Below are 57,671 nucleotides of genomic sequence, written 5' to 3' on the forward strand. Positions count from 1 at the left end.
TCAATATTCCGATGCCAAGGGCGATAGCAATAAGACGGTTGTTGCCTTCCTGAGCCATCTGTACATCTTGCATGGATATACCAACAACAATCGCCCCTACCTGCTTCCCCGTTGAACTGAACACGGGGGAAAAGGCTCTCATGGACAAGCCCAATGTACCCTTCGCAACGGACACGCTCTCATGGCCATGAAGTGCAGTATACTCGTCTCCACCGACAAAGGCTTTGCCGATCATCCTAGCATCCGGGTGCGTTTTACGAATTCCCTTCATATCCATAGCCACGATGAACTGGATGTGATTTGCTACTGAGACCCTCTTTACATACTCCTGCATGGAAAGAGACGAACCTGTCCCTTGCAATTGCTTGACAATAAGCGGCGTATGGGCGAGTGTACGCGCGATGGACATTGCCTTTTCTTCCAGTCCCTTCTCAGTTTCCTGCTCCACTCTCTCCGCAAATAACAGGGTTACAGGCAGAAGCACAAGTGCCATAACTAGACATACTAGCAGTGTAATTAGGCCTCTGAGCTTTAATAGTGGTTTACCCCGACGCAGCTTGAGCTGTACATTTCCGATGGAACTCACCCCTTTCTACTTGATATTAAGTCTCGATAGTTCAACATGCCTATACAAAAATGGTTATGTATGTGTTTACCTGAATATAAAAAAAGGAACTACCCCGCAATTGCGGAATAGTTTCCTTTGATTCATGGTTGAAGCTCCGCGATTTCTAATTGGGCTTAGTCGCCTCGGAAGGCGCGCTTCACACGGTCAAAAAAAGACTGCTCATTCTCATGCGTCTGTTCTCCGCTAAGCGAAGAGAACTGACGCAGTAAATCCTTTTGTTCCTCACTCAGCTTGCTAGGCGTTATCACAACTACCTTAATATGCTGGTCACCCTGACCAACGCCACGCAGTTTTGGCACACCTTTTCCTTTAAGACGGAAGTAAGTACCTGTTTGCGTACCTGCTGGAACTTTCAACTTCACTTTCTCGGTCAACGTCGGGATCTCGACTTCATCTCCCAATGCTGCCTGTGAGAACGTCAGCGGAATTTCGCAGTAGATATCGTCTCCCTCACGCTCAAAGAAGTCGTGCGATTTCACACGGAACACGACGTACAAGTCACCTGCCGGTCCTCCGTTGACACCACCTTCGCCTTCACCGTTAATACGCATCTGTGCGCCGTCATCCACACCCGCTGGAATGCGAATATGAATTTTACGTTGCTTGCGTACCCGACCGGAACCGCTACAAGTCGTACATTTTTCTTTAATGATTTTACCGGAACCGCCGCAATTAGAGCAGGCGCGTCGATTAACCATACGACCAAACGGTGTATTCTGCACCACTTCTTCCTGTCCGCTGCCGTGGCAGACGGAGCAGGTTTGTGGTTGAGTACCCGCTTTGGCTCCCGTACCGTGACACGTATCACATGTTTCCGTACGTTCAATATGAATGTCGGTTTCTTTACCGAACACTGCTTCCTTGAATTCAATCGTCATCGTATATTGAAGATCGTTCCCACGCTGCGGTGCATTCGGATCGCGTCGGCCGTTACCGCCGCCACCAAAGAACATATCAAAAATATCGCCAAACCCGCCACCGAAGTCGGCACCACCACCAAAGCCGCCTCCCATGCCTTGGTTCGGGTCTACATGACCATACTGGTCATATCTTGCCCGCTTCTGACCATCGCTGAGAACATCGTAAGCTTCTTTCACTTCTTTAAATTTAGTTTCCGCGTCCGCAGCCTTGTTCACGTCCGGATGATACTGACGCGCAAGCTTACGGTAAGCCTTTTTGACTTCATCATCCGAAGCGCCCTTCGCGACGCCCAGCACCTCATAATAATCACGCTTATCAGCCAATGTTCCACCCCCATGCCTACAACGTGTCTGCACTACATATAAAAGGAAAGCCAAAGGCACGGGATGACCCGGCTTTGACCTTCCCATCATTTCAAGGCAGTACAACCCGTAATATGCTTATTTATCTTGGAAATAACTCTTACCCTTCGGCTAATTGTTATTTATCAAGGCAGCTACGCTGCAATTACTATTCAGTATATCATAACGCATCGGTGTACCGTAAAGCTACCACTACCCGATCCGTAACTTAGTCTTTCTTCTGGTCTTCGTCAACAACTTCATAGTCCGCGTCAACCACATTGTCACGGCCTTTGCTGTCTGCTGCGCCGTCTTGGCCTTGTTGAGCCTGTGCTTCTTGAGCAGCTTGCTCATACAGCTTTACAGACAATTGCTGAACGATTTCAGTCAGTTCTTCAGTAGCCTTTTTGATATCTTCCAGGTTGTCGGTTTCCAGCGTTTTTTGCAGATTTTCTTTTGCTGCATTTGCTTTTTCGACTTCGCCTGCATCCGCTTTTTCGCCCAGATCTTTAATCGTTTTGTCTACAGAGTAGATCAGTTGATCCGCAGCGTTTTTCGCTTCTACCAAATCTTTGCGTTTTTTATCTTCTTCCGCATGCAACTCGGCATCCTTCATCATACGTTCTACTTCCTCGTCGCTCAAGCCGCTGGAAGATGTGATCGTAATCTTTTGGCTTTTGCCTGTGCCTTTATCTGTAGCGGATACGTTCACGATACCGTTCGCATCCAGATCAAAGGTAACTTCGATTTGCGGTACACCACGTGGTGCTGGAGGGATATCTCCCAATTGGAAGCGACCCAGTGTTTTGTTGCCTGCTGCCATTTCACGTTCACCTTGCAGCACGTGAATTTCTACGCTAGGCTGATTGTCGGCATATGTCGAGAATACCTGCGATTTGCTCGTAGGGATCGTCGTGTTACGATCAATCATTTTAGTAAATACGCCACCTGCGGTTTCAATACCGAGGGACAGTGGAGTTACGTCAAGAAGAACGACGTCTTTCACATCACCAGTCAGTACACCCGCTTGAACTGCCGCGCCCAAAGCTACCACTTCATCAGGGTTTACGCCTTTGTGAGGCTCTTTACCTGTCAGCTTTTTGATTGCTTCTTGTACAGCCGGAATACGTGTGGAACCGCCGACCAGAACGATTTTGTCGATGTCGCTGGCACTCATGCCTGCATCTTTCATCGCTTGACGAGTAGGTCCCAAAGTACGTTCTACCAGACCTTCAGACAATTCTTCAAATTTCGCACGAGTCAGGTTCAACTCCAAATGCTGTGGAACGCCATCAGCTACTGTGATAAACGGCAAAGAAATCGTCGTTGTCAGTACGCCAGACAGTTCTTTTTTCGCTTTTTCCGCTGCGTCTTTCAGACGTTGTACAGCAGCTTTATCTTTGCTCAGGTCAATGCCTTGATCTTTTTTGAACTCATTTACGAGGTAATCAATAATCACTTGGTCAAAGTCATCGCCACCCAGCTTGTTATCGCCGCTTGTTGCTTTAACTTCGAAGAAACCGTCGCCCAGTTCCAGAATGGATACGTCGAATGTACCGCCACCCAGGTCATATACCAGGATCGTTTGGTCTTCGGATTTTTCCATACCATATGCCAATGCAGCTGCTGTCGGCTCATTGACAATCCGCAGAACTTCCAGACCGGCAATTTTACCTGCATCCTTGGTTGCTTGACGTTGACCGTCATTGAAGTAAGCTGGAACAGTGATAACAGCTTGAGAAACGGTTTGTCCCAGGTAAGCTTCAGCATCGGATTTCAGCTTTTGCAAAATCATAGCGGAAATTTCCTGTGCGGAATATTCTTTGCCGTCGATGCTTTCTTTATGATTTGTACCCATGTGACGCTTGATGGACATGATTGTACGATCCGGGTTTGTAATTGCTTGGCGTTTTGCTGTTTCCCCTACAGTACGTTCTCCATCTTTTTTGAAACCAACAACGGAAGGGGTTGTGCGTGCGCCTTCCGGATTTGGAATAACGACTGCTTCGCCGCCCTCCATAACAGCCACACAAGAGTTGGTTGTACCTAAGTCAATACCGATTACTTTGCTCATCGGACAATTCCTCCTTCTGTATATACGAGGCCCGCAGGCCAGAATGGTTGAATCAAAATGATGTATTTCTAATGTCATAATTTTGCAAAATTCGATTCCAGTCGCTCCAAAGTGCAATATTGTTCATTGAAAGTCGCTTATGGGATTTTTGCAAAATCCTCATGTATATTGAAAAAGCTACATGCTCACTTTTACCATCGCTGGACGAAGCACCTTGTCCTTCAGCATGTACCCTTTTTGTACCTCTTCAACAACAATGCCTTCCTCATGCTCTTCGCTCTCCACCTGCATAATAGCCTGATGGAAGTCAGGATTAAACGGTTGTCCCACCGAATTCATGGCCGTTACTCCTTCTGCCTGGAGCACACTCTCAAACTGGCGGAAAATCATTTCCACGCCTTTGCTGAATGACTCAGACTCCGCTCCTTGCGGTGCCGTTGCCAGCGCACGCTCGAAGTTATCCAAAACAGGCACCAACTCGGTAACCAGCTTCATAGATGCATATTTGGCAAGGTCTTCTTTTTCTTTCAGCGTACGACGGCGAAAATTATCAAAATCCGCCTGAGCGCGTAAAAACCGTTGCTGATGCTCTTCCGCCTGAGCGCGAAGCTTATTCAGCTCTGTTTCGCTTTCTTGGTCTTCCAGTGCCGCCGCTTCATTAACCGGCTCTTCCTGCTGGCTCGCTTCGGCGGCTTCCTCTGTGCTTACATTTTGTTTTTTTTTCTTCTTGGAACGCTTGTTCTTCCTTCAAAATGTTTCACCTCCTTCAAGTCATAACTACCTTTACAAAAACACGCAACAATGCACCCGCGCAGGATACGAACCGTATCCAGACGCGGAACATGTAGTACCGCAACCTATGCGGCTTTGTTCTATTTAAACCGCTGCGTTAGCATTGCGGTCAAATCCTTAGACAGGATACCCAAAATATTAATAACTCTCGCATATTCCATCCGTGTCGGACCCAGTATGCCTATAGTGCCCAACGCTTCTCCGTCTACTGCATACGTAGCAGTAATCAGGCTGCAATTGGCAAACGCCTCATGATCATTTTCAGTGCCGATGCGGACTTGAATTTCAGGTGCCCCGACAACAGGTGTCATTAGTTTAAGCAGCGTTGGTGTTTCCTCCAGCAGATCGAGAATATGTTTAACCTTTTCTACATCTTTAAATTCAGGTTGATTAAGCATGTTTGTCGCACCGCTCAAATACAAGCGCTGATCCGATTCATTATCCAGTGCTTTATCCAGCACCTTCATAGCGTCCTCAAAATGAGACACATGCTTCTCCATCTCCTGACCAAGTGCGGTGTAAAGGCGTGATTTAAGCTGATAAATCGGCACACCGACCAGCTTGCTGTTCAGTAAATTCACAACCTTCTCCATCTCGGAAATCGAAATTCCCGGTGGAATATCTACCGTTTTGTTCTCCACCTGACCGGTATTGGTCACGATTATCGCCACAGCCGTCGTTTCGTTGAGCGGCAGCAGCTGAAAATGACGCAATGAAGTATGAAAAACCTCCGGCCCAAGCAGGATGGAAGTATAATTGGTCATATGGGACAAAATGCCTGACGCATGCTGGATCACTTGCTCCATTACATTCAGCTTTTCGGCATAAAAGGCTTTCAGTTCCCGCATTTCCATAGGCTTCAGTGTATTCAGTGGTACCAGATGGTCCACATAATAACGATAGCCTTTATGAGACGGGATGCGTCCCGCAGAAGTATGGGGTTGCTCCAGATAGCCCTGTTCCTCCAAATCCGACATTTCATTACGGATCGTGGCCGGGCTGAATCCGACATCCTGCCTTTTGGATATGCTGCGGGAACCCACTGGCTCAGCCGAACGAATGTAGTCATCAATAATCGCATTCAGAATGAGTCTCTGACGTTCGGTTAACAAGCGAATCCCCCCTTGTTGTTTATCCATAATAGCATGATTGTTAAATGGAATCATTAGCACTCGTTCGCGTTGAGTGCTAACCGATAATACAAAAATACCAAACCGACCTGATCATTGTCAAGTCAGATCAGTATTTTCAATAAACAAGATTTATCACAACAGTTTAGTTTACTGAAATGAATCCAGAACGTTTACACTTTTTCACGAAAAACCTCAATATCCAGCGTATAAAAACCGTATTTATGTATAGTGACACAGAAAATAGAAAAATTCGAGACTATGTCTCCATACCATTATAACTTCTTTGTCCTTGAGGAGGAATTAAATTTGAGAACTAATCGCCGCAACCTTTTATACGCATCGATCGCACTTTTACCTACAATTTGTATGTTTCAGATTTTAATCGAGTTGTTTCCGTATACAGGACTAGGAAGAATAGTTGCTTTGCCATTGGTTTTCATCCTGAATGCAGCCCTTATTATTTCAGTCATCCATTTAATTCGTAAATTAAGCCCCCTATGTTGTGCCTTACTCTTGGTTCCTACAATACTTTTAAGCATATGGAATACCATTTTGTTTTACCCTCAAGAATTCAGTCCAAGTATTCCCAAGCAAATAAAATACAGTATATCGGCAATACAACATTACGATGATTTAACACTAGCCGATTGGGAAGGATATACACATAGTCCAAGCAGAAGCGGAGAGTCTGAAAGATATGTTGTCGCCTTGTATAAATATAAACACCGAGTTCCATTAGACGGCACTGCATATTTTTATAATGATACTGATTATCATAAGGACCATCCCATAAGAAGCCTGAATGGAATACCTTCCGAGCTGGAGCCTCATCATCAATTCATTTGGTGGTTGCTCAAAACATATGAGAAATAAACCCGCATTAAACAATGTAGGCTGTATAATATACGCATGATTAGGTCCTGATGAAAAAAGAACTGACCTCATTATTGACAGGTCAGTTCAGTACTTTCAACACTGCGATTTCATCACAATTGTTTTGTTTACTACAGTGAATGCAGTCGGTCCATACCTTTTCAGGGAAAATCTCTTTGCTTACTACATCAAAACCGTTTTTTATAAAAAAGGAGACCTCGTAGGTCAATGCCATAATTTTAGGAATACGTTGCCGCCGTGCTTCTATCATAAGGCCCTCCACGAGCTTAGAGCCAATACCCATACCTTTGTGTCCCTCAGAGATGCCAAGGGAGCGAATCTCTACCAGGTCAGCGCCCAATTTGCATAAAGAACCACAACCAACAACTTCGCCGTCCACCTCTGCAACAATAAACAGCTCCAGTTGGCGCGTTAGCACTTCCCTCGAACGTGGCAGCATAATCCCCCGCTCTGCATAGCCGCTAATCATTTGATATAAAGGCTCCACATCCTCAGGAACCGCACTTCTGCACAATACATCTTTACACACTGAAGCCATCTTGCTCTCCTCCTACCGCTTGCCGCATATAATGAATAAATATACAACATCACGCATAGAATCGCAATACTCCATTTACCCTGCTGTGACAGAATGGTGTAATAAAATGATGGTCCCAGCTTACGAAGTTGAAACGCGCTGTATTGAAGCTACGACTTATGAATTTACCGTGATTGAACCAATAAACTCTGCAAATACATCATTTCCGAATAAAATGCCACGTTCACTCAAACGATAACCGTCCTCAATCGATTCGATTAACCCCGCATTGAGCATTTTTCCAAGAGGAGCAGTAAACGTATCCTCCAACGCCTGACCGAATTGAGCTTCAAAGCGAGACTTGGAAACGCCCTCTAGCATTCTCAAACCGACCATAAGAAAATCCTCCATGGCTTCCGCCGCTGGCACCTCAAAGCTATCTAGACGCGGCAAACCATTACGACTAGCCTCCACATAAGGGTTAATGCCCTTAATGTTCATATGGCGCTCTCTGCCAACATATCCATGTGCCCCAGCTCCGAGACCGTAATAGTCCTCATTTCGCCAATAGGTCATGTTGTGCTTGCTCCCCAAGCCTGGTTTTGCGAAATTACTAATCTCATACTGTTCATAGCCCGCTTCTTTCATGCGACGCATGAGGAGTAAGTACATTTCCAGTTCGTCATCCTCATGTGGAAGCGGTAGCTGATTTTTCTGGTACAGCGTGTGGAAGAGCGTGTTTTCTTCAACCTTCAAACTGTAGATAGAGTAATGAGGAAGCTCCAACTCTAGCGCTCTACTGACGCTTTCATGCAGCATCTCCACTGTTTGATTCGGCAAACCGAACATCAGGTCAATCGACAGGTTGTCCAAGCCAACCTTACGTGCGTTTTCCAAACTACGATATACGTCATCTGTACTGTGAATACGACCTATGCCTGTGAGTAGCTCATTCTGAAAAGCCTGTACGCCAAAGCTGAGTCGATTGACGCCGCCTTCTTTCATCACAGAGAGTTTTTCAAAATCAGTGGTACCTGGATTAGCTTCCATGGAGAACTCAATATCTTCCGCCCAATGCGGGAAGTAGGTTCGGACGCTCTTCAGGAAATATTCCATTTCTTTCGGATTTAGGGTAGTTGGTGTTCCACCCCCGACAAAAATAGTTTTAATCTCTCCTGGTGGGTGAAGCTTAACTGTATGTTCCATCTCCCGTTCCAGTGCATACAGATATTCCATAACAGGTTGATCCTTGAGCACATAAGAGTTGAAATCACAGTAAAAGCATTTATTCGTGCAAAAAGGTATATGCAGGTAAACCGCTTGAGGCGCGGATGAATGTTCATGTTTTTGTATGGATGCGGTCATACCGATCCTCCTTGTCAATTCAGGGAATAGTGAAAAAATGCGCCGAGGTCTCGACAACCGCTTCGTGTTCCATTTGATCTTCTGATCGCTGTTACTCCAGATTCAAATGGACCACTCCGCTGCTGCCTACCACCATCGATCATTTTTTTGTAATGTAGGTGTTGCAGTAAGAGTAAAGCATCTATAGAAATACGCTAAAGATACTGTTGTTATACTATTTTTGCAACTGAGATAACAAACACTCCATCTCTGGATAGCTTGCTCAAATAAATAACGTCCATTCTCCATGCACGGCAAATGCCCCATGAAAGAATGGACGAATACTTCAAACAACTTTACTCATCTATTTTCAGTACTGCCATAAATGCTTCCTGAGGTACTTCTACGTTACCGACCTGCTTCATACGCTTTTTGCCCTCTTTTTGCTTTTCAAGCAGCTTCCGTTTACGAGAAATATCGCCGCCATAACATTTGGCCAAGACGTTTTTACGCATCGCCTTAACGGTTTCACGCGCCACAACCTTTGTTCCTACAGATGCCTGGATCGGCACCTCAAACATTTGACGCGGAATTAGCTCGCGCAGCTTCTCACAGATAATACGTCCGCGATGATAAGCCCGATCTCTATGCACGATGAACGACAGTGCATCGACCTGCTCGCCATTCAACAAAATATCCATTTTCACCAGGTTGGACTGGCGATAGCCTGAAATCTCATAATCAAAGGAAGCATAGCCTTTGGTACTTGATTTAAGCTGATCGAAGAAATCATATACGATTTCAGACAGTGGAATTTGATACGTAATGGTTACCCGTGTCGTATCCAGGTATTCCATATTTACATACTCACCACGTTTGGTTTGACAAAGCTCCATCACCGTACCCACGTAATCATTAGGGACGATAATGCCTGCTTTTACATAGGGCTCTTCCACATGTTCAATCCGTCCGATTTCCGGATAATTCGATGGATTGTCGATCTGGATCGTTTCCCCATTCGTCAACTTTATGCGGTAAATAACACTTGGTGCCGTTGTAATCAGCGGAATGTTAAATTCACGTTCAATCCGTTCCTGGATAACGTCCATATGAAGCAGACCAAGGAAGCCGCAACGGAAGCCAAAACCCAACGCGCTTGATGTTTCCGGCTCAAAACTGAGCGAAGCATCGTTCAGTTGTAGCTTTTCAAGCGCCTCACGTAGATCGTTATACTCCGATGTTTCGATTGGATACAAGCCACAATATACCATCGGATTAATTTTCCGATAACCTGGCATCGGTTCTAATGTTGGATTTTTTGCATCTGTCACTGTATCCCCGACACGCGTATCACCCACATGCTTGATACCGGCAACGATAAAGCCAACATCACCGATGTTCAGCTCGTCCACGATGTTCATACGCGGCATAAAAGCACCAACTTCAATAACCTCAAACGTTTTGTCAGTCGCCATCATTTTAATTTTCGAACCGGCTCGGATACTACCATCCACAACGCGAACATATACGATAACGCCTTTATAAGGATCATAGTGCGAATCGAAAATGAGTGCCTTGAGCGGATTATCCGGATTACCTTGCGGAGCAGGCACACTTCTGACCACCTGTTCCAAAATTTCTTTGATGCCGATTCCAGCTTTGGCTGAGGCATGTACGGTCTCGCTCGTATCCAAGCCGATAACATCCTCGATTTCCTGCTTTACCCGCTCAGGATCAGCACTTGGCAAATCAATCTTGTTAAGCACAGGCAAAATCTCCAGATTGTTGTCCAACGCCAAATATACGTTAGCCAACGTCTGTGCCTCGATTCCCTGCGCGGCGTCTACTACCAGCAAAGCACCTTCACAGGCTGCCAAACTACGGGATACCTCATACGTAAAATCGACGTGTCCCGGTGTATCAATCAAATTCAAAATGTACTCTTCGCCGTCATCGGCCTTATAAGTGAGTCGCACTGCCTGGAGCTTGATCGTAATTCCGCGCTCCCGTTCCAGCTCCATCTGGTCAAGCACTTGCTCCTGCATTTCACGGGAAGTGAGTGCACCGGTATATTCTAGAATCCGGTCAGCCAGCGTGGATTTACCATGGTCTATATGTGCAATGATACTAAAGTTCCGAATTTTACGTTGTCTTGCCAAAATGTCAGTCATGCCTTACCCCCACACAATGCCTAGTGTCAATCAGCTTATTATAGCAGTTGTAAGGGGGGTCAGCAATATTTCTATTCTGTTACTCCATCAAATACAGATACGACCCATCGAATGCCCTGTCTCGACAGGTTTTGAAGCAACCCAGCTGTTTTGTCCGCCATAGTATCCACCGAGGCTTGCTGTCCCTTGACGGCTAGCAGTTCACGCGGTGTCTCCAGACCCTGAGTATTGACATGTTGCGCAGTCGTCGAATACCATCTGGATGCTCCGAGCTGCGTCTGTTCCTCATTTTCTTCCCTTCCACCAGCTTCATTTATACCCGCTTCCGTTTTCGGCTCAACCTTAACTTCTCCACTTGTGCTATACGTACCGCTATATGCACGAGTGTTAGCTGCGGGTGTGTCCTCAATAATCGTCTGTTCATATCCAACTTTCTGTTGATTTACCGATTGAATCGTATTCCCTCCGTTCCATTCCGGCCCATACACTGAACGCAGACCAGATCCTGCCAGTTGCATACCAAGAAGAATACCTGCCCCCATAAGCAGTACAAATCCAAGTGCTTTCTTACGAAAATGTCCAGACATTACCTTCCCCCCCTTACTGCTACCTCATTTAATTATCGCTGTTGCTCTTTTTTGTATCCGATACATTAGTGCCCGCTTTCTGAGCTTTCTGATCTTCCCAATACACTTCACCGATCATGTCCGCCAAAACGTCCGAGGTCCGTTTCAACTCCTCCTCGGTGTTATCAATACCCCCGATTTCAATTAAAATGCTATGCGAAGACAAGCTTTGATTGTATTCACCGTTGTTGCCTTTGCCACCATCTTTCCCCCATACACCACGTGATACGCCATGATACGATTTTTCCAGCTTTTCATGAATACGAGCAGCAAAAGCTTCATTTTCGCGCCAATTTTTGTTGTCATGTCCGATAATAAAATACACCTTGGCATAAGAAAGTCCATTAATGGTTGCTGTTGTTTTTCCATGACGTTGTGAATCCCGATGGATATCAAGCAAATAAGTTAAACCTTTATTTCCAGCTAAAGCTTCCTTAACCGTTTCGCGTGAATATTTATAGGAATAGTTCCAATTGTAATTTTGAACTGTAGTAGCATAATCCTTGTTTATATGCAGTGTGGATATCCCTTGCTTTTCCAGCCTCTTCTTTACAAAGTCCCCTACCCTTGACACATTCGCTGATTTAGAACCTGAATTGGGATTGGAACTAGTTTTGCTGAGTAGTGGGTTATATGCTTCTCTGGGATGAGAATGGTAGATTAATATGCGCTTGTCCCCTTTGGCCGTATCACCTGGATGATCCTCACGTACCGGATCTGTTTCCGGCGTTGTCGGAATATTCGGCGTGTTAGTCGGTGGGTTCTCAGATGCATCTGAGCCACCAGGAGCATCCGTCGTTCCCTGATCGGGCTGATAATCCGTAGGACCCTCTACCTTGATGTTCCCCGAACCCTTGCGCAGCAAGACAGGTGCTCCTGCAGACATGCCAGGAATCTCACGAGAAATGAGACTTTTGGGATCCTGCGGATTAATGCCTGTAAGCATCTGAAAAACAAAAGGCGACCATTGTTCACCCGACAACGAAGATTGCTGCTTCTTTTGTGCCAAATGAGGTACTTCCATACCTAGCATATCCGCAAAAAAACCGCTGGACACCGAGCCTGCCAATCCTTTCATCGAAGAAACAGGAGATGTTTGTAGACGATTTTCTGCCAATCCCCCTAGCCCCAAAATGACAAATAAAAGCGCCGAGCCCATGATCAGCAGCACAAGCGTATGTCCCATCGCCAAAATTTCGATCCCTTTTCTTCTCCATCTTCCGACGTTCCAGGTCTGAATTTTTTTCATGTGAGCCTTGTCCTCCTTCGTCCCGTCGAAACCCGCTTTATACTTGGAACATAGGGTTCCTATCTGCTGCGGAAATCTCTTATATTTCAACTCTATGAACGGAGAACAATTACTAGAACACAAAAAATCTCTACCACAGGTATATCACCTCCCTTTTTGAAAGAGATTAGATTCCTGTTAAATAGAGACTTTTGTGGGAAATACGATTTTATCAACCCTTGATTAATGCGTATATGCGGCGACATTGCCAGGATCCACAGCTTCGTGCAGAGCAGCGTTCAATCCAGTAGCAATGATGTTCGCGATATCTTCAATAAATTCATCAATTTCTTTAGGAGTCACAATCAGATCATGTCCCAGCGGTTGCAGTACCTCTCTCACCAGCCCAAGTCTCTCAGGTTCTGAAATATCGTCCAGCATCCCCAGGATTGCTTTTGTAGAAGCCTTTTCTTTGGTAAAATGTGTTTTCATCAGTTCAATTACGTTATTGACAATGGTCGAAGCGTAGCATACCGTTGGAACGCCGATAGCGATACACGGAACACCCATAATATCCTTGGTGATACCGCGCCGCTTGTTGCCAATACCTGAACCCGGATGTATCCCGATATCGGCCACCTGAATGGTCGTATTGACACGCTCCAGTGAACGTGACGCCAGTGCGTCAATGGCAATAATCAGTTCTGGCTTTGTGCGATCCACGATGCCTTGAACGATTTCACTGGACTCAATCCCCGTAATACCCAGGACGCCCGGCGCAATTGCGCTCACATCCCGATAGCCCGGGTTGATTTGATCAGGTGTCAGTTCAAAAAATTGACGAGTCACCATCAAATTCTCAACGACAAGCGGACCCAGTGAATCGGGAGTGACGTTCCAGTTGCCCAGACCTACCACCAGTACCTTTGCCGTATTAGAAATCCCTATTTTTTGTATAAAATGCTCCATTTCTTTTGCAAATGCAATAGCTACACGTTGCTGGAGCCCCGTATCGCCTTCACGCAAGCCGGGTACTTCCAGTGTGACGTAATGCCCTTGTACCCGCCCAATACGGTTGGCTCCTTCTTCATTCAGTACATCCAGCCGTGTGATTTTGATTCCGTCATCTTCCTCCACGTTCTCACTGATGCCCGCCAGAGGTACAGGCTGATCCCGTTCGGCCAATTCTCTTGCCTCTAATGCCAAATCCGTGCGTACCGCGTACTTCTGTAAATCCAGATCCATCTTTTGATCCTCCTTGGATGCCATCTTTGACTATAGTGTGCGAGACACCCAACAGGTTTATGCACATCCATTTTCATCCTGTAATTCGCATCGCCTCAGAATGTTTTCTTATTGCAATTTGAGGTGTGGCATGCTAAAATATTTTAAGTTGTGAAACGTTTGTGTTCATAAGTAATGCCTTTACAGGAGGTGAATGTAATGCCAAACATCAAATCCGCTATCAAACGCGTTAAAACTAGCGACAAACGCCGTGCGTTGAACGCTTCCCAAAAATCCGCGCTTCGTACAGCAGTAAAAGCTGCCGATACAGCGTTGGTAGGTAACGAAGCTGAAACTGCTGCTGCTGCTTTCAAAGTAGCTTCCCAAAAGCTGGACAAGGCTGTAACTAAAGGTCTGATCCACAAAAATGCAGCTGCTCGCAAGAAATCTCGCTTGGCGAAAAAACTTAACGCTCTTACAGCTCAAGCGTAAGCAAGAGCTACTTTCATACGTTAATGAAAAAAACCTGACCAGCCTTGGCTGATCAGGTTTTTTTAGTTTATAACTTTTATTCGTTTACAGCATCAGCATTCTGCGCTACATAAGCTGACTCTATTAGCAGCACATGAGTGGAATTAGATCGAAGCCCCCGCACCCATTTTCATCAAAAATAGCTCCAGTCCCAGTACCTTGTCAACGACACCTGTTTTCATATGATAATCCAGCTCGCCCAATTCGTAGAGAAGCTGACGTAGCTGCTCAGGGCGGAACCTCCGCGCTTGGTCCCCCGCAACTTTCACCCCATAAGGATGCAAACTAAGCTGACTCGCAATTTGTTGCTGGGAATAGCTTTGACCTGCCAGTTCTTTGACCTGCAACATAATACGGAACTGTCGCGTGATCAAAGCGGCAATCTTGATCGGTTCCTCTTTTTGCTTAAGCAACTCATAAAAAATACTGAGCGCCTTATCCAGCCGCAAATTAGCCAGATCCTCAACCATCGCAAATACGTTTTGCTCTGTGTTACGAGGCACCAGGGATTCAATATCAGCGGATGAAATCGTTCCCTGTGCTCCTGCGTATAAACACAGCTTGTCTATCTCGGCAGCCAAGGATTGCAGCCCAGTACCTGTGAATTGAATGAGGCTTTCAGCAGCTCCTGCAGCCAATTGCACTTCTCTTTCTCCTGCACGCTTATGGATCCAAGCCACAAGATCATCTCCACCCATTGGAGCAAAGGCAATAACCGAAGCATCACTTTTTAGCTTTTTGACAATCTTTTTCCGTTCATCCAACTTTTCAGCCTGAACCGTAAAAACGATGACGCTATAGTCAGTCGGGTTATCCATATAAGTCAACAGCGTCTCAAGCCGGTGCTCTATCTTACCGCTATCTTTGCCTGCTGCAAATACACTGGTATCCCGTACAATAATCAGCTTCTTTGGTACCAGAAAAGGCGCTGTTTCCGCCTCCTCCACAACCACCTCAATTGGCGTTTCGGTTAAATCATAAGGAATGATGGCGAAGTCACGATGCTCCTCTTCCACCACTTTCTCTTTAAGCATCTCAACAAACTGCTTCATTTGGTATTTTTCACTACCGTATAGCAAATACACTGGCGAAATGTCGCCTTTGCGAATAGCCTTAGAGGCTGTTTTTACATCCATTTTCCGTTCCCCCCACCCACTGATCGTACCTGACATCCGAGCGGAAGGCAAGTCATGACACAAACGAAGGGACCCTACCTATAGGCAGGATCCCTTCACCACCATCTATATCAACACGGCAGCAGAAAGCTCTAGAAACTTTCGGCCGTCGGGATACGACGTCGGTTCATATAGTTTATTCCCTGTTTTTAAAAGTGTGTCAACTTCGGGAAACTATTTTCCAGTGCTGCGCGGAACGGTGTACGTATATTTACTTGCAGTCCCATCCTGCTCCGTCTCATACATAAAGGTCTGGCTGTCTTCCGACCAGCTTCCTTTGACCCAGGCACCTTTTAGAGTACGGACTTCCAGTGTTGTTCGGTCTACACCGTTATCGGAAAGCTTATACACTTTCAGCTTTTTGCCCTCAATAGCCACCGCATAGCTACCATCAGGCGAGTTGAGCTGATCTGTAGAGACAGATTGGGCACTATAGTTGGAGGCATTATTGTTGTCCGGAGAGACCAGTGAATTAGATACAAAGCCTTCTTTACGAACCGGGTCTTGTGACACGGATGATTGCTGATCATTAGAAGCTGCATTGCTGCTATCCGTTCCCAAGGCATTGCCCGAATCCTTGGTGATGCTTCTGGAAGTCGCTTCTTTCGACGCTTCATTTGACGCAATTCGATCCTGTACCTTCAAATCCTGACTAAGCGACGAAGATGAATCATTCGTACTTGTGTTACCATTATTATCGTCCTGAGCAGTACCCGCTAGGGGTGCTTTTTCCATTTTCGGTTCCAACTGTTCATCAGGAGCAATCGTGGATTGATCAGATTTTTCCTGACTTAGCTGTTTGTCCTCAGATTTAGGAGCATCTCCAGCAGACGGATTTTCCTTTGTCACCTGACGATCCGTACGTAGCTGTCCATGCCCTTCATCCTGACGAGAAGAATGTTCGGCTTGTGCAGACTTCGTCGAATCTTCCTCCCCAGCTCGCTGATCGTCACGTTCCCCAGCATCCCGTTTGGAAGAGTTCTTTTCATCGTCTGCATTAGTTGCACCTTGTTTGCTCAGGCCAGGATCTTTATCCGCAGGTGGCTGAGATGCATCCGTTTCTTGCCCCTGCTCTGACGGCTGCTTTGTAGAATCCGAACCAATGGCTGTATCATGTCCTCCACTGCCATTGGCTGTACCTGGAAGAGTTTCCGTCTGATTCTGCGGATTCGTCACTTCGGGCGACTGGGTAGTAAGTATGCCTTCCGCATCTTGTACTGTTTTAGGCTCGAAGTTAAATACTACAATCCCCAGTACAACAGCAGCGGCAGCCACGCCTATAGCAGCGCGCCCAGCCATTCGATTCCACCAAGGTATAGGCTGGGTACGTTGTCTAGGCACTGGTCCAGGCTCTACAGCCACAGGCTGCATTTCCTGAAGCGCACTTCCCTGCTCTTCACGTGCGCGGTCAATGGCATCAAGCTGAGGCAGGATGGAATCCACCAGGCTGAACGCCGGGGAAACCGCAGGCAATTCCTCCAGCTCGCGAGAGAGTGTCTGAAGAATAAGAAATTTTTCCGCACAGTCCGGGCAAGTCGCAATATGGTTCATTAATTGGGACGTCTCTTCTTCGCCCAGCTCATGATCCACATAACGCTGCATCCAATCCATCACCTCTTCCCCACACTTCATCCTGATACACCACCTTTCTGATATTCCTGAAGTAGCCCTTGCAATTGCTGTCTTGCACGATATAAGTATGACTTGACCGTATTTAGCGGCAAATCCAGAGAATCTGCAATCTCGTTATAGGAGAAATCCTGCAAATATCTTAAGACAATTACCGTCCGGTGGTGCTCCGGAAGCTGTTGTATAGCCTCACGAACATCCTGTGCCATGTAAGAGGTCAACACCTCGACCTCCACATTTTGGGGATCGTTGAATATCATGTCGTGCTCGTCAATGGAAACCGAGGGCTTCGTTCTTCTGAATTTGTCGATGCATATATTCGTTACAATGCGTTGGACCCAGGTTTTAAACTGCGCTTTTTCCTCATAAGAGTTAATTTTGGAATAGATCCGTATGAGGGCTTCTTGTGAAGCATCCATGGCGTCCTGCTCATTGTTTAGAATGTAATATGCCGTACGGTACACATGCTGTTCTATCTCTCTTAATAGGGTAATGAGAGCGTCGCGATCGCCCGATTGAGCGGCTCGAATGAGTCCCTGCTCTACCACAAAGGATCCCCCTCTCCCTGCAATATTACAGACGTATCCCTTTTACAAATTGTTGCAGGATAGACGTCTGACACTAATTTTATTTTTTCAACAAAAAAAATTATACCAAAAAGCCCAGAATCCCCAGCGTATCCTCCCTTAGAATAACAGAAAAAGGGAAGGTAGTCACCTTCCCTTAGCTCCTACTACATCTAAATGCTAGCCTATCGAGCTGCAAGATCATATTGTTACTTCTTGGAAATCAAAAAATCCGATATGCATTCTAATTGATAAGTCAGAGCAATCGGATCTTGAAAATAAAAATCTTCGATTGAGTATTGATATACTTTACCTGATTTAACGGCAGAAAGGTTCTTCACACGCTTTTAGATAAAATATCTTTTCCTTGGCTGCTCCATCACCTCTAATACCCAACATTAAATAAGAAGAGTAATTGTACCTTTATCACTTTCATATGTACGCGTGGCAGCTTCATCTCCAGTTGATGTGGTCTTGGCAGCAGCCGATTGACCGCTTTCCGTTGCAGTCTCACCCCCACTTGTAGCATTGCGCTCAATACCAGCATTAACGAAATGATGAACAAACAAGCTGAAGCTCTAAATTTAAAATAACTCACAATATTTCCCCTATTAATAATGATTCTCATTTTCATAACTCATTTGATTCTATCAAAGCTTACAGCTACTGTCCATGTAGATTGGATTCAAAGCAAACAACACACTCCTAAGAGTGAGCACCCGTTTTAGTGTGTTGTTGTATTCGTATCTGTTTTGTACTGTTTGCGTTGGTACCGCACACTCAGTTTTCCTTGCTGTGCTCGAATCTGTATCTCTCCCATCGTATCGGTTCGATATATAGCAGAATCAACTGCTGACAAACGTTCCAATACCGCTTCATTCGGATGTCCGTAAGTATTGGTCGCACCGACCGAAATGACAGATACTCTCGGTCGCCAGTAGGATAACCACTCTTCCGAGGTAGAATACTTGCTGCCGTGATGTGCTATTTTCATGACATCTATAGCATTCCTTGCCCCTCCCGTTGCTCCCTCATCTTTCAAACGGAATGAAGAAGGGGTTAATTCAGCAAGCAACAATGACTCTGCTGCATCATCCATATCTCCTGTGAACAAAAAGGAGGCTCCCTCCATCTCCAATATCATGGCAACAGAGTAATGATTTTGTTCCTTCATAACAGGCAGCTGTTCAGATTCGTTATCCGGTAGCGTAAACGGATAGAGAAAGCGGATTTTCGTAGCCTGGTCTGGTTCCCATTCCATGCTATGATGTGCCCCGTACAGCTTGATCTGCTTATCTAAAGCCGTGTTCAACAGCTTACGGAATGGAGCTTTATCTGTCAGGGTACCATTAAAAAACAAGGTAGATACGGGAATCTGGTCAAGCACAGCTTGTAATCCTCCGGCATGATCATGATCTCCGTGTGTTAAAATGACAGCATCTAGTCGATGCACACCTCGTTGCTTTAGTAAGGGTACAAGCGTATCTTTACCTACCTCGTAGGGATCTGCACGCTTGCGCCAAGCATTTTTCCCTGTTGCAAAGTCCATTGTTCCCCCGCCATCAACCAAGATATGTTTCCCGCCCGGCGTTGTGATTAAAATGCTGTCACCTTGGCCCACATCCAGATATTGAACAATTCCCGTATTCCCCTCACCAGGAGATTGGTAACCTGTATACAATATTCCAAGCCAAGCAATAACACTTAGAGCCAGTGCCAGATGACGATAACCATTCCACTGTCGACGCGCAAATCTCCCTGCTCCCTCAGGTTCAAGAGCCGTATGCAATATAGCCGCCCACTCTGAAGAAGCTGCTAATCCTGTATAGATAGTTGATGAATTGGGAGTAGAGTCCAAGACGGTAATGTCGTTCGTTTTTCTGCGGGATGTCAGCCATGTTGTGAGCCAGTACAAAACACTGTACAAAGCTACGTAATACGCTATGACCCACAGAATGGAGGAAGACGGCCAAATACTCACATAAGCATCATCCACATTCAGCCATTTTACTAGTAAAAAGGTCAAATCGTTCAATTGCTCTGCCGGCCAAGCAAAAATGCGAGCCCCATCCCCCCACAAAAAGGCAACTCCCATCGCCACCGTACCCAATGGAAGCACGATATATGTAATAAGAGGTACAAGCACAAAATTGGCCGCAAATGATAGCAGCGAAAATTGATTAAAGTAGAATACCGTCATTGGAAACGAAACAAGCTGTGCCGTAATTGTAATCGCAACTTCACCGCCGATCAGGAAAGGCCATTTGGCGAAAAACGGCTTCATAAGCGGCATATAAATGAGCAACCCACCTGTCACCAAAAAGGAAAGCTGAAAGCTGACGCTAAGTAGATAATATGGATTCCAAATCAGCATGAGCAGCGCGGATATACTTAGAATATTAAGTCCGTCTTTGAGCAACCCTCGTCGGGCTGCAAACAAGCCGATCATCGCCATAATTCCTGCCCTCACAACAGAGGCAGAAGTACCAGTCAGCAGGACATAAGCCGGAATGAGTATCATCACGACCGTAAGAGATGTCTCGCGGCTAACTCGTAACAGCCTGAGTAGATATAATAGTGTAGCTGCATATACCGCCACATGCATGCCCGATATTGCTAAAATATGCGTTAAACCAAGCTGCGTAAACTCGTTATAGGTTGCTGGGTCCAACTCATCTGTTACCCCAAGTACCAGTCCTTTCATATATCCTGCGTGATGAAGCGATGTAAATGCCAGTTCCATTCTCTGTCCTAGCTGCTCCCTAAGCTGGTCATTCCACCTGAACAAAGTGTAGCGGTTCCATAGTGAAGCATCCTGCTTCTGTAACGAGGCTGCCCCATCGCCTTTGAAAAACCAGTGGATTTCCTGTGTGTGCAGGTATTCACTGTAATCAAAGCCACCAAAGTTCCCCGCTTTTGCAGGAGCCTTTAAGGTGCCACGCAGTAGGATCGCATCTCCACGTTGCCATGCTGCCGCAAGTTGCTGTTCCTGCTTGGCAGCCAACTTGATATGAACAATGACCTGTTCAGAAATTGGTGCACGATTCTCGTCCTTGTTCGAATGATTTCCGAAGTGATTGATTGAAGTAACTCTCATCTCAAACTGTGTTCGATCACCATCTACCTGCACTTCAGAAGCGATAAACCCTGCTGCTTGAACAGGCATGTCTTCCACCATAGATGACGATACATGAAGAGCATCGGGAATACTGCTAACATTATGCATATCATGCCAAAACCAATGAAATCCACCTCCGCTGAATACAAGCCAAAGTAACACCATATGCCGGATGGGGATTTTCATCAATAAAGCTATAAGCGGAAAGATCAGAGTAATCCCCGCCCAGAGTAACAAAAGCATACGTCCAGAATACAGACATGCTCCTGCACTTCCTGTAATCCAACAAACAGTAAGGGTCAATATAGGTCTAGTTAACACAAGCTTAGCTTGAATACGATCACCTTCCGGTAGCAAACATTGCTTTCTGTTTAAAAACACAAAACAAAAAGAACCTCTGACAAAATAGCATTCGTCAGAGGTTCTTCCTCGTTTACTTTTTAATTCATAACATCCATCAGCGTTTCTTTTGGTGGATGATAGGTCTTCAGCATGCGAAAAGCGATGCCCTTTTCCTCCATCATAGCACGAACCTTGTCGGCATCTTTGGGATAAGGTCGGTGGTATACAATCTCCACAATACCGCTGTTCGCCAACATATTGGCACACGTCCAGCATGGCTGGTCGGTGACATATACTGAAGAGCCTTCACGATCAATTCGGTCAGTAAACAGCAGCAGGTTCTGCTCTGCATGAATAGTGCGAATACAACGCTGCTTTTTAACCATTTCCTCGTGCCCATCACGGTGAACGACCTCATACTCCTCTGAAATCATACAACCTGCCTCTGAACAGTCAGGCACCCCCGATGGTGCTCCATTATAGGCCGTCCCCAAGAGCTTTTTACCTTGTACAAGTACGGCTCCAACATGACGCCGCGCGCAGCGCGAACGGGTGGATACCATATAAGCGATATCCATGAAGTAGGTGTCCCAGTCCTTGCGTACATCTGCACTCATTTCCATCTCTCCCGTATAAACAAGTTAAAACGTAAAACATTTCCGCTATTGCCGTTCTCAGAGCCTGTAGATTGTAATTCTTATATAAGTTACAAGCTGACATACGGCTTCATTTTCGCCAACATTTTAGCTCCGATTCCCTTTACATGATCCAAATCGTTCACACGTTTGAACACCCCATGTTGATTACGATAGTTTAAAATAGCCTCGGCTTTTTTAGCCCCAACCCCTGGTAGCTCCATTAACTCAGCAGCAGTCGCCGTGTTGATGTTTACCTTTTTTTCGCCGGAAACGGGTGTAGTAACCGAATCACTTACCGTATTGGTCCTACTCGTCGTTGCACCACTCGAACTGACAATACCTGTGTCTGAGCTTGGATCTGCAACACCTGACTGCTTCTCGGTATTCGAATTTCCCGCAATAGAGTTTTCGCTCACAGCAGCAGATGCACCAGTAGAAATCTGCACAGTATCGCGTATCACTTTATCAGCGGTTTCAGCAATCCTACTACGCTCAGCTTTGTCTGAAGGTTCTTTTACAGCAGGCTTTTCCTGGGCAAAGTCACTGCTGCGCTGCGACTCATTTGGCTCTGAATCCATCGCCACAGCCTGCTCCACCTTATGGTTAAGTAAAGTCCACTCTTCTTGCGGCTCAGAACGCTGTCCTCCGGCAAATAAAATAAGTCCACTGCCGATTACAGCAAGCGTTATCGCTGTTCCTGTCCATACGCGTTTCATTTCCGTATCGTCCCCTACTCCACATGGATTCGAGAAATTGAGCCGACTGAAAACACCGCCTCTATCAAACAGAGCAAGTCTGTCCAATTCCCGTTTAGCCGGAGGGTGTAAACAACCTCCATACGGTCTCGCTGAGAGCATTTTTACAATAAAGTGGTACGACCCCGGGCACGATCTAACATGCTCAGACATAAAATTCGTCATGTCGGCCAAGACCAGGCGCATACACTAAGAAGAATGACAGCTGACAGCACAGCGTCTATACCGCAAAGTATGAAAGGAGGACGTTGAACAATGAAAGTTGGATTTATCGGGACTGGCAGCATGGGAAGTCTGCTAATTGAGTCTTTTATTCATTCTAACGCACTCAAGCCGCAGCAAATATCAGCAAGTAATCGAACGCATTCCAAGGTAACCGAGCTAGCCCGTCGTTATCCAGGTTTGCATGCAGCCCAAAGCAACCGTGAAACGGCAGCGGAAAGCGATGTTCTGTTTATCTGTGTGAAGCCGCTGGAATCAAAAGCCGTAACGGATGAAATACGCAACGTCATTACAGAAGAGCAAATCGTCGTATCTATCACAAGCCCGGTGCAGATTCGTATTTTAGAGCATGCAATGAAAGCTAAAGTGTCCAAAATTATCCCCAGTATCACCCACCAAGTAGGCAGCGGAGCCTCACTATGCATCCATGGAAGCCGGATTACAGAGGAGGACCGCTTCCTTCTGGAAGAGCTTATGTCCCACATCAGCAGGCCGATTCGGGTTAAAGAATCTTATACTCGGATCACGTCGGATTTTTCGAGTTGCGGTCCTGCTTTCTTGGCCTTTTTTATGGACCAGTGGATTCAAGCCGCAGTTCAAGCTACAGGTATGGACCGTACGGAGCTATGCGCTCTGGCCGGTGAAATGATCATCGGCACTGGAAAGCTGCTCACGGAAGGCGGGATGACACCAGCCGAGTTACAGGCCAGAGTAGCGGTTCCCGGAGGTATTACCGCCGAAGCTCTCGCACTGTTGGACATCAGCCTGCATAGTGTCTTTCCCGAGCTGATACAGGTAACGCACAACAAATATGAAGAGGACATGCAAAAGATAGATGTCTCCTTCGGATTAAAGCCAATTAACCGGCAACAATATTAACCAGCTTACCTGGAACAGCAATTACCTTGCGGATCGTTTTGCCGGCCAGTGCCTGCTGAACATTGTCCAACGCCACAGCGAATGCTTCCATCGCTTTAGCATCAAGATCCTTGGCAATCGTTGCACGCTGCACAATTTTACCATTCACTTGCACAACAATTTCCACTTCGGCGTCCACCGTCCATGCTTCATCATAAGCAGGCCAAGCCGCGTAGGTAATGCTATCATTGTGCCCCAGCAGCTGCCACAATTCCTCGGCCAGATGGGGTGCAAGCGGCGACAGCATTTGCACGAAGTTTTCCATTGCTGCACGCGGCAGAAGGTCTGCTTTATATGCATCGTTGGTGAAGATCATCAGCTGGCTGATCGCTGTATTGAAGCGCAGTGCATCCAGATCTTCAGTTACTTTTTTCAGCGTTTTATGCCAAGTACGATTGAACTCATCGCTACCGCCGTCATTTGTAATTTTATCGTTCAGGCTACCATCCTCGGAAACAAACAGGCGCCATACGCGGGACAGAAAACGATGTGCTCCCTCTACCCCATTCTCATTCCATGGCTTGGTCGCTTCCAGCGGCCCCATAAACATCTCATAAATACGCAGCGTATCGGCGCCAAACGTATTGACAATATCATCAGGATTAATGACATTACCGCGTGATTTACTCATTTTTTCATTGTTGTTGCCCAAAATCATACCCTGGTTGACCAGCTTATAAAAAGGCTCTTTCGTTTCCACTACGCCGATATCATACAATACCTTATGCCAGAAACGGGCATACAGCAAGTGAAGAACCGCATGTTCAGCTCCGCCAATATACAAATCAACAGGCATCCATTCACGTTGTTTCTCTTTGGATACAAGCTCTTTGTCATTTTTCGGATCAATAAAGCGCAGGTAATACCAGCAACTTCCTGCCCATTGCGGCATTGTATTCGTCTCGCGACGTGCTTTCATACCTGTCTCAGGATCAATGGTTTCCACCCAATCTGTTGCGTTCGCCAGCGGGGATTCACCTGTACCTGAAGGCTTAATATTGTCCATCTCCGGCAGTACGAGCGGAAGTTGGTCCTCAGGAACCGTTTTGATCGTTCCATCCTCCAGATGAATTACCGGAATCGGCTCGCCCCAATAGCGTTGACGGCTGAACAGCCAGTCACGCAGGCGGTAGGTGACTTTGCCGTGTCCTTTGCCCTCGGCTTCCAGCCATTCAATCATCTTCGGAATCGCTTCCTCGTTGGTAAGTCCATTCAGCGGGCCTGAATTCACGTGCGGTCCATCCTCAGTATATGGCTCATTAGCCACATCTCCACCTTGGACAACCTCAATGATATTCAATCCGAATTGCTTGGCAAATTCCCAGTCACGCGTATCGTGAGCAGGTACAGCCATAATCGCTCCAGTTCCGTAGCCTGCCAGTACATAGTCAGCAATCCAGATCGGCAGCTTTTCGCCGTTCACTGGGTTCACTGCATAAGCTCCTGTGAATACGCCTGTTTTATCCTTGGCCAGATCCGTACGCTCCAGATCGCTTTTACGAGCAGCTTGTTCACGGTACTGTTGTACAGCATCCTTTTGCTCAGGCGTAGTGATAATATCCACCAATTCCTGCTCTGGTGCCAGCACACAGTAGCTTGCGCCGAACAGTGTATCTGGGCGAGTTGTAAATACTGTGAGTTGCTCGTCATAGCCCTCAATCGGAAAACGAACCTCTGCCCCGGTAGACTTACCGATCCAGTTCCGTTGCATATCCTTAATACTCTCAGACCAATCCAGTTCCTCCAGATCATCCAGCAGACGATCCGCGTATTCCGTAATTTTCAGCATCCATTGACGCATTGGTTTACGGACGACCGGATGACCGCCACGCTCACTCTTACCGTCAATAACTTCTTCATTCGCCAGCACCGTTCCCAGCGCTGGGCACCAGTTCACAGGTACTTCAGCTACATATGCAAGGCCGCGCTTGTACAGCTGGATGAAGATCCATTGTGTCCATTTGTAATAATCAGGATCCGTCGTGCTGATTTCACGATCCCAGTCGTAGGAGAAGCCGAGCGATTTGATTTGACGGCGGAAGTTATTTACGTTTTTCACCGTAATTTCGCGTGGGTGCTCCCCTGTATCCAGCGCATGCTGCTCCGCAGGCAGACCGAAGGCGTCCCAACCCATCGGATGCAGTACGTTGTAGCCGCGCATTCTTTTATAACGTGAAACAATATCCGTAGCTGTGTAGCCCTCCGGGTGGCCTACATGCAGGCCGGCTCCAGATGGGTACGGAAACATATCCAAAGCATAAAACTTCGGTTTGCCCGGTTCTTCCCCGGTGCGGAACGTCTTGTTCTCATCCCAATATTTCTGCCATTTTGGTTCAATACTTTGCGGTTGATAGCCGTGCTTCGGCTGTGTGTCTGTCATTGTCTTTTCCTCCTCAAACGGTATGCAACAAAAAAACCTCTGCATCCCGTAGCGTGTCAGCGCTAGGGACGAGAGGTTATATTCCCGTGGTACCACCCTAGTTAGCAGAAAGCGTTCTTCGCGTTCTACTCCCTTTGCACCTGATAACGGAGGTGATCCGATGCGGGTTAATAACAGGATACAAGCACCAGTATAGGGCGTTCCTGCGTTGGACGCATATCTCCGAGGCGAGTTCACTTTGTGCTGTCAACCGGCTTGCACCACCCGCCGGCTCTCTACATGTCCAGACAAAGCTACTATTCCTCATCAGCGATTGTTTAACCGTTAATAATGGCACTATTATATTGAAAACCGCGAAAAAAGTCAAATAAGGACTACCTTTGGTGTTAAGAGCCCTCTCCATACTAATTGTTCATGACACATGCATACGAATGTTTTATAATAATTCCGAGTTAAATCGCTTCAAATTGAGATGAGTTGAGATAAGAAAGGTGAGCTGAGAAATGGCACAGATTAAAATTTACGGAATAAAAGAGACTCTAAATCCAATCAAAAAGCAACTTTCAGAGGTGATTCATTCTGCTGTGATGGATGCGCTCAAATATCCTCCTGACAAGAGGTTTCATCGTTTTTTTCCTATGGATCAGGAAGATTTTATATATGCCGATGGTCGCTCTGAGGCGTACACCATTATTGAAATCAGTATCTTTGAAGGCAGAACGATAGAAGCTAAGAAGCAACTCATTAGCCTGTTATTCCAAAGAATTAACGATCTTTTGGGTATTTCTCCACAGGATCTTGAGATTACTATATTTGAAACACCCAAACAGAACTGGGGCATTCGAGGTGTACCGGGTGATGAGCTTCAGTTGAACTATAAAGTGAATATATAAGTGCAAAAAGACGCCCTTCATGTCATCATGAAAAGCGTCTTTTTTTCCCATATTCGTTCAATGAATCTTTGCTATTTTACAGCAACATAAAACAGTCTCGCCGCGTCATCTTCTGCTTCTACCCATTCAAAATCCGCATATACCTTCACATCGCGAAAACCCGCTTTGGACAATTCTGCCTTCATCCAGTCTGGGTCATAGGCACGTTGTACATGTATTTCCTCGAAACGCTGGTATAGATCGCGTCCTTCATGTTCTGCTTTCGCAAAGATACTAAGATGATGCTCAATTTCACAACGGGGAGTGTCCAACGCACATGTCCAGATATATGAGATAGAGCGTTCGTCCAGTACGAAAGGCTGCTCTTCATCATAACGTAAAAACGTCTGGGGATGATGCACATCGAACAAAAAGGTTCCGCCAGGCTTCAGACCAACATGCGTTCTGCGAAAAGTAGAAATGATATCTTCTTCCTCCAACAAGTAATTCAGACAATCGCAAAAAGAAATTACAGAATCCACAGGCTCGGGTAAAATCCATTCTCTCATATCCTGCTGTATCCAGCGAACGCTTCCCTCACGAAACAATCGCTGTCCCTGTGGAGTGGTTTCCATTTTGCGACGGGCTACTGCCAGCATGTCAGAGGATAAGTCGATTCCAGCCACTTCGAACCCTGAGTTAACCAGGGGAATCGTAATTGAACCCGTTCCGCAGCCCAGCTCGGCCACTGTATGCGGCATCCCGTACTGATCCCAAGCCTGCCGTGCAAAGCGCAACCAGTCCGGGTACGGCATGTCCTGCATCAGCTCATCATACACATAGGCAAACTTCCGGTAAGAAGCCATTTTTTATTCCCCATTCCCGTCCTTCGGTTTCGGCATTTTCTCCACCAGGTAGGTCCAGTTTTCCTTTTGTGTAACCATTCCTTCCTTCATCAGCTTGCCCATCGCACGCTTGAAGGCGGATTTACTAATACCAAACCGTTGCTTGATAATATCCGGCGGTGTTGCGTCGGAGTAAGGCATACCGCCGCCCGGACGCTCTTTCAGAAAAGCAATCAATCGATCCGCATCCTCATCACGGCCCACTTCCTTGCGTGGCGACATTGCCAGATTAACCCGACCGTCTTCGCGAACAAGCGTGACCCGTACCTTAACCTCTTCGCCCAAGCGAAGCATCCGGTTGCGTTCTGAGGAGTGAATCATCCCAATCGCGCCAAAACCAAGCACCCCTCCGTCCACCAGAACGAATGTGCCCATTTGAAGCGGCTTGTACACAGTCGCCTGCACCCACGTATTCAGCCACGAATCAGGGGCGTGGAAGCACAACGGAGCCAGTTCCTGTTCCCCTGCCAGCTTAGCCCGCAATCTGCCTTGCTTGTCATGCTCCATAATGGCATACACGTAGTCGCCCACCCGAGGATGCAAATCTCGGTTTTCTGGCAACTCACGAATCGGCAGCAAAAGCTGACGACCCAATCCCATCTCCAGGAAACAACCCAAACGCGGATGCACATCGGCCACCTCAAGCTTAGCCATTTCGCCCAACGACAAGAACGGCTTTTTCATGGTTGCGGCCAAACGGTCCTCTGTATCGTGAAAAATAAATACCTCCAACCGTTCACCAACTTCAATTTCACGTGTCAGCTCCGTATAGTGCAGCAGCACATCCTGCTCACCAACAGTGAGAAAGTAGCCGAAAGGAGATACCTCACGATCCACCATAATGGTGACATAAGTACCGGCGATCAAACTCATACCTTTTCCACAACCTTAGCATCCGACCAGAGTCGTTCAATGTTGTAATATTCGCGCTCGTCGCGATGGAAGACATGCACTACGACATCCCCCAAATCCATTAGAACCCAACGGGCGGAATCCATCCCTTCGATTCCTTTGATAGTTACACCTTCATCATGAGCGCGTTTGCGAATTTCTGTTGCAATCGCCTGTACCTGTGTATCCGAATTACCGTGGCAGATGACAAAATAATCAGCTACTAGTGATATTCCCCGCAAATCCAGTGCGACAATATTCATTGCTTTTTTATCATTTGCGGCATCAACCGCTGTTTGCATTAATTGCTCATTAGTTAGGGTCATTCATGAACCTCCGTTTTTCTCTGTTTTAGTTGTTGAATCAAGTCATTGCGCGACAAGACTGTCAGTGGAAAAATAACCTTTTTCTTCTCCAGCAACAATGAAATTGTGGAGTCAAATCCAGCGACAAGGCCCTGCTCCAAACTTTTCTTTGCCTGTTTACGGATATGCTCAACCCCGGGAAAATCCCGTCCCGGTTCGATGTAATCAGCGAGACACACGACTTTGTCCAGCAGGCTCATACCTACGCGTCCTGACGTATGCCAGCGGATCGCATTCCTTATTTCAGAATCATCCACTCCGTAATCTCTTGCTGCAACGCAGTATCCTACCTCTGAATGCCAGAGCTGCTTGTCATGTTCCAAAAGCTCCTGATCACATTCGGGATGACTGCGAATCACCTCTTCCATCTGCTGAACAGGCCAATATTTCGCTACATCATGCAAAATAGCCGCCAGTTCGGCCTTATCCGGATCTACTCCATAACGCTTCGCAAGCTCCACTGAGGTATGCATAACACCTAGTGTGTGCTTCCAGCGTTTTTCAGGCATTTGACCAGATACGGCTTCCATTAATTGCTCACGGCTGTACTTCATACAAACCGCCCCTTGTAATATAGTCATGCACTCGATCAGGCACAAGATAACGGATAGTGCGCCCTTCCGCAGCACGCTCTCGAATATCCGTGGACGAAATGTCCACCACTGGCATATCTGCCAGCAGTACCTTGTCCTGCAAATATTGTGGCAACTCATCCATTGCAAGCTGGAATCCTGGGCGCCGAACACCAATGAAACAAATTCGCTGCACCAGTTCCTCAATTCCCTGCCAATGAGGCAAGTAGTTCACCATATCCGCACCAATAATAAAATAAAAATCCACAGCAGAATGCAACTCCTGAAGCTCCTTGATCGTGTCAATGGTATAGGATACTCCCCCGCGAAGCACTTCAATATCCAGCACTTCAAAAGCAGGATGACCCGCCACCGCTTCACTCGTCATCTCCAGACGCTCTTTACCGCTCGCCCCCGCCTGATGCTTGTGCGGAGGAATATGAGAAGGCATAAACCATACTTGATCTAGCCCATAGGCATCTCTTGCCGCTTCTCCAGCCAGCAGATGTCCAATATGAATCGGGTCAAATGTACCACCCATAATACCGATTTTCATAATTTTCTCCCCGCATGTTATCCTCTAGGCAACTCAATTTCCTTATGGTCACGGGATTCTTTGTACAAAATAATAGTGCTCCCGATGATCTGTACAAGCTCAGAACCTGTCTCCGCGGCCAGTTCTTCCGCAATTTCATGCTTGTCGTCCAAACAGTTGTTCAAAATTTGTACTTTCATCAGCTCACGCTTTTCAATCGCATCGTTGATGTGACGCATAAGATGCTCATTCGTACCGTTTTTGCCTACTTGAAAAACCGGGTCCAAATGATGCGCCATTGAGCGCAGATATCTTTTTTGTTTACCTGTTAACATGTATATTTAACCCCTTCGTCGCCACATATGCAATGCAGCATTTCCATAATTTTAATGTACCCTCTTACTTACGACAGGCTACTCAGCACAGCCGCTCTCATTTGCTCTACAGCAGGGACAACCCCTGTAAAATACTCAAAAGCCACAGCCCCCTGGTACACGAACATGCCCAAGCCCCCATGTACAGTGCAGCCGCGCTGTTCACGGCTTTCCTGTAAAAGTCTCGTTTCCAACGGGTTGTAGATCAAATCACTCACAATGATTCCCTCCGGAATCAAGCTCGTTTCCAGTGGAAGTTCATCCGATAAAGGAGACATTCCCACCGAGGTTGTGTTAATCAAAACATTCACTGTGGCGAGCACGCTCTTGGCATCCTCGTTGGAATAACCCCTCACTGGGATCGCTTCCGTCGTCCACTCTAATGCCAGTTGCTCAGCTTTGTCACGTGTTCGGTTCAAAATAATGACCGATTCCGGCTGCTCCTCCAACAGAGCATGAATCACGCCACGAGCAGCCCCTCCGGCTCCAAGCACAGCAATTCTTGCTCCCTTCAACTCAACAGAAGTCTCTTCTTTGAGGGAACGTACGTAGCCAATTCCGTCCGTGTTATACCCCTTAAGCCGTCCATTATCATTTACTATCGTATTGACAGCGCCAATGAGTCTGGCACCTTCATCAATCTCATCCAGATATTTCATAACCTCGACTTTATGGGGAATCGTCACATTGACTCCGCGGAAATGCAAAGCGCGAATCCCCTTCATGGCATCTTCCAGCTGATCCGGTTTTACATGAAGAGGTACAAAATCTCCTTCAATCGCCGCTGCCTGCAAAGCTATTTTATGCATAAGAGGCGATTTGGAGTGCTTGATTGGATCACCCAATACGCCCAATAGTACAAGACCTTGTTCAGTCGCTTCAGACTCCCCGCTGTTCATCGTCGCTCTCCCCCATATTGCAAAATATTAGGCCGCACAAATACATGAATGGCGGCAGGAACCAGTACAGTACCTGTTCCTTGCCGCCCTATAACATGGTTACAGCAACGTTATATCAACGCAGGCCGCAAAAGCACACGGACTCCCCGAGGAGCATGAATCGCAACCAGAGCTCCGTTCTCGCTATTTACCCTGATCCATCCCAAGCCGGAAATATAGATGTCCGATGGAGACTTGCGTGGCACGCGGAACTCATGTCTTGTCCATTCCGGCATCTCTGCCAATTGATCGCGTGTTGGCGGAGATAACAATTCCCCGGCATGATCAGCGAACAACTGATCAGCTCGCTCCAGCTTCGTGCGATGTATCTTAAGACCACCGTTAATGTAGCAGGTAAAAGATTGGTGCTGACCGTCGACAAAATCAAATCGGGCCATACCGCCGAAAAACAATGTTTGTCCGGCATCAAGCTGATACGCAGCAGGCTTCAGCGGCTTGTCCGGCATAATAGCGCTCAAGTCCTGACGGGAGACGATCTCACTGAATCGCCAAGGGTATACAATACCCGGAGTATCAATAATGTGCTTGCCGTCGTCGAGCGGAATATTCACCATATCGAGTGTAGTTCCCGGGTAACGGGACGTTGTGAGCTCCTGCTCCATGTCGCTATAATCACGAATCAAACGGTTAATGAGCGTGGATTTACCCACATTTGTCGCTCCAACCACATATACATCGCGGTTACCACGGAGCTCAGATACCACATCCAAAAGACGGTCAAAGCCCTGATTTTTTTTAGCTGAGCACAGTACGATTTCTTCCGTGCGAAGCCCTTGTTCCTTCGCTTGCTTTTGTACCCAGTTACGTATCTTGTTCCAATTCGTTACCTTAGGCAGCAAATCGGTCTTGTTTACAGCCAGTATAACCGGATTAGAGCCTACAAAGCGTTGCAGACCGGAAATCAAGCTGCCTTCAAAATCAAAAATATCTACAATGTGGATAACGAGTGCATCCTTGTCGCCAATCTGGCTGAGCAGCTTCAAAAACTCATCTTGATCCACCGTCACTGAAGACGTCTCATTATAGTTTTTGATTCGGAAACAACGCTGACAGATGACAGGTTCGCGAGTAAGCAATTTTTCAGGAATAAATCCCGGAAGCTCCGGGCTAGTGGTCTGCACGGTTATACCGCAACCACTACATTTGACGGCAGTGCCGCCGTCAGGTCTTTCAGTCATTCTTCTTTTCCTCCTCAAGCCATAAGCCTTTCTTACGTAACCTTGTGAGCGCGATTCGCTCCAACCGCCGATTAAATCGAGTCATGACTCCTTCATCATGAATGGATATCGGTAGCACCAACACCGTATGCAACCCCAGTCGGTTACCTCCCAATACGTCCGTCAACATTTGGTCTCCGACCATAATAGTTTCTTCCGGAGTCAGCCCCATCATACGGATGGCTCTACGAAAAGACGAGTTGGAGGGCTTCCGTGCGGCATGTATAAATTCAATGTCCAAAGGCGTAGCAAACACGGATACACGGTCCATATTGTTGTTAGACACGATGACAAGCTTAAAACCCGCCTGTTTGACCTTCTCAAACCAGGCCACCAGCTCGGGAGTTGCATTCGGCGCTTTTGCGCCGACCAGCGTGTTATCCAGATCCGTAATAATGCCGCGATATCCTTGAGCATATAAGCCTTCAAGATCAATATCAAAGACGGTATTCACCCGTAATTTGGGCATCAGCATTTCAAACAACGTCGGTCACCTCAGTTTCATACGACAAACTATACCATATTACTATGGCTTAGTAAAAAGCTATCCGCAACAAACGGACAGCTTTTTCACTAAATATATAGCTAAAGATTAAAATAGACGTTTTATCCAGCCTTCTTTGTGTAACAGAGAGGCTTGCTTGCGAACCATATGCCAATCTTCTGCGGTTACGGATGAGGGACTATAACGCGCCTGTTCAAATCGTCCAAGCAGCTGATGTAAAATTGAAGCCTGTTCCGGTACTTCTAGCGACCATCTATCAACTGATTCCCTCAGTGTTTCGTGACTGGCGCGGACAAATCCCCTTCTTCGCATGTACCTTAACCAGTGCTCAGTTTCGACGACCACCTTTTCATCCGGAGTCAACGGCTTACCTCTGCGTAAACGCAGCAGGTAAAAGTGAAGGTCTGCCCGATTACGCCAGACGACATAAGCAGCCCACAACAGCAGAATTGCAGCAGCAGAACCTATAATTACAGGATGAATCTTTGAAGCTTCCTCCGGATTAGTCTGCGGGGTCTGCTCAGGCTGTTCCGGTTCAGACTGATCTTTAACCTCTGGGGCTTCTGGAGTCTTTGAATCCTCCTGTTCCGTAAGCAGCGGCATATCAAAGCCAGGCGTTGCTTCTACAGGAACCCAACCGTATTCACCTAAATATACTTCCGCCCAGGAATGAGCATCCGCATTTGTCACGGAGTAAGAGGACATATTTTCGTCACCTTCACCCGTTGTTGCATCATCTGAAAACGTCTGCTGACCAGGTGCATACCCTTTAACCCAACGGGCCGGAACCCCAACGGAGCGAGCCATCATGACTAATGAGGTGGAATAATAATCGCAATAGCCCTCCCGAATCTCAAACAGAAAGGCATCCACAAAATCTCTGCTTCTTTTCCGTGAGAGATCCGGATTGTTCGTATATGCATAATTTTGCTGCAAATACTGCTGTAGTAATCCGACTTTTTCATATGGCGTTTTCGCCGTTGACGTTACGTTCTGAGCCAAATCACGAACCCGCTGTGGCAACTCATCTGGAATTTGTAGATAGGCTTCCTGTTTGTTTTTTCCGTACAACTCATTAAAAGTTTTTGTGCGTAGCTCTTTCTCAGGGATCACAGGGACATGCGATACCAGAGTATACGTTTTAGGATAAGCAGTTCTTCGGGAGGATGGATTCCAAAGCAGTTCCGCCTGTTCCGGCTTCCAACGTAACCCGTCTGCCCGTGAATCTCTGTCCACCGATTGAACACGCTGCACCGAATAAGCGCCAAATAGAACAGGATAGCTTTGGTCGTTTTGCATCGTAATGGTCTGAACGACCTGCTCAGTCGAATGCCGCGTTTCTTGTGTGTTTTCAAGCTCTGCGGTCATTGGAACATCATTTAACGTTTGATCATCGTTGCCCTTGTCACTCCAGCCTGTACCGGAATAGGTTCGTTTCGTTTCCCCCCGCCAATAGCTTCGTTGAGTGGTCGTGATGGTCATGACAGGAGAATAGTCAAAATTAAAACCTCCCCCCAACCGATTATCCTGGCGACTATAACCCGATGCAGTGTTCATCCGCTGATCCAGTGCCCCAGATCCATTGTTGATCCCGGCGGTAGTTGAGCTATTTCTCTGGGTCCACGCTGTATAGGGATCCGTCAAAGCGGGCTGTACCTCGGGCATATTGACACCAGCCATAATAATGAGCGCAAAAATGACCGCAATATTGGCTGCTATTTTATATGGATAGCGCCGAATATGCTTCCATCCTTGAGGATAATGCTGCCGAAAATACTGCAGATGCTGTGTCACCAGCCAACCCATACCAGCAAAGACGATCCAAGCAACCTCCTCCCACAGCACAGTTGGCGTGAAGGAATCAAGTACTGCCAGCGCGGCAATGTTAATACCCACAAAAACAAGAATCCGCTGCTTCGTTGTAACGATGAGCGGCACCATTTCAATAACTAGCCAAGCAATGAGGGAAAACCAAATATAAGGTGACATATTGGAAATAAACTGGTCTAGGCGATTGGCTACCCCTCCGAAGGGGATAATGATTGAATAAGACACCAATGTCCGATACAAAATAAAAAACAGCGCCGCCGCCTTAACAATAAATTCAATCCAGGGACGAACTGGTAGTACAATCTTCACCAGAGCCAGCATTGTAATGGTCATTAGTACGAGTGCTCTTGTCTCTTCCAACCATAATTCGGAAGCAAAAGAAACCCATTGCATGGCAATAATAATAATCCATAAAAATGTAAAAGCGGGGACCCAGGAACCCTTTAACGATTGTAACCAGCTCTTCATAGTGTCCCTCCCCCCATTACAGCCGGGAGCTCTTCAAGGCTCTCAACATCGTAGCCCTTAATTCCCCTTGCACGAAGCATGCTCATCCATTCTTCAACTTCTCCCTCAGCAGAACCTTCTCCGATATAAACGTGGCACGGAGTCATCCCCCGGGTATCGGCCCAGCGAAGAAGCTCCATCGCCTGATAATCCTTCAGCGGACTAATCAGTATAAAATAACAGCCTTGCGGAAACTGGCGCACACTGCTTTCTACAGCGGATTTCAAGCTACCTTGTGAAGTGGTGTGTATGTCTACCAAGTGATGCATCATTCGTTGTCGTTCCATTGTCTGCTCACTTGGTTGAAAGACGGTGCCTTTCTCTCCAGCTGTGCACAATCCAACCCCCATTCGCTCCCGTCCACCATATTCCAGCAATGAAGCGGTAGAGGATACAGCTAGCTCAAACTGTTCGGCGTTCACATAATGCTTCATGTGTACGTCCAGCACAAGCATCGTTTTAGGAACGGTCTCATGCTCAAATTCCTTGGATTTCCAGCTACCTGTACGCGCCGTCGCATTCCAGTGGATGCGCGAAAACCGATCTCCATATACATAATCCCGTACACCGTTAATTTGTGTCGTTTCACGCCGCGTACGAGTTTGAACGGTCTGCGGTCCAGACATCCTTGAGCGACGGTCATTCATCTGCCAATACGGAATGAATACCGTTCGGGGCAGAACCCGAAATTCACCGCGTGCGTTCAAGCTGCCTTTGTGCTCCAACAGACCGAAGATGTCCTCACTCACACATTCCGTTTCCTCAAAGTGATAGCTTCCTCGCTCTAAAGCGGGAGTCTGAAATGTAAGCTGACCGCCCCCTTTTAGACTGGGAATGACACTATCCTCAAACGACCAGGACTCACCTGTATGTCGCTTAAGGACCTCACGGACAATGACATAGGGTAACGGAAGAAATCCAGGAATGCTGAGGCTCAGCTTTACATGCACTTGATCTCCTGCATGCAGCAGTTCTCCAAACTCCGAGCCTTGCGAAAGCTGCCGGGAGCCTTGCACACGGCGAACTCCGCTCAGACCAACGATCCATAAATAAACGATTAACAGCGTAACCATAGACAACAGCATGACCGACGTCTTGCCGCCCTGAAACAACAAATATAGCAGGCACACCACCCATATGACCATCAGAAGCCAGATGCGGCCTGACAGCCGGGGAAGCCTGCGCTTCCTTTTGACCATATTCATTCCCTAAGGACGCTCCATTCGTACGGGTACATGTACGTGCCGAAGGACAGCCTCCAGCACGGACTGGGCATTGGAACTATCCAGGCGCGCCTCGGGACGCAGCAACAAACGATGCGTTAGCACATAAGGTGCCAGCGCCTTCACATCATCAGGCAGCACATAGTCACGGTTGTCCAGAAAAGCGTATGCCTTCGCAGCCATTACAAAAGCAAGCGCCGCCCGGGGGCTAGCTCCCAGCAGCACAGATGGATGTTCTCTTGTCGCACGTACGATATCAAGTAAATAGGACGTCACTGCTTTGTCCATATAAATCCCTCTAATTTCCTGCTGGATGTCAGCAATCTGCTCCATATGAGCTACAGCCTCCAGACGATCTGCTGGCTGGCCTGCCTGATGATGGAGCAGCATGTTTCGCTCCGTCTCCATATCAGGATAACCCAAGCTGATTTTGAGCATAAAACGATCTAACTGTGCTTCCGGCAGCATATAAGTGCCTTCAAAATCAATCGGGTTTTGTGTCGCACACAACATAAAAGGATGAGGCAACATATGAGTGTCCCCATCCACCGTCACACTGCGTTCCTCCATAACCTCCAGCAGAGCTGACTGGGTTTTCGTCGTCGCTCGGTTAATTTCATCCGCCAGCAAAATATTAGTCATCACAGGACCCGGACGGAAATAAAAACGCTCGTCCCGTGGATGAAATATGGATACCCCTGTAATATCACTCGGGAGAATATCAGGATTACATTGAACACGGCGGTAATCACCGCGCATGGATTTGGCAAGAGCCTTGATCATTTGCGTTTTTCCCGTACCCGGAACATCCTCGATCAGAATGTGTCCACCCGCCAGCATAGCCGTAAGCAGTAATTTTATTTCAAAGGATTTACCTAATATACATGATTCCAGATTAGAACGGATTGCAGATACAATCTGCACAGATTCTTGACGTACGGGCATAGCTCTGTAAACCTCCTAGATAGCAACCTGTTTCCTATTATTGTACATGAAGGTAGGCACAGAGTACACTTAACCCCCTGCCCATATTATTCAAACTCCATCCTTCTTTCGATCTCTCATGTGCAGAACAATTAAAAACCCTTCGGTCATTAGATCCGAAGGGCACATGTATACAATTATTTATCTTACGATGTCAAATCTAAAGTACGCTGCTTTTATATGCTTCCTTTTGGACGAACAAACAAGCATGCCAGAAAAGAGAAAATAATCGCAGAGGAAATCCCTGCACTTGTCAGACTAAAAATCCCTGTAATGACACCCAACCATCCGTCCTTCTCCAATTCGGTTAATGCGCCGTGTACAAGTGAGTTACCAAAACTGGTAATTGGAATGGTCGCACCCGCCCCTGCAAATTTAATAAGCGGATCGTATATCCCAACAGCATCAGCAATTGCACCTGCAACTACCAACGTACTCATCGTATGTGCCGGCGTCATTTTGAACACATCCATCATCAATTGGCCCACGACACAAATGGCACCACCCACTAAAAAAGCCCATAGAAATATCATACTGTTCCTCCCGCCTCAAAAGCTACAGCATGTGCAACACAAGGAATGCTCTCACCCTGCTGTGTAGTCAAAGGAGATAATAACGCTCCAGTCGCCACCACCAGTACCTTTTGTAGCTCTCCTTTTTCGATCCGCTTCAACAAATGCCCGTAGGTTACAACAGCCGAGCAGCCACAACCACTGCCTCCTGAAATGACTTTCTTTTGCTTATTAATGTCGTAAATCAGTAAACCGCAATCATTAAATTCCGTCTGATTCATATCAAACCCATCTTTTTTGAGCAACTCCTTGGCAATCGGCAGCCCCACAGAGGCTAAATCGCCCGTTACAATGAGGTCATAGTAACTAGGGTCACGGCCAGTATCTCGAAAATGAGACAACAGCGTATCCGCAGCCGCGGGAGCCATGGCTCCACCCATATTAAAGGGGTCTTTAATGCCCATGTCCATTACACGTCCAATGGTAGCACAATCCACCACCGTCCCTGACTTGGCATGGCCCACTATTGCGGCGCCGGAACCGGTAACAGTATACTGAGCCGTAGGAGGCTTCTGCGATCCGTATTCATTAGGATAGCGGAATTGTTTTTCCACAGTACAATTATGGCTAGTCGTACCCGCCATCACGTAGTCACCGGCCTCTGAGTCCACAATAAGTGCGGCTAAGGCTAAGCTTTCCATTGATGTTGAGCATGCTCCAAAAACACCCAAATAGGGAATGGCCAGCTTGCTAGCTGAGAAGGAGCTACTGACAATCTGATTCATTAGATCACCACTAATAAAAAACTGCACTTCTTCTTTGTTCAAATTGGCATTAATTAGCGCCAGCTCTGTAGAGTGCTCAATCAATCTACGTTCCGCTTTTTCCCACGTTTTCTCGTTGATTTCTATATTGTCATAAATATAATCAAAATCTGTGGACAACGGCCCCTCTCCTTCATCCGGGCCCACAACAGTGGCACTTCCAATGATGCGCGGTCTCGATTCAAACTTCCAGGTTTGTCCTCCCTGTCTTCTCATAAGTGATTGCCTCCTACACCAAGGATGGCATATATAACGCCTATGATAAATGCAGCCACCACCCCGAATACGACAACCGAGCCTGCCAGTTTGAACATATTCGCGCCCACTCCGAGCACCAGCCCCTCAGAACGATATTCCAATGCAGCCGAACACATGGAGTTAGCAAAGCCTGTAATTGGCACAGCGGTTCCCGCTCCCGCCCATTGGGCAACCTTATCGTAAACCCCGATACAGGTTAATATGACCGCCAGCAAGATCATCATAGATGAGGTCGGCGGGGCGGCCTCCTTGGCTGATATGTGCATCCCTGCCATAAAAGCCTCCTGAATCGCCTGTCCAATCACACAGATCCCGCCTCCAACCAGAAAAGCGCGCACACAATTGGCAAATACTTTTCTCGAGGGCTCATGCTTTTGTGAAATATTCTGATAGTCCTTCTCATTTATGGACAGCGGCGACGTATTGGTACGAAAACCGCGCTGCCCGGATTTAGCTGGCATCATTCACCACCCCTTATCTGTAAGTTTTCGCGCTTGGCGGTTCGAATTGCTTGGGTCTTTTTCATTATGAGCTTTTTGGAGAAATGTTATGTCAGGAAAATGATATCGTGGACATTCCGTACAAATCCATTCATACTAAATACATGACGACCACTGGTTAATTAATAAGGAGTGAGGTACATCATGGAATCAAAAACATTGGAATTGTTTAAAACCTTAACGGAGTTTCCTTCCATTCCTGGGCATGAGCGAGAGTTACGGGCATGGGTTAAGGAACGGATATCCGGCTATACCGATGAAATCGTGCAAGATCGATTGGGCAGTCTTTTTGGGGTGCTACGCGGTCAAGAGAGTGGACCACGTGTAATGGTGGCAGGCCATCTGGATGAAGTCGGTTTTATCGTGAATGGTATTACGGAAAATGGAATGATTCGTTTTCAGCCGGTTGGAGGCTGGTGGAGTCAAGCCATCATGTCACAACGTCTTCAAGTATTGACTCCAAAAGGCCCAGTTATCGGTGTAGTTGGCTCTATCTCGCCTCATTTGCTGGATGAATCGCAACGCAGTAAACCTATGGACATCAAGCATATGTATCTGGATATTGGCGTAGACAGCAGACAGGAAGCTCAGGATCTGGGGATCGTACCAGGAACAGCCATAGCGCCAATCTGTGATTTCACACCACTGGCAAATCCTAAAAAAATCATGGCTAAAGCGTGGGATAACCGCTACGGTGTAGGCTTGGCTATTGAACTGCTTGAAGCGTTACATAAAGAAAAAGACAAGCTTCCCAATACATTGTATGCGGGGGCCACTGTTCAGGAGGAAGTAGGACTGCGCGGTGCACGCACAGCGGCCAATCTGATTCAGCCCGATATTTTCTTTGCACTGGATTGCAGTGCAGCCAATGATATGGGCGGTGACCCGAATGCTTACGGACACCTCGGTAAAGGCGCACTGCTGCGGGTATTTGATCCGGGTATGATTACACATCGCGGGATTGTGGAATACGTGCAAGACATGGCGGAAACTCATAAAATCAAGTATCAATATTTCATCTCCACAGGGGGAACCGATGCGGGCCAAGTGCACTTGAGCGGAATTGGCGTGCCATCCACCGTCATAGGCATCTGTGGACGATACATCCATACTTCCTCGTCTATTATTCACACTGATGATTATGATGCAGCCAAAGAGCTGATCATCAAGCTGGTTCAAAACCTGGATCGTACAACGCTGAATACCATTATAGAACGAGCTTAAGGTGTAATAGAGAATCGCTATCTATAAAAAACAGTCAAGACACGTACAACGTGCATTGACTGTTTTTTTAATTTAATAGAAACAAAAGATAGAACATTTCAAATCAAATGCTTATAACGAAGCAAAGCAATCACTACAAGTACAGTAGTTAGAGCAATGCAGACGTTTTCTACCTTAGCTCCCTTCCGGGTTCCGGTACTCATCAATTTAAATCGCAGCTTCCATTTGAACGGCGGCAAAGGTTTAATTCCATTATTCGTCAAGGAATCTGCCAGTAAATGCAGCAAGTACGCCATACCTCCAGCCAGCCATATGCTGTCACCGTGCAAACGTGTCGTACCATAAAGCAGCGCAGTCCATGCGACTGTCCCGTATACCGTATGAGTTAACCCCCGGTGTGGGACTAGCGTACAAATGATCAGCAGACACCCAGCGATATAATTCCACGGTGCATATGATTCTCCATACCAGGCGAGGCCGATACCAATTAGAAAGATAATAACCTTGCGCATGGATCGTGAAGGCATAAAAGAAGCACTAATCATCAGCAAAGCCAGAACAAGATTCCATGGCGGCGGAGCCAAACGGGTGAAAAATACCCAACCAGCAGCCCCAATCATTAGAAGCTGTACGAATCTAAGCATTTTGGTTGGCAGCGCACGGCTCACGAGCATGGAGTTAGGCTCGTCAATATCCGGCAACAGTGAACCGACCACAGCAGCTGCCACGGCAGCCGGGGTCACTTCGTATCCACTTAGAGCTAATACCGACAGGGAGACCCCGGTTCCAATAATCAAATGGGCTCTTCCCATCATGGTGCAAAACATCCTTTCGTTGCAGCATACAACAGAGTTCAACATCACTCCATTTGAATCAGCATGATTCGATTGTATACGACAAACAAAAGGAGAACAATAGTTCGCTTATTCTATTTAAAAGACTTCATTCAAAAGTCCTAGTTTAATCGCTCTAAAGTATTTTACTGGCGGTGCATAGAAGACATTCTTCCTTATTATTAACCCCCTCCTCTGTCCTTACTCTCCAGTTAGCCCTGTCCTGTGTTATAAGGATACATCTTCCTGAAATTATCGGCTGCCCTGCAAACTTTCTGCGAAAAAGAGCACCGTTCAACCATTTCCAAAAAAAACAAGACATATGGCCTATGAGTAAGTTGACAAACATCTTCAATATTTTCTTTTTGCCTTAAAGTCCTATTGTACAATTTGAAATATTAGGTAATATAGTGTTTATATTTACTATATGAATCTATTAAATGAATAAGGAGGAAATGATTATGCAAAAAAAATCGACGTTCCGAAAGTTCAAAACCATCGGTCTGACATCGTTGTTAAGTCTTGTATTATTCGCCCTTCCCGCTTCAGCTGCTTGGAATGATACATACACAGGCTACGCCACATATACGGGATCAGGTTACTCTGGAGGGGCATTACTACTTGATCCCATCCCTTCGGATGCCAAAATCACAGCGCTTAACCGCACAGAACTGAATTATAACGGAATCAAAGCTGCATTAGCTGGAGCCTATTTGGAAGTTCAAGGTCCCAAAGGGAAAACAACCGTATATGTAACTGATCTTTACCCCGAAGGTCCAAGTGGCGCACTCGATCTGTCCCCAAACGCGTTCAACCTGATTGGCAATCAATTAGACGGAAAAATTAATATTTCGTGGAAAGTTGTCAAGGCTCCGGTTAGTGGCAATGTCTCCTACCGTATTAAAGAAGGCAGCAGCCAATGGTGGGCAGCCATTCAAGTACGCAATCATAAATATCCGGTCTTGAAGATGGAAGTCCAACAAAACGGACAATGGCTCAATCTCGAAAAACAGGATTACAACCACTTTTTGGGTACCAACTTAGGAAAACAGCCTCTGAAAATAAGGATTACGGACATTCGTGGTGCCGTGCTCAACGATACCATCCCAGCTCTAGCGGAAAATGGCACAGGCCAAGCCTATATCGTTAAAGGTAACGTTCAATTTCCAGACTGATGAAGTACTGCCTCTCTTTGCTTACGTTATTTCAGGATCGATCCCCTAGGCTAATGGGAGTGTTTTACTTCTAGGCCATTTTCCCCGGGGAAACGGTTTTCCGTAAATCGGTAAAAGTTTCAAACCATGCAAAAAAAGCGCTGATCCAGGTAGGCCCAGCGCTTTTTCGTGGTTTCGGATTACGAACTTTCGTCAGGCCAAACAGGCCGGGTTGGCGACTTATTTCCTGAAATGACGCATTCCCGTCCGTTCGCCTTTATTCTTACTGGGCCGTTAAAATCAGCGGTCCGTCCGGCGTGACTGCGATCGTATGCTCATATTGCGCTGACAACTTGCCGTCGGCCGTCCTCGCCGTCCACTGATCGTCGTCGATCGTGATACGAAACGTACCTTCGTTGACCATCGGTTCAATCGTAAACACCATGCCTTCCTTTAACCGAATGCCTTTGCCGGCTACGCCGATATGCTCGTAGCTCGGCTCCTCATGCAGGCTCCGTCCGATCCCGTGGGCCAGCAGATCGCGTACGAGCGAAAACCCGTTCGCTTCCGCATGCTGTTGAATCGCCGACGTTATGTCGCCGAGCCGGCCCCCAGGGAGGGCCCGGGCGATCCCCAGATCCAAGCATTCCTTTGTCACCTTCATTAATTTTTGCGCCTCCGGCCGGATATTGCCCACCGCATAGCACCAGCACGAATCGCCGAACCATCCGCCGTATTCCACGACGATGTCGAGCTTCAGCAAGTCGCCGTCCATAAGCATCTGGTTCGAAGGAATGCCGTGAGCCACCACATCATTGACCGAAATGCAGGTTTCGGCGGGGAAACCGTTGTACCCTTTCGTAAACTGCTTGCCGCCCAGCTTGGTGATGTGTCTGGCAACAAAGTCATTGATTTCCCGGGTGGTGATCCCAGGCTCGATCAGTTTGGCCACCTCGCGGTAGCAGTCCGCAACGATTTGGCTCGCCGGCTTCATCTCTTCGATTTCCCTAGGTGATTTTAAAATAATCATCTTTGTTTGTTCGCTCCTTATCCATTCTATAATTTTAAAAGTCGGACGATATCCCTGGCCTCCTCGTGCAGCTTTCCGCGGCGAAGCGAAAGCGCGGCGCAACCGACCAAAGCGGCCAGCAGCATTTCCGCGCGCTGTAGCCGATACGACGGCTCCGTCGCGTTTTCGCCGGAAGCGGTAGACCCGTCCGCCACACACCCGGTTTCCAGCAGCGCGGCAAACGGCGCGAGCACCTCCCGGCGAAAGGCGGCCGAGAGCGGGACCGAGCGCGCTTCAGGCAGCGAGGCAAAGCCCTCACCGGCCAGCTTATGCAGCAGGTACAGGGCGTGGTCCTCCGCCCAAAGCTGCAGCAGCCGGACGCTGGCAGCGGCAACGGGGCCAAGCTCTGCGACAGCCAAGTTCCCAGTGTCCGCCGCATCAGCCAAGCCAAAATGCCCGCCCGCCGGCTCCTCCCCCGAAGCCGAAACGTGCGGGACCTCCGGCGGAACCTTCAGCGGAGCCTCTAACGAGGCCTCCAGCAATCCCCCGGCCCGCTCCAACGCATCCCATAGCAGATCGTAGAGCAAATTGCCCTTATTGCTGTAATAATGGTATACCGTGCCATAGCCGAGTCCCGCCTGCGCGGCCACATCGCGGATTTCCAGTAAAGGCCCTTTATTCAAAAACACATCGGCAGCAGCTTTCCGGATTTGCTCCAGACGCCGCAGTCGAATCTCTTCGTTTTGTTCCTTCGTACGTGGACTCATCTCGTCCGTTCACCTCTTTTATTTTTGACCTACTCTTATGTCAATATAAAACATTGGCATGCAAATAACAAGAGATTAGCTGGCGGATTTCCGGCTCAACCTAGAAATCGGTACTTGACCAACGGGTTAGCTGCTTAACGAAAAATCATTATTTTTCACAAAGAATCGGTTTGTTCACTGTTCTGTTCACAAGATCACACGTATAATGAATACATAAATAGGGTGTACTTTACAGCTACGTGCACACAGACAGGAGGCCTGTTCAAATGAGCAATTTCAAAAAGCATCATAAGCTTCACAGCAAATTGCTGGTCAGCATTACGTTATGTATTACGCTAACGTTGCTGGTATCCACCACTGTGTATTATTTTTACTATATTCGTGTGGAAAAGGAGCAGGCATTCGAGGCCAATCACAACAGCTTGACGTTGAGAAGCAGAGAGGTTATTAACATGACATCTATCGCTCAATCGTTGGCATTCCAAATGTATCGCAGCAGTACCCTATCCAAGTTGTTGTATTATCCCAAACCTAATGTATATGATGTAACTGCTGCCATGACCGAATTGAACAATTATCTTAACTCCATGCCGTATATCGAATCCATCTACGTGTTTAACCCTAAAAGCGGCACTTTCTACATTGCGTCTTCACAAGGTCAAAACGGGTTATTCAGCAAACATGAACTGGCTGATACAGATATCATTCGCGTACTGGATCATTATCAGGACTATAAACCCTTTACGCCTATTCCACGCACGTATCCGCTGCTGACTGCCTCAGACTCCAGAGCTGGAGTAGAGCAAGCAAGCCCAGATATCGCAGCCTATACGTATTTATGTTATGACGCAATTAACTCGAACGAAGCGATAAATTCGGCTGTGATGGTGAATGTGTCGGCGGCCTGGATGAACAAGGAAATGGCGGCGAATCCAATCTCAGGCGGGACCGCTTATATTTTAGACGATCAGGGCAGGCTGTTGTCTGGTACAACATTGACAGACGAAACTTTGAACGAAAAAGAGCAGCTATGGTTGCATACGAGAGTCAAAAAACAAGAAACAGGCTATTTTGTAGAAGACTTTCATGGTAAAAGATCACTCATTTCCTACACCTCCCCGGACGGACTAGGTTGGCAGTATATTAGTGTCACACCATATGAAAGCGTTATCAAAATGGCAAGTGTTATTCGTAATGCGATGTTACTGATAGCCGCCATCATTGCATTGGCAGGATTCGTGGCTTCGTGGCTGCTGTCCAAAATGCTGTATACGCCTATTGGCCAAATCGTTGTGCATATGAATTCACTGGAATCGGAGAAACGAAACAGTATGTACACGATCCGGCAAAACATTTTAAGAAATGTGATTCGGGGAATTCAAAATATCCCTGCCAGTGAAGAACCGGAACGATTGCGCGAGCTTGGGATTACGTTCCAGTTCGACAAAGACTACCGCCTTGTGCTGCTACGCATAGATGAATATACCCGATGGCAAAGCGAACGTGGACCTGATCTGCTACCCTATAAGTTTGCAATTATGAACATTGCTTCTGAAATATGCGGACAGACGTACCGGGTGGAGACTGTTGATATGGATGAGGACAGTGTACTGCTGATGCTTAACATTCTCGATCCCGCAGAACATACAGACACTGTACTACTAGAAACTTTATTACGCCAAATACGCGAAGCTTGCTTTGAATATTTGAAGCTGAGCGTTTCACTGACTTACAGTGCCATCACGAGTCAACCAGAACGGCTACATTTGCTGTACCGCCAGGTACAAAACGCATCTATGCACCGATTTTTTCAGGGACATGGCTGCATTATTAATGCGCAAAACACTACAGATGAAGATATCCAAAATACTTACGTATATCCAGCCGATAAAGAGAAAAAAATGCTGGATATGCTACTGTCTGGTCATACGGAGGATGCACACAGTATGATCAAAGAATTATTGATGCATATGGAAAAATATCCGTTTTCCTCTGTTCGAGAGGCGATATCCCGGCTCATCATGAGTGTGAATAATGCTGTTCGGCATATCAGTGAGCTCAATGGATTTGCTATAGAATCTAAACCTGAATTACCATCCGCAGATCGGTTAGAGACCTCTGAAAACCTTATTGATCATTATCAATTGGTCTTTGATCATATTCGCTCCAGTCTATCGGAAAAACGAAACACGAAACAGGAACGTTTGGTGCGACAAATTAATGAACGAATGGAGCAGGCCTATACGGATCCCAATTTTTGTCTCAATCAGATTGCGGAAGAGCTGGATATGTCGCCGATCTATGTCAGCAGGCTATATAAGCAACAGACCATGTCTACTATCGTGGACGTTATCCAACAACTCCGTATTCGCAAGGCCTGTGAGTTACTGGAACAGACCGACTGGTCCGTGGCTGACGTAGCAGAACAAACCGGATTTGCAAGCAGCTCTTATTTCCATCGCATGTTCAAACGTAGCTTGGGCGTAACACCGACAGATTTTCGCCGTTCTAGAGCAAATGCGCAATAAGTAAACTGACATAAAAAAAGCAAGCCTCCAACTTTCTGGAGACTTGCTTTTCTTCTTTATCACAATTCTTTAGGTTTTATTTAATCCCCTTCTCCTTTACATAAGCTTCCCATTGTTTTGTATATTCGGTTTGAATTTTCTCCAAACCAGCTTGGTTTGCCTTTTGCAAGAAGGTCTGCAAGCCTTGATCTACATTGTCGATCAGTCCAGCTTGGAGTGGATACAGATATTGCTTCTCAACCTGTTCTAGAGCTGCTTTTTCTGCTTGGTAGGTTGTGTAGTCCTCTGCAAAGCCGGTAAACAGGTCAGGCTTCTGAATTTTATCCAGCTCAGCAAAAATCTTTTTCACACGGTCAAAGCCTGAATCAAACAGCATATATTCCGGGTTACGCCAAGCCCAACTGTTCATACCTTCGCGTGAAAATCCATTAGAACTGCCGCTACCTATCATATGGTAGTAACCATCTTTGACTTCGTAGTTTTTGCCTTCAATACCATATTGCGTGAGCAAGTTATAGCGTTTGTCCGTCACAAGCTTTTCATAAAAAGCTAATGCGCGCGCCGGATTTGGGCTGCTTTTTGGAATTGCAAAGCCGTTATGAATCGGATGCACTGGAGTTGCATAACCTGTCGTCAAAGGGAATGGGTAATACTCGAGCTTCCAGTCCGGGTGAGATGCTTTGAGCTTAATGACCATATCATTAAACCGGGTTGGATTGTCACCGAAAATACTCGCTGCTTTACCAGAAGTCACTTGATCCTGAAGCGTATCTTTTACGTTTAATACATTTTTGGGAATGAATCCTTTATCGGCCCAGCGTTTGTAAGTATTCAGCTCTTCTTTTTGCTCATCCGAGCCCCAAAATTTATAAACCTCTGTTGGTTTTTCATATTTAATACCAATGCCATAAGGCAAGGCACCTATACTCTTCGTTACTAATTCGGTATATCGGTCATGTAGATTTCCCTTGATATCGCTGTTCAGAGATACGGTTTTCATATTTGGTTCATGCTGACGTATCCCATCCATATAAGCCTCGTAACTTTTGATATCTGTCGGTTTAGGCAAATTGTACTTCTCTCGTAAATCCTCACGCCATACAAAGCCGTTAGTGACATACTCTTTATACGTGCCAGGCACGGTATAAATTTTGCCTCCGATTTTAACTCCATCCCACATGTCCTGAGGCACAAATTTTTGCAGGGCAGGTGCGGCCTTAGGCAGCAGATCGTCTAGCGGCAGGAATGCGCCCTTCTTGGCATAGGCCTGATACTGCGTCCAATCTGCAGTGAATATCAGGTCGATAGGCTGACCCGAAGACAATAACAGCTTATATTTTTGATCCCAGTCTGTCCACGTCGTATAGTTAAATTTGACGGTGGCATTCAGATCTTTTTCCGCCAACTTATTAATCTCTGCCTCAATGGTAGACAGATCCTTAGGAGCATCACCCAGCATATAAAATTGCAGCTGCACTTTTTGGGATTTATCATCCTCTCCATTTGCTTTTTGTGCGCTGTTTCCGCTACCGCCTCCACATCCGGCTAATAGCGCCATGATGACCATTACTGCAATCAGGATGGACATGCGTTGTTTTCTTTTCTTTGTGAATGTCATGTGAATCCTCCCTTTGAAATGGTAGTCTGTTTAAATAAAACGCTTACAAAAAGTGCTGCTTAGATGGCATACCGTCAGCACGTTATGCCATCTAAGCCCGTTAGTGTCGCTTCAGCCTTTTACCGCGCCAATGGTCAGCCCCTTGACAAAGTAACGCTGAATGAACGGGTACAGCAGCAAAATGGGTCCAGTAACCACGATCGCCATTGCCATTTTCGTCGATTCTGTCGGCATATCACTTGAAAGGGATACGCCAGTACCTGCACCCATTTGAGCGATAAATTGCATGGAGTTAATTACATTATACAGATAATATTGCAACTGGTATTTATGCGGATCGTTAATAAAGAGTGAGGATGAGAACCAGTCATTCCAGTAAGCCAAGGCCAGAAACAGCCCCACAGTGGCAATACCCGGTGTGGATAAAGGCAGTACAATTCGATAGTAAATTTTAAAATCACCTGCACCATCTATTTTAGCGGACTCGAACAGCTCTTCCGGCATGGAAGAACGAATGAAGTTTTTCATTAAAATGATCAGAAACGGAGTCATCAATCCCGGAAAAATAAGCACTGTATACGTATCAAGCAATCCTAAATACTTCGTCAGCATAATGTACCAAGGTACCAACCCGCCCCCGAACAGCGTCGTAAAGTAAATATAGAAGGAAAACGCATTGCGGTATTTAAAATCTTTGCGTGCCAGCACATATCCTGCCATCGTCATCAGGAACAGGCCCAACGTCGTACCTACAACCGTGGTAAAAATCGTCACCCCGTACGCCCTTAACACCTCTTCAGGAAAGGTGAACACCGTCCGGTAACCTTCCAGTGAGAATTGCTGTGGTATAAAGTGATATCCATCCCTGATAATCGATTCATTACTGGTCAGTGAAGCCGAAATAATAAGTAGGAACGGGAGTAAACAAGCAATGGAAGCCATAATGATAATCACATAAGAGATAATTTTAAAAATTCGAGTGTATACATCCTCTTTGATCGTCATCCGTTTGGGTCCTCCTTTCTAGAATAAGGCATATTCGTCGTTCAACTTGCGGATGATGTAGTTCACGGTCATGATCAGTACAAAGCCGAACAAGGATTGGTACACGCCTGCCGCTGAAGCCATACCCACATCAAAAGTCACTTTCAGCGAACGGTACACATAAGTGTCCAAAATATCCGTCGTATTGTACAGCACCCCATTGTTGCCGATTAATTGATAGAAAAGATCAAATTGTCCTTTCATAATACTACCAAGCGCAAACAACAGCAGCACAACGAATGTCGATTTAAGCATCGGAACGGTAATGTACCAGATTCGCTGAAAAATGTTGGCCCCATCCATTTTCGCTGCCTCATAATATTCATCACTGATACCTGTAATCGCTGCCAAATAGATCACCATACTGTAGCCTAGATTTTTCCATAAATAGAACAGGATAATCAGGAAAATCCATACCCATGGTTTGTTGTATACATCCACGCGTTCACCACCAAGTTGCAGCAGCAGCGTATTCAGAAAACCATTATCATAATTAAATATGTTATACACGATGACACTTAGAATAACGAAAGAAACAAAATAAGGCAGGAACATCACAGATTGAGCGATCTTTTTAAAGTAGCGGCCTCGCAGCTCATTTAGTAAAATAGCGAGAACAATCGCTAACACGTTACCAAGTAAAATAAACGCTGCGTTGTATCCGACCGTATTCAATGTCAGTTTTGTCAGCGTGCCGGATTGCCATAAAAAGCGAAAATTTTGGAGTCCGACGAACTTGGCATCAAACAGGCTGGTATTAAAGTCGAACTGGGTAAATGCATAATAAATACCCACCATAGGAATGTAGGAATTAATGAAGAAAAAAATTAAAGTGGGCAACAACATCAGAAATAATACTCGATTGCGGAACAGTTCATAGAAAAAACCGTGTTTTCTACCCGTTCCCAGCCTCTTACCGTTCAGGCGGGAATCCGCTGTAAGCATTGCAGAATTTTTGGGCATAGGCTGATTCAATGTGAGTCACTCCCCCTCTGTATACGTTACCGACAGCAAGGTTTGTAGCACCGCCGCCGTATAACTATATTCTATGTAAGCGCATTCAAAATAAAAAGTGAAGCCTCTCATGCTTCATGAACAAAGGAGTGTCCTGAGGAGTGAACAATTCGGATATTTGTGAAGTTTTATGTAATAAGAGGCGTCTGATCGACGCCTTAAACCCATTCACAAAGCATATTTGAACGTTTGAGGCCGTCCTTTACTATCATGTAGCTCGAAGCGCAGTTCACCGTCATTTTTGTTCTGACCGATAAACTTAATACCATCTTCCCTGAATCCGTTCAGTTGCTCAGGAGCTAATTGAAGCAACTCATACACCAACAATGACTGGTGGGTTTTAAGATTAATTAATATTAAAAAGCCCTCATCATTCGATCTGGCAAGAATAAACCCCTCGCCCATGCCTTCCACCGCAAAGCTGTCCTTCAAACGACCGGAAAGCTTCCCCATATTCCATATTTCTTTTACAGAACCATTAGCGTCAATCAGACGAACGGTCTGTCCATCGTTCATGACTGCTTTACCATTATAAAGCTTGATATTGTTGGCATTAAAATTCCAATAATGAGCCTTTGCCTGACGAAGTACCTTTCCTTTCTGGACGAACAGCGTATAAAAATCGTCATTAATCATGGGCTCGCCATACGCTTGCCATACCGTAACCAAATCTGCCTCCTCCGTAACCTTGGTTGAAATGATTTTCGTCATGCCAAAATAATCTTCTTTCAATTTAATATTTGTTGGACTGAGCGCACGGATACGGCCGCCATCCTCTTTACGGTACAATACTCCGCTGCTTGCATCCAGCAAATAGCCCTTGCTTTCCTCCGATTCCCCAACCAACTGAGGATAGCTTATGCTAGCCATTCGTTCGTTTTTCTTCCATTCGAGCTTGCCTCCGACCACATCACTGATAAATGCCAGAGGAACATAAAGCGTTCCACGAATGCTACTGGCTGAAACGTCGTAAGTAACCTTCCTGTTATGTACAAAACCTATATTGGAGTTAGCCTTTATTCGACCGGAACCCAGACTGGCTATACCATTGGTAAGTGTAAGCGTCTGTGTTTTGGGGTCATAATCCGTGGCTATTCCTGGCAGAGCAGCATCTGTAATAGGAATCATGACCTGTCCCTTGTTTATGAATGACTCTCCTTTGGGAAACGACATCATATTTCCGTTAAAATAAACACGGACACTTGCAGTTCTCTGACCTTGCTTTATAGATGCAGAAGTTCCCGCTGCCTGAGCAAACTCTCCATCGTTCAGTCCGATTGCCACACTTGCCAATAAAACAAATGCAACTATTATCCGCTTGGCAGACTTATACCGTTTGACATTTTGAAGCTGGATCATGCTTGAACCCCTCCTTATAGATCAAATTCGTTTCAGCCGAACCCGTTTCATTCTTCCTAAAAATTCGCCGGACAGGTGTTAAAATCCTCTAAAAAAGGACCCTGCTACCTGCGCAGAGTCCTTGCTTGTACCATATCCTATTTTCAAGCTTGCCGTACTACTCTCACTCTGCGATTCACCAAATAAATGCTAAGCCCGATTAAGATCAACCCGATCAGCAGGAAAGCCGTAATCGCTTCGCCCAGCACCAACGAGCTGACAAACACCGAGATCACAGGCACCAAAAACGTATAAGACGCAATCTTGCTCGCATCCCCTGAATTAACAAGTGTGAAATACAGCAACCAGGAAAGTGAAATTCCCAGCACCGTGCCGAATATCAGCCCTGACACATACGGGACATTCCATACGATATCCGACCAGCTTTCCGTCACCGTTCCAGCTCCCGTCAGCACGATGCCTCCCAGTGTACATTGAAATGCAACCAGCCACAGCGAATCCACACGCTGGTTTACCTTTTTCACATATACCGTTCCCAATGCCCAGCTCACGGCTGTAATAATGGCGAGGATTACACCTGCCACAGCCACATGTCCTGAAAATCCGCCGACACTGACAGCCGCAACGCCCAAAAATCCGATGACCAATCCAAGCACTTTAAGTCTGGACATCGCTTCCCCTAGCCACATCCATGCAAAAATGCCGACCAGTACAGGCTGGAGATATACCAGCACAGAAAACAAGCCAGAGGGGACGTACATCAGCCCCACCGTTTGCAGACCATAAAACAATACCACGTTAAAAATACCTGAAATAGCATACACCCGCCAATTTTCTTTCCAACGAATGCGATTCCATCTCGGTACTAAAATCACTCCCAATAGCAGACCGCCCAGCAGTGTACGTAGTCCTGCAAACAATAGTGGAGGTGTGAATTCCAATGCAACTTTATAAATGGGCCAAGAAATGCCCCACAACACAACCAGTAGCGCGATCATCATCATCCGCTTGGCTGTCGTTAACTCTCCCATGACGCTATCGCTCCTCTATGAAAAAAATCACTAGACTTTATATACTACGCCTACAGAACAACTTTATCAAACAAAAAATATGTATTGGAAAGCTCCAACTTTCATGCCCGTTTTTTCATCGAGGTATGTCTTCGGACAGAGGAATCCAGTCAGTTGCCTATGTTACAATATACCAAAAAGACAGATAAAGCTTATAAGGATAGGAGGTTGTCTGCACTTGATTTATATCATCAAATTTTTGTACAGCTTTGTGCTCCCTCCCGGTTTGTTCATCCTCGTGATGGCAGGGCTCGTGATTTGGCTATGGAAAAGGGCACGTATACCTGCGGTCGTACTGCTTCTTGTCACATTGCTGCTGTATGTTTCCTCGACCAATCTGGCTGGAGATTTGTTAATCAGTAGCCTGGAAAAACAGTACCCACAACCCCGTACTGTTCAAGGCGATGTCATTGTTGTGCTTGGGGGCGGAGCCACACAGGGAACCCCCGACATCAATGGACAAGGCAATCTGCTAGGATCTGCGGCTAATCGACTGCTCACTGCGGCCAGATTGCATGAAGCAACAGGCTTACCCATTCTTTTCTCCGGCGGGCAAGTGTTTGGAGACAGTGGTAATGAGGCGAATATTGCACAAAGACAGTTACTGGGACTCGGTATTCCGGCAAAGGACATTCTGATCGAAAACCGTTCTTTGAACACACAGCAAAATGCCGTATATACATCGCAAATTTTAAAAAAACATCAACTCACTAGAGCTGTTCTGGTGACCTCCGCTTTCCATATGCCCCGTGCTGCACTGGAATTTCAGCGTGCAGACATGCAGGTCGTAGCTTATCCTACCGACTATCTGGCAAGTGAAAAGCTGTCACTGTATGCTGGCAAACTCTCGCCGTCTGCTGGAGCCATGTCTACAACCGGAACAGCCCTCAAGGAATACTTGGGGATTCTTGCATTAAAGCTTAAATAATGTGATGTCTGTATCATATAGCGGCATACAGCACAAACAAGCGTCTTACGCTCCGCAGGTATAAGCCTGTAAGCTAGCAAGGCGCTTGATTTACCATTACATATTCTAATCCAAAAAAATATCCGAAATTTGTTCTTCCGATATGACCTTAAAGCCTTCCTTTTTTAACAAAGCCGAGGTTACCCCATTACCAGCTATTTTACGATTTTCGAATGACCCATTATATATTGCTGCTGATCCGCAGGACGGGCTGTTTTCTTTTAAAACAACATGCGTTGCGTTAACCTCTCTGGCTATATTCAAGGCTTCGTACGCACCCCTAATGTACATATCGCTGACATCGTTGCCTGAAAACTCGACCACCTTGGCTGTGCCGTTCAGCACATCCTCGCCTGTCCCTCCAACAATCTCAGCAGGCTCTCTCGGAGTCACAAAGCCCCCCAAAAGCTCAGGACAGATTGTCACAGCTTTCTTTTCCTCTACCAACTTCTGTATATATACATCCAGGCTATCCGTCCCGTTATATCGTACCTTCATGCCCGCCAAACACGAACTTACCAGAATCATTAGTTCCACCTCATATCCATTACATTCACTATTAAGTAGTTAAAGTATAAACAAATTTTCTCGTAGAGTCATCGTGCGAAAATTTTGACTCGCCTCAACGTCTGCGTTCCGTAAGAGTGATACGTCTTTGCATGTTTTTCAGAGATCGCAAATGCATCAGGATTTCATTTTCTATACAACGGGCTGCAAATGTTGCCAGCTTGGTGCCTTTCCCAGTCTGAAAGCTTTCAATGTCCTTCATCAGGCCGATGGTACCGAAGGGTATGAGATCCTCCAAATATTCATTGTTTTATTCATTTAAGGAAGGTGGAGCGTGTACTCATCCAAAATAACCTGATAAAACAAGCCGGAGGCGCATGTTGGGCAGCCTTCGGCTTATTTTTATATGTTGAGGTTCATCCTGCTCGTAAGTAAGATAAATTTCACTCTTGCTATAAGTCATAATTTAATATATATTATTAATTAAATAATCATTCATTTAATTAATTGAAGTTTAGTTTAAAGAGAGGAGAATACATTTGGCAAGACCCATTAATGAAGAAAAAAGACTGGAGCGGCGTAAACGTATTCTAAAAGAAGCTGTTGTCCTGTTCGCAGAAAGTGGATATTCTAATACCACAACGGCGATCATTGCGCAGAGTGTGGGAGTGACTCCTGGAACCATTTTTCAATATTTCCCCAGCAAAGAAGCTTTATACTACGCTGCTGTCCTTGAGCCGCTTGCTGATATTCAGGCGAAATCACTTGCTTGTCTACAAAAAGAGGGGACGCCGGGCGTATTGATTAAAAGCATGGTGGCAGAACAATTCAACCATATCTACTCCTATATAAATGAATTGCGACTTGTTCAATCTGTCTTAGGACAACGAGTAAAATTCCCCGAACTTACACAGAAGGTCCTTGAAAGTATAAAGGTAATGACAGATGCGATCGAATGCGTCTATGCCAAGGGACAGTTAATGGGAGAATTCAACAAAAGCTTTTCTCCAGCAATGATCTCTCGTGCCTATATCTCTTTCTTAAATGGAGTGGGCTTAACTCTTGGAGAAAGTATTATTCATCATCCCGAGTGGGAAAATCTGAAGGGGCATGCCTTTTATTTGTTCGCACCCATATAACCTAAAGAAAAACTGGAGGAGTCTGAATGAGTCAAGCATCATTACAACCCGATCTGACATTTAACGTTCGTGTGAAAAAACGAAAGAAAATTTTATGGAGCCTAGGGATCGTGCTTTTGCTTGTGACGGCTCTTGTATTTTTTATATCTTATAAAGTAGTAGACACCTTGTTGCACCATCCTAGAGACACTAATGTCAGCTACGGATTAAATATCGATAAAACTCCCTATGAAGAGGTCGAGTTCAAGAGTGAAAAAAATGATAATACGATTAGAGGTTCCTTCTTTCCTGCAAGTGGTCTTTCTGGTAAATCAAGTAGTAAAACGATTATTGTCGTCCATGGATATACGAGCAATCGTTTAGTCAAAGGGCGGACCCAAAAGTTAGTAGAGCACTTCGTTCCGAAAGGCTACAATGTATTGGCATTTGACCTCAGTTCACAAGGTAAGTCCGATGGTGATTTGATTACGCTAGGCCTCAATGAAAAATATGATTTGCTAGGAGCTGTAAGCTATTTAAAATCGAGAGACCATACGGGTGATAACATTGGAGTTATCGGTTTTTCAATGGGTGCTGCTACTTCTTTGCTAGCCGCAAGTGAAAGTGATGACATCAAAGCCGTAATTGCGGATAGTCCTTTTCGTAATGCTGGTCTATTTCTGAGAGAGGGTTTGCCCTTCTTTTCAGGTTTACCTGCGTTTCCATTCAGTTATACATCGACATGGATGGCAAATTGGGCCTTTAAGGTTGATCTTGATTCCATATCTCCTATGGATGCGGTAAAAAAGATGCAAGACAAGCCAGTTATGCTCATTCATGGTACTGGAGATCAGCAAATTAGTTATAAAAATACAGAAATTATTTACGAGTCCTTAAAAGATAACCCAAAAGCAGAAGTATGGTACCCGCAAAATACGGAGCACATCGATGCCATCAACCATTACCCCACTGAATATTTCAAAAGAGTAGATCGCTTTTTGGATGAATATGTAGGGAAATAAATTCAATCCAAGAGAGCCAACTAGCTGAACGAGTAACCACACTTATAGGAAAATTCCCTAGCGCTTTTCAGCGTAAAGAAGCAAGTAATTGAATTATGAAAAAGACCTAAAAAGGCCCTGTAAAGGGCCTCAATCGGGTTCATATATCTCCTTATCCATTACCCCTTCTGCTTGTAAAATTCATGGTACAGCTTCATTAATGCACGCTTTTCAATGCGGGACACATACGAACGCGAAATCCCCAGCTCTCTGGCGATTTCCCGCTGTGTACGTTCTTCACCTCCGGCTTCCAGGCCGAATCGTCCAATAACTACTTCTTTTTCACGCTCATCTAAAATATCCAGGTTTCGATAGATTTTACTCTTCTCGATTTTGAGCTGTACTTTATCTACAATATCGTCCGCCTCGGTGCCGAGGATATCAATCAAAGTAATCTC

The 57,671-nt window shown here is 46.2% G+C and carries 53 protein-coding genes, 2 pseudogenes and 1 other annotated feature (2 of these 56 running past the window's edge); of the genes and pseudogenes, 10 read left to right on the forward strand and 45 right to left on the reverse strand.

What is annotated here, in order from left to right; genetic code table 11:
• From dcuS to hrcA, 5 genes and pseudogenes are all read right to left on the reverse strand, one after another.
• Positions 1-586: the 5' portion of a DcuS/MalK family sensor histidine kinase gene (gene dcuS, locus ACWA2B_RS18370; protein WP_081317617.1), read on the reverse strand. Its footprint begins 1,070 nt before the window's first position; the window shows 586 of its 1,656 coding nt (coding positions 1-586); it begins with the start codon at positions 584-586; its stop codon lies beyond the left edge, outside the window.
• A gap of 155 nt (positions 587-741) precedes the next feature.
• Positions 742-1,872: a molecular chaperone DnaJ gene (gene dnaJ / locus ACWA2B_RS18375; protein WP_029515355.1), complete on the reverse strand. Its 1,131-nt coding sequence runs from the start codon at positions 1,870-1,872 to the stop codon at positions 742-744.
• Positions 1,873-2,119: 247 nt separating this feature from the next.
• Positions 2,120-3,964, reverse strand: coding sequence for a molecular chaperone DnaK (gene dnaK, locus ACWA2B_RS18380; protein WP_029515356.1), 1,845 nt, complete (start codon positions 3,962-3,964; stop codon positions 2,120-2,122).
• Between the two features lie 177 nt (positions 3,965-4,141).
• Positions 4,142-4,715: pseudogene (grpE, locus tag ACWA2B_RS18385) on the reverse strand (nucleotide exchange factor GrpE).
• A gap of 121 nt (positions 4,716-4,836) precedes the next feature.
• Positions 4,837-5,868: a heat-inducible transcriptional repressor HrcA gene (gene hrcA, locus ACWA2B_RS18390; protein ID WP_029515358.1), complete on the reverse strand. Its 1,032-nt coding sequence runs from the start codon at positions 5,866-5,868 to the stop codon at positions 4,837-4,839.
• Positions 5,869-6,195: 327 nt separating this feature from the next.
• On the opposite strand from hrcA, the gene ACWA2B_RS18395 reads away from it, so the two are divergent.
• On the forward strand, positions 6,196-6,762 hold the full coding sequence (locus tag ACWA2B_RS18395) for a hypothetical protein (protein WP_342425036.1): 567 nt from the start codon (positions 6,196-6,198) through the stop codon (positions 6,760-6,762).
• Between the two features lie 82 nt (positions 6,763-6,844).
• On the opposite strand, the gene ACWA2B_RS18400 is transcribed toward ACWA2B_RS18395, so the two are convergent.
• The 6 genes from ACWA2B_RS18400 to gpr form a co-directional block, all read right to left on the reverse strand.
• Complete coding sequence (locus ACWA2B_RS18400; protein WP_029515360.1) at positions 6,845-7,321, reverse strand: N-acetyltransferase; 477 nt, start codon at positions 7,319-7,321, stop codon at positions 6,845-6,847.
• A 156-nt stretch (positions 7,322-7,477) separates the two neighbouring features.
• Positions 7,478-8,665, reverse strand: a complete 1,188-nt coding sequence (gene hemW, locus ACWA2B_RS18405) for a radical SAM family heme chaperone HemW (RefSeq protein WP_029515361.1) — start codon at positions 8,663-8,665, stop codon at positions 7,478-7,480.
• 335 nt (positions 8,666-9,000) lie between these two features.
• A complete protein-coding gene (gene lepA, locus ACWA2B_RS18410) occupies positions 9,001-10,815 on the reverse strand; it encodes a translation elongation factor 4 (RefSeq protein ID WP_029515362.1) in 1,815 nt (604 codons plus the stop codon).
• A 71-nt stretch (positions 10,816-10,886) separates the two neighbouring features.
• Entirely contained in the window at positions 10,887-11,402 is a 516-nt protein-coding gene (locus ACWA2B_RS18415; RefSeq protein ID WP_029515363.1) for a hypothetical protein, read from the reverse strand.
• 28 nt (positions 11,403-11,430) lie between these two features.
• Positions 11,431-12,690 carry a stage II sporulation protein P gene (locus ACWA2B_RS18420; protein ID WP_069010456.1) on the reverse strand — a complete coding sequence of 420 codons (1,260 nt, stop codon included), beginning with the start codon at positions 12,688-12,690 and terminating at the stop codon, positions 11,431-11,433.
• A 222-nt stretch (positions 12,691-12,912) separates the two neighbouring features.
• Positions 12,913-13,914: a GPR endopeptidase gene (gene gpr / locus ACWA2B_RS18425; RefSeq protein ID WP_029515365.1), complete on the reverse strand. Its 1,002-nt coding sequence runs from the start codon at positions 13,912-13,914 to the stop codon at positions 12,913-12,915.
• Between the two features lie 198 nt (positions 13,915-14,112).
• Between gpr and rpsT the strand changes: the two genes are divergently transcribed.
• Positions 14,113-14,385, forward strand: coding sequence for a 30S ribosomal protein S20 (rpsT, locus tag ACWA2B_RS18430; protein WP_013311181.1), 273 nt, complete (start codon positions 14,113-14,115; stop codon positions 14,383-14,385).
• A 143-nt stretch (positions 14,386-14,528) separates the two neighbouring features.
• On the opposite strand, the gene holA is transcribed toward rpsT, so the two are convergent.
• From holA to ACWA2B_RS18465, 7 genes are all read right to left on the reverse strand, one after another.
• Positions 14,529-15,560 carry a DNA polymerase III subunit delta gene (gene holA, locus ACWA2B_RS18435; protein WP_029515366.1) on the reverse strand — a complete coding sequence of 344 codons (1,032 nt, stop codon included), beginning with the start codon at positions 15,558-15,560 and terminating at the stop codon, positions 14,529-14,531.
• Positions 15,561-15,773: 213 nt separating this feature from the next.
• The gene (locus ACWA2B_RS18440; protein WP_165148979.1) at positions 15,774-17,231 is read right to left on the reverse strand and encodes a zf-HC2 domain-containing protein; all 1,458 of its coding nucleotides are present in this window, start codon (positions 17,229-17,231) and stop codon (positions 15,774-15,776) included.
• Positions 17,228-17,776 carry an RNA polymerase sigma factor gene (locus ACWA2B_RS18445; protein ID WP_013311184.1) on the reverse strand — a complete coding sequence of 183 codons (549 nt, stop codon included), beginning with the start codon at positions 17,774-17,776 and terminating at the stop codon, positions 17,228-17,230. The genes ACWA2B_RS18440 and ACWA2B_RS18445 overlap by 4 nt, the downstream gene beginning before the upstream one ends.
• 403 nt (positions 17,777-18,179) lie before the next feature.
• Positions 18,180-18,392 (reverse strand): hypothetical protein, encoded by a 213-nt coding sequence (locus ACWA2B_RS18450; RefSeq protein ID WP_069010454.1) that lies wholly within the window; start codon positions 18,390-18,392, stop codon positions 18,180-18,182.
• Positions 18,393-18,518: 126 nt separating this feature from the next.
• Positions 18,519-21,149 carry a ComEC/Rec2 family competence protein gene (locus tag ACWA2B_RS18455; RefSeq protein ID WP_165148976.1) on the reverse strand — a complete coding sequence of 877 codons (2,631 nt, stop codon included), beginning with the start codon at positions 21,147-21,149 and terminating at the stop codon, positions 18,519-18,521.
• Positions 21,150-21,352: 203 nt separating this feature from the next.
• Positions 21,353-21,871 carry a deoxycytidylate deaminase gene (locus ACWA2B_RS18460; RefSeq protein WP_069010453.1) on the reverse strand — a complete coding sequence of 173 codons (519 nt, stop codon included), beginning with the start codon at positions 21,869-21,871 and terminating at the stop codon, positions 21,353-21,355.
• A gap of 89 nt (positions 21,872-21,960) precedes the next feature.
• The gene (locus ACWA2B_RS18465; protein WP_165148973.1) at positions 21,961-22,608 is read right to left on the reverse strand and encodes a ComEA family DNA-binding protein; all 648 of its coding nucleotides are present in this window, start codon (positions 22,606-22,608) and stop codon (positions 21,961-21,963) included.
• Between the two features lie 294 nt (positions 22,609-22,902).
• Between ACWA2B_RS18465 and comER the strand changes: the two genes are divergently transcribed.
• The gene (comER, locus tag ACWA2B_RS18470) at positions 22,903-23,748 is read left to right on the forward strand and encodes a late competence protein ComER (protein WP_165148970.1); all 846 of its coding nucleotides are present in this window, start codon (positions 22,903-22,905) and stop codon (positions 23,746-23,748) included.
• On the opposite strand, the gene leuS is transcribed toward comER, so the two are convergent.
• Entirely contained in the window at positions 23,729-26,167 is a 2,439-nt protein-coding gene (gene leuS, locus ACWA2B_RS18475; protein ID WP_165148967.1) for a leucine--tRNA ligase, read from the reverse strand. The two genes, comER and leuS, sit on opposite strands and share 20 nt — an antisense overlap.
• A 61-nt stretch (positions 26,168-26,228) precedes the next feature.
• Positions 26,229-26,486, reverse strand: a binding site (T-box leader).
• Positions 26,487-26,670: 184 nt separating this feature from the next.
• Between leuS and ACWA2B_RS18480 the strand changes: the two genes are divergently transcribed.
• Positions 26,671-27,060, forward strand: coding sequence for a tautomerase family protein (locus tag ACWA2B_RS18480; RefSeq protein WP_165148965.1), 390 nt, complete (start codon positions 26,671-26,673; stop codon positions 27,058-27,060).
• A 71-nt stretch (positions 27,061-27,131) separates the two neighbouring features.
• On the opposite strand, the gene ACWA2B_RS18485 is transcribed toward ACWA2B_RS18480, so the two are convergent.
• The 15 genes from ACWA2B_RS18485 to spoVAC all read right to left on the reverse strand — a co-directional run bounded on the left by ACWA2B_RS18485 (position 27,132) and on the right by spoVAC (position 39,961).
• Complete coding sequence (locus ACWA2B_RS18485) at positions 27,132-27,905, reverse strand: class I SAM-dependent DNA methyltransferase (protein WP_029515374.1); 774 nt, start codon at positions 27,903-27,905, stop codon at positions 27,132-27,134.
• A 3-nt stretch (positions 27,906-27,908) separates the two neighbouring features.
• Entirely contained in the window at positions 27,909-28,817 is a 909-nt protein-coding gene (locus ACWA2B_RS18490; protein ID WP_029515375.1) for a CvfB family protein, read from the reverse strand.
• Positions 28,814-29,161 (reverse strand): ribosome silencing factor, encoded by a 348-nt coding sequence (rsfS, locus tag ACWA2B_RS18495; RefSeq protein WP_013311194.1) that lies wholly within the window; start codon positions 29,159-29,161, stop codon positions 28,814-28,816. The genes ACWA2B_RS18490 and rsfS overlap by 4 nt, the downstream gene beginning before the upstream one ends.
• Complete coding sequence (yqeK, locus tag ACWA2B_RS18500; RefSeq protein WP_029515376.1) at positions 29,158-29,754, reverse strand: bis(5'-nucleosyl)-tetraphosphatase (symmetrical) YqeK; 597 nt, start codon at positions 29,752-29,754, stop codon at positions 29,158-29,160. The genes rsfS and yqeK overlap by 4 nt, the downstream gene beginning before the upstream one ends.
• Positions 29,738-30,328 carry a nicotinate-nucleotide adenylyltransferase gene (gene nadD, locus ACWA2B_RS18505; protein ID WP_318627846.1) on the reverse strand — a complete coding sequence of 197 codons (591 nt, stop codon included), beginning with the start codon at positions 30,326-30,328 and terminating at the stop codon, positions 29,738-29,740. Before nadD ends, yqeK begins: the two co-directional genes overlap by 17 nt.
• A gap of 17 nt (positions 30,329-30,345) precedes the next feature.
• Positions 30,346-30,642: a ribosome assembly RNA-binding protein YhbY gene (gene yhbY / locus ACWA2B_RS18510; protein ID WP_013311197.1), complete on the reverse strand. Its 297-nt coding sequence runs from the start codon at positions 30,640-30,642 to the stop codon at positions 30,346-30,348.
• Positions 30,643-30,710: 68 nt separating this feature from the next.
• Positions 30,711-31,580, reverse strand: a complete 870-nt coding sequence (gene aroE, locus ACWA2B_RS18515) for a shikimate dehydrogenase (protein ID WP_029515378.1) — start codon at positions 31,578-31,580, stop codon at positions 30,711-30,713.
• A gap of 110 nt (positions 31,581-31,690) precedes the next feature.
• A complete protein-coding gene (yqeH, locus tag ACWA2B_RS18520) occupies positions 31,691-32,818 on the reverse strand; it encodes a ribosome biogenesis GTPase YqeH (RefSeq protein WP_069010449.1) in 1,128 nt (375 codons plus the stop codon).
• Complete coding sequence (locus tag ACWA2B_RS18525) at positions 32,811-33,341, reverse strand: YqeG family HAD IIIA-type phosphatase (RefSeq protein WP_013311200.1); 531 nt, start codon at positions 33,339-33,341, stop codon at positions 32,811-32,813. Before ACWA2B_RS18525 ends, yqeH begins: the two co-directional genes overlap by 8 nt.
• A gap of 108 nt (positions 33,342-33,449) precedes the next feature.
• Entirely contained in the window at positions 33,450-35,660 is a 2,211-nt protein-coding gene (locus tag ACWA2B_RS18530) for a transglutaminase TgpA family protein (protein WP_029515380.1), read from the reverse strand.
• Entirely contained in the window at positions 35,657-36,904 is a 1,248-nt protein-coding gene (locus ACWA2B_RS18535; protein ID WP_209949478.1) for a DUF58 domain-containing protein, read from the reverse strand. Before ACWA2B_RS18535 ends, ACWA2B_RS18530 begins: the two co-directional genes overlap by 4 nt.
• Before the next feature lie 3 nt (positions 36,905-36,907).
• Positions 36,908-37,867, reverse strand: coding sequence for an AAA family ATPase (locus ACWA2B_RS18540; RefSeq protein ID WP_165148948.1), 960 nt, complete (start codon positions 37,865-37,867; stop codon positions 36,908-36,910).
• Between the two features lie 215 nt (positions 37,868-38,082).
• Positions 38,083-38,439 (reverse strand): stage V sporulation protein AE, encoded by a 357-nt coding sequence (gene spoVAE, locus ACWA2B_RS18545; protein WP_013311204.1) that lies wholly within the window; start codon positions 38,437-38,439, stop codon positions 38,083-38,085.
• Entirely contained in the window at positions 38,436-39,458 is a 1,023-nt protein-coding gene (gene spoVAD / locus ACWA2B_RS18550; RefSeq protein WP_029515383.1) for a stage V sporulation protein AD, read from the reverse strand. The genes spoVAE and spoVAD overlap by 4 nt, the downstream gene beginning before the upstream one ends.
• Positions 39,455-39,961, reverse strand: a complete 507-nt coding sequence (gene spoVAC / locus ACWA2B_RS18555) for a stage V sporulation protein AC (protein ID WP_029515384.1) — start codon at positions 39,959-39,961, stop codon at positions 39,455-39,457. The genes spoVAD and spoVAC overlap by 4 nt, the downstream gene beginning before the upstream one ends.
• Positions 39,962-40,144: 183 nt before the next feature.
• Here spoVAC and ACWA2B_RS18560 point away from each other — a divergent pair, with 183 nt between their 5' ends.
• Positions 40,145-41,224 (forward strand): M42 family metallopeptidase, encoded by a 1,080-nt coding sequence (locus tag ACWA2B_RS18560; RefSeq protein WP_069010446.1) that lies wholly within the window; start codon positions 40,145-40,147, stop codon positions 41,222-41,224.
• A 98-nt stretch (positions 41,225-41,322) separates the two neighbouring features.
• Here the strand turns inward: ACWA2B_RS18560 and ACWA2B_RS18565 are convergent, their stop codons facing one another.
• Positions 41,323-42,039, reverse strand: coding sequence for a metal-dependent hydrolase (locus ACWA2B_RS18565; RefSeq protein ID WP_318627842.1), 717 nt, complete (start codon positions 42,037-42,039; stop codon positions 41,323-41,325).
• Positions 42,040-42,518: 479 nt separating this feature from the next.
• On the opposite strand from ACWA2B_RS18565, the gene ACWA2B_RS18570 reads away from it, so the two are divergent.
• Positions 42,519-43,232 carry an expansin EXLX1 family cellulose-binding protein gene (locus tag ACWA2B_RS18570; RefSeq protein ID WP_318627841.1) on the forward strand — a complete coding sequence of 238 codons (714 nt, stop codon included), beginning with the start codon at positions 42,519-42,521 and terminating at the stop codon, positions 43,230-43,232.
• 262 nt (positions 43,233-43,494) lie between these two features.
• On the opposite strand, the gene map is transcribed toward ACWA2B_RS18570, so the two are convergent.
• Together map and ACWA2B_RS18580 are read right to left on the reverse strand one after the other, a co-directional pair.
• The gene (map, locus tag ACWA2B_RS18575; RefSeq protein WP_029515388.1) at positions 43,495-44,241 is read right to left on the reverse strand and encodes a type I methionyl aminopeptidase; all 747 of its coding nucleotides are present in this window, start codon (positions 44,239-44,241) and stop codon (positions 43,495-43,497) included.
• A gap of 26 nt (positions 44,242-44,267) precedes the next feature.
• Positions 44,268-44,987: a TetR/AcrR family transcriptional regulator gene (locus tag ACWA2B_RS18580; RefSeq protein ID WP_318627840.1), complete on the reverse strand. Its 720-nt coding sequence runs from the start codon at positions 44,985-44,987 to the stop codon at positions 44,268-44,270.
• A gap of 266 nt (positions 44,988-45,253) precedes the next feature.
• Between ACWA2B_RS18580 and ACWA2B_RS18585 the strand changes: the two genes are divergently transcribed.
• Entirely contained in the window at positions 45,254-47,515 is a 2,262-nt protein-coding gene (locus ACWA2B_RS18585; protein ID WP_449292489.1) for a helix-turn-helix domain-containing protein, read from the forward strand.
• 76 nt (positions 47,516-47,591) lie between these two features.
• On the opposite strand, the gene ACWA2B_RS18590 is transcribed toward ACWA2B_RS18585, so the two are convergent.
• The 5 genes from ACWA2B_RS18590 to ACWA2B_RS18610 form a co-directional block, all read right to left on the reverse strand.
• A complete protein-coding gene (locus tag ACWA2B_RS18590; protein WP_029515391.1) occupies positions 47,592-49,133 on the reverse strand; it encodes an extracellular solute-binding protein in 1,542 nt (513 codons plus the stop codon).
• 111 nt (positions 49,134-49,244) lie between these two features.
• Positions 49,245-50,138, reverse strand: coding sequence for a carbohydrate ABC transporter permease (locus ACWA2B_RS18595; RefSeq protein ID WP_165148921.1), 894 nt, complete (start codon positions 50,136-50,138; stop codon positions 49,245-49,247).
• A gap of 18 nt (positions 50,139-50,156) precedes the next feature.
• Complete coding sequence (locus tag ACWA2B_RS18600; protein WP_029515393.1) at positions 50,157-51,152, reverse strand: ABC transporter permease; 996 nt, start codon at positions 51,150-51,152, stop codon at positions 50,157-50,159.
• 207 nt (positions 51,153-51,359) lie between these two features.
• Positions 51,360-52,550, reverse strand: a complete 1,191-nt coding sequence (locus ACWA2B_RS18605) for a copper amine oxidase N-terminal domain-containing protein (RefSeq protein ID WP_449292490.1) — start codon at positions 52,548-52,550, stop codon at positions 51,360-51,362.
• A gap of 143 nt (positions 52,551-52,693) precedes the next feature.
• Positions 52,694-53,581: a DMT family transporter gene (locus ACWA2B_RS18610; protein ID WP_318627836.1), complete on the reverse strand. Its 888-nt coding sequence runs from the start codon at positions 53,579-53,581 to the stop codon at positions 52,694-52,696.
• Between the two features lie 217 nt (positions 53,582-53,798).
• Here ACWA2B_RS18610 and ACWA2B_RS18615 point away from each other — a divergent pair, with 217 nt between their 5' ends.
• Positions 53,799-54,548 carry a YdcF family protein gene (locus ACWA2B_RS18615; RefSeq protein ID WP_318627835.1) on the forward strand — a complete coding sequence of 250 codons (750 nt, stop codon included), beginning with the start codon at positions 53,799-53,801 and terminating at the stop codon, positions 54,546-54,548.
• 105 nt (positions 54,549-54,653) lie between these two features.
• Here the strand turns inward: ACWA2B_RS18615 and ACWA2B_RS18620 are convergent, their stop codons facing one another.
• A complete protein-coding gene (locus ACWA2B_RS18620) occupies positions 54,654-55,115 on the reverse strand; it encodes a DUF523 domain-containing protein (RefSeq protein WP_039272334.1) in 462 nt (153 codons plus the stop codon).
• Positions 55,116-55,227: 112 nt separating this feature from the next.
• Positions 55,228-55,398: pseudogene (locus tag ACWA2B_RS18625) on the reverse strand (sigma factor); the annotation flags it as partial.
• A 235-nt stretch (positions 55,399-55,633) separates the two neighbouring features.
• Between ACWA2B_RS18625 and ACWA2B_RS18630 the strand changes: the two are divergent.
• Positions 55,634-56,233: a TetR/AcrR family transcriptional regulator gene (locus ACWA2B_RS18630; protein ID WP_449292491.1), complete on the forward strand. Its 600-nt coding sequence runs from the start codon at positions 55,634-55,636 to the stop codon at positions 56,231-56,233.
• Between the two features lie 26 nt (positions 56,234-56,259).
• Positions 56,260-57,234 carry an alpha/beta hydrolase gene (locus tag ACWA2B_RS18635; protein ID WP_342425039.1) on the forward strand — a complete coding sequence of 325 codons (975 nt, stop codon included), beginning with the start codon at positions 56,260-56,262 and terminating at the stop codon, positions 57,232-57,234.
• A 158-nt stretch (positions 57,235-57,392) separates the two neighbouring features.
• Here the strand turns inward: ACWA2B_RS18635 and sigK are convergent, their stop codons facing one another.
• Positions 57,393-57,671 carry the final stretch of an RNA polymerase sporulation sigma factor SigK gene (sigK, locus tag ACWA2B_RS18640; RefSeq protein ID WP_013311218.1) on the reverse strand. 423 nt of this gene lie beyond the right edge of the window, so 279 of the gene's 702 nt are visible here — the last part of the coding sequence; its start codon lies off the right edge, out of view — the gene reads right to left on this strand; the stop codon is at positions 57,393-57,395.

It is taken from the genome of Paenibacillus sp. CMM36 (assembly GCF_053570945.1).

What these genes read in the sequence shown, in the direction of transcription:
- dnaK (WP_029515356.1), bottom strand. Translation starts at nt 3,964, where the DNA reads ATGAGCAAAGTAATCGGTATTGACTTAGGTACAACCAACTCTTGTGTG.
- ACWA2B_RS18400 (WP_029515360.1), bottom strand. Translation starts at nt 7,321, where the DNA reads ATGGCTTCAGTGTGTAAAGATGTATTGTGCAGAAGTGCGGTTCCTGAG.
- hemW (WP_029515361.1), bottom strand. Translation starts at nt 8,665, where the DNA reads ATGACCGCATCCATACAAAAACATGAACATTCATCCGCGCCTCAAGCG.
- lepA (WP_029515362.1), bottom strand. Translation starts at nt 10,815, where the DNA reads ATGACTGACATTTTGGCAAGACAACGTAAAATTCGGAACTTTAGTATC.
- ACWA2B_RS18415 (WP_029515363.1), bottom strand. Translation starts at nt 11,402, where the DNA reads ATGTCTGGACATTTTCGTAAGAAAGCACTTGGATTTGTACTGCTTATG.
- ACWA2B_RS18420 (WP_069010456.1), bottom strand. Translation starts at nt 12,690, where the DNA reads ATGAAAAAAATTCAGACCTGGAACGTCGGAAGATGGAGAAGAAAAGGG.
- gpr (WP_029515365.1), bottom strand. Translation starts at nt 13,914, where the DNA reads ATGGATCTGGATTTACAGAAGTACGCGGTACGCACGGATTTGGCATTA.
- rpsT (WP_013311181.1), top strand. Translation starts at nt 14,113, where the DNA reads ATGCCAAACATCAAATCCGCTATCAAACGCGTTAAAACTAGCGACAAA.
- holA (WP_029515366.1), bottom strand. Translation starts at nt 15,560, where the DNA reads ATGGATGTAAAAACAGCCTCTAAGGCTATTCGCAAAGGCGACATTTCG.
- ACWA2B_RS18440 (WP_165148979.1), bottom strand. Translation starts at nt 17,231, where the DNA reads ATGAAGTGTGGGGAAGAGGTGATGGATTGGATGCAGCGTTATGTGGAT.
- ACWA2B_RS18460 (WP_069010453.1), bottom strand. Translation starts at nt 21,871, where the DNA reads ATGAGTGCAGATGTACGCAAGGACTGGGACACCTACTTCATGGATATC.
- ACWA2B_RS18465 (WP_165148973.1), bottom strand. Translation starts at nt 22,608, where the DNA reads ATGAAACGCGTATGGACAGGAACAGCGATAACGCTTGCTGTAATCGGC.
- comER (WP_165148970.1), top strand. Translation starts at nt 22,903, where the DNA reads ATGAAAGTTGGATTTATCGGGACTGGCAGCATGGGAAGTCTGCTAATT.
- leuS (WP_165148967.1), bottom strand. Translation starts at nt 26,167, where the DNA reads ATGACAGACACACAGCCGAAGCACGGCTATCAACCGCAAAGTATTGAA.
- ACWA2B_RS18480 (WP_165148965.1), top strand. Translation starts at nt 26,671, where the DNA reads ATGGCACAGATTAAAATTTACGGAATAAAAGAGACTCTAAATCCAATC.
- ACWA2B_RS18485 (WP_029515374.1), bottom strand. Translation starts at nt 27,905, where the DNA reads ATGGCTTCTTACCGGAAGTTTGCCTATGTGTATGATGAGCTGATGCAG.
- ACWA2B_RS18490 (WP_029515375.1), bottom strand. Translation starts at nt 28,817, where the DNA reads ATGAGTTTGATCGCCGGTACTTATGTCACCATTATGGTGGATCGTGAG.
- rsfS (WP_013311194.1), bottom strand. Translation starts at nt 29,161, where the DNA reads ATGACCCTAACTAATGAGCAATTAATGCAAACAGCGGTTGATGCCGCA.
- yqeK (WP_029515376.1), bottom strand. Translation starts at nt 29,754, where the DNA reads ATGAAGTACAGCCGTGAGCAATTAATGGAAGCCGTATCTGGTCAAATG.
- nadD (WP_318627846.1), bottom strand. Translation starts at nt 30,328, where the DNA reads ATGAAAATCGGTATTATGGGTGGTACATTTGACCCGATTCATATTGGA.
- yhbY (WP_013311197.1), bottom strand. Translation starts at nt 30,642, where the DNA reads ATGTTAACAGGTAAACAAAAAAGATATCTGCGCTCAATGGCGCATCAT.
- aroE (WP_029515378.1), bottom strand. Translation starts at nt 31,580, where the DNA reads ATGAACAGCGGGGAGTCTGAAGCGACTGAACAAGGTCTTGTACTATTG.
- yqeH (WP_069010449.1), bottom strand. Translation starts at nt 32,818, where the DNA reads ATGACTGAAAGACCTGACGGCGGCACTGCCGTCAAATGTAGTGGTTGC.
- ACWA2B_RS18530 (WP_029515380.1), bottom strand. Translation starts at nt 35,660, where the DNA reads ATGAAGAGCTGGTTACAATCGTTAAAGGGTTCCTGGGTCCCCGCTTTT.
- ACWA2B_RS18535 (WP_209949478.1), bottom strand. Translation starts at nt 36,904, where the DNA reads ATGAATATGGTCAAAAGGAAGCGCAGGCTTCCCCGGCTGTCAGGCCGC.
- ACWA2B_RS18540 (WP_165148948.1), bottom strand. Translation starts at nt 37,867, where the DNA reads ATGCCCGTACGTCAAGAATCTGTGCAGATTGTATCTGCAATCCGTTCT.
- spoVAE (WP_013311204.1), bottom strand. Translation starts at nt 38,439, where the DNA reads ATGATATTTCTATGGGCTTTTTTAGTGGGTGGTGCCATTTGTGTCGTG.
- spoVAD (WP_029515383.1), bottom strand. Translation starts at nt 39,458, where the DNA reads ATGAGAAGACAGGGAGGACAAACCTGGAAGTTTGAATCGAGACCGCGC.
- spoVAC (WP_029515384.1), bottom strand. Translation starts at nt 39,961, where the DNA reads ATGCCAGCTAAATCCGGGCAGCGCGGTTTTCGTACCAATACGTCGCCG.
- ACWA2B_RS18560 (WP_069010446.1), top strand. Translation starts at nt 40,145, where the DNA reads ATGGAATCAAAAACATTGGAATTGTTTAAAACCTTAACGGAGTTTCCT.
- ACWA2B_RS18565 (WP_318627842.1), bottom strand. Translation starts at nt 42,039, where the DNA reads ATGATGGGAAGAGCCCATTTGATTATTGGAACCGGGGTCTCCCTGTCG.
- ACWA2B_RS18570 (WP_318627841.1), top strand. Translation starts at nt 42,519, where the DNA reads ATGCAAAAAAAATCGACGTTCCGAAAGTTCAAAACCATCGGTCTGACA.
- map (WP_029515388.1), bottom strand. Translation starts at nt 44,241, where the DNA reads ATGATTATTTTAAAATCACCTAGGGAAATCGAAGAGATGAAGCCGGCG.
- ACWA2B_RS18580 (WP_318627840.1), bottom strand. Translation starts at nt 44,987, where the DNA reads ATGAGTCCACGTACGAAGGAACAAAACGAAGAGATTCGACTGCGGCGT.
- ACWA2B_RS18585 (WP_449292489.1), top strand. Translation starts at nt 45,254, where the DNA reads ATGAGCAATTTCAAAAAGCATCATAAGCTTCACAGCAAATTGCTGGTC.
- ACWA2B_RS18590 (WP_029515391.1), bottom strand. Translation starts at nt 49,133, where the DNA reads ATGACATTCACAAAGAAAAGAAAACAACGCATGTCCATCCTGATTGCA.
- ACWA2B_RS18595 (WP_165148921.1), bottom strand. Translation starts at nt 50,138, where the DNA reads ATGACGATCAAAGAGGATGTATACACTCGAATTTTTAAAATTATCTCT.
- ACWA2B_RS18605 (WP_449292490.1), bottom strand. Translation starts at nt 52,550, where the DNA reads ATGATCCAGCTTCAAAATGTCAAACGGTATAAGTCTGCCAAGCGGATA.
- ACWA2B_RS18610 (WP_318627836.1), bottom strand. Translation starts at nt 53,581, where the DNA reads ATGGGAGAGTTAACGACAGCCAAGCGGATGATGATGATCGCGCTACTG.
- ACWA2B_RS18620 (WP_039272334.1), bottom strand. Translation starts at nt 55,115, where the DNA reads ATGATTCTGGTAAGTTCGTGTTTGGCGGGCATGAAGGTACGATATAAC.
- ACWA2B_RS18635 (WP_342425039.1), top strand. Translation starts at nt 56,260, where the DNA reads ATGAGTCAAGCATCATTACAACCCGATCTGACATTTAACGTTCGTGTG.